Below are 56,781 nucleotides of genomic sequence, written 5' to 3' on the forward strand. Positions count from 1 at the left end.
GTCCGCAGGGCGCGCTGGAAGACAGCGACCGGCGCTGGCAGATCCAGACCAATGACGAGCTAAAAACCGCGGCGGAATACCAGCCGCTGATTATTCATTACCACAACGGCGCGGCGGTGAAACTCCAGGACGTGGCGACGGTGACTGACTCGGTGCAGGACGTGCGCAACGCCGGAATGACCAACGCCAAACCGGCGATTTTGCTGATGATCCGCAAAGCCCCGGAAGCCAATATCATCGAAACCGTGGATCGCATTCGCGCCCGAGTGCCGGAGCTGCGCGAGATCATCCCGGCGTCTATCGATCTGCAAATAGCCCAGGATCGCTCGCCAACCATTCGCGCCTCCCTAGAAGAAGTGGAGCAGACGCTGGTGATCTCTGTGGCGTTGGTGATCCTGGTGGTGTTTCTGTTTCTACGCTCCGGGCGCGCGACCTTTATCCCGGCCATTGCGGTGCCAGTGTCGTTAATCGGCACCTTTACCGCGATGTACCTGTGCGGCTTTAGCCTGAATAACCTGTCGCTGATGGCGCTGACCATTGCCACCGGCTTTGTGGTGGATGACGCCATCGTGGTGCTGGAGAATATTTCCCGCCATCTGGAAGCCGGGGTGAAACCGCTTCAGGCGGCGCTACAGGGCGTACGGGAAGTGGGCTTCACGGTGCTGTCTATGAGCCTGTCGCTGGTGGCGGTATTTCTGCCGCTGCTGCTGATGGGAGGGCTGCCAGGGCGTCTGTTCCGGGAATTCGCCGTCACGCTCTCGGTGGCGATAGGCATCTCGCTGGTGGTCTCCCTGACCTTAACGCCAATGATGTGCGGTTGGCTGCTGAAAGCCAGTCAACCCCAGTCCCAGCCGCGCAAGCGCGGCGTTGGCCGCCTACTCACCGCGCTACAGGAGGGCTATGCCCAATCCCTGCAATGGGTGCTGCGCCATACCAAACTGGTGGGCGTGGTGCTGCTTGCCACTATCGCGCTCAATATCTGGTTGTATATCGCCATCCCGAAAACCTTTTTCCCGGAGCAGGACACCGGTCGGCTGATGGGCGGCATCCAGGCGGATCAGAGCATCTCTTTCCAGGCGATGCGCGGCAAGCTGGAAGACTTTATGAAGATTATTCGCGACGATCCGGCAGTGGATAATGTCACCGGTTTTACCGGCGGCTCGCGGGTGAACAGCGGGATGATGTTTATCTCGCTGAAACCGCTGGGCGAGCGCCATGAAACCTCACAGCAGGTCATTGACCGGCTGCGTAAAAAGCTCGCGAAAGAGCCGGGAGCCAGCCTGTTTTTAATGGCGGTGCAGGATATCCGGGTCGGCGGACGGCAATCTAACGCCAGTTATCAGTACACCTTACTCTCCGACGATTTAGCCGCGCTGCGCGAATGGGAGCCGAAGATCCGCCAGGTGCTGGCGAAACTGCCGCAGCTGGCGGACGTTAACTCCGACCAGCAGGACAACGGCGCGGAAATGAGCCTGATTTACGACCGTGAAACCATGGCGCGGCTGGGGATCAGCGTGCAGGACGCCAACGGCCTGCTGAATAACGCCTTCGGCCAGCGGCAGATTTCCACCATTTACCAGCCGCTGAACCAGTACAAAGTGGTAATGCAGGTCGATCCGCGTTACACCCAGGATATCAGCGCCCTGAACCAGATGTTTGTCATCAACAGCGACGGCAAGCCGATCCCGCTGTCCAGCTTCGCCCACTGGCAACCGGCGAACGCGCCGCTGTCAGTGAACCATCAGGGCCTGTCGGCGGCCTCAACCATCGCGTTTAACCTGCCCACCGGGGTGTCGTTATCCGAGGCCAGCGACGCCATCGATCGCACCATGACCTCGCTTGGCGTGCCTTCCACGGTGCGCGGCAGCTACGCCGGCACCGCCCAGGTATTTCAGGACACCATGAACTCGCAAGTGTTGCTGATCCTCGCGGCCATCGCCACGGTGTATATCGTGCTGGGCATTCTGTACGAGAGCTACGTGCATCCGCTGACCATCCTCTCCACCCTGCCCTCGGCGGGCGTCGGCGCGCTGCTGGCGCTGGAGCTTTTCGGCGCGCCGTTCAGCCTGATTGCGCTGATCGGCATTATGCTGTTGATCGGGATCGTGAAAAAGAACGCCATCATGATGGTAGATTTCGCTATCGAAGCGCAGCGTAAAGGCGATTTGTCGCCAGAGCAGGCGATTTTCCAGGCCTGTCTGTTACGCTTTCGACCGATCATGATGACCACGCTGGCGGCGCTGTTTGGCGCGCTACCGCTGGTGATCTCCAGCGGCGACGGTGCGGAACTGCGCCAGCCGCTGGGCATCACCATTGTCGGCGGTCTGGTGATGAGCCAGTTATTGACGCTCTACACCACGCCGGTGGTTTATCTGTTTTTCGACCGACTGCGACTGCGCTTTACGCGTCAACGTCGTGGAGGTGAAGCCATAACGACGAGTGAATAACCGATGACGGAATTGCCCCAAAATGTGCGCTGGCAGTTGTGGATTGTGGCGTTTGGCTTCTTTATGCAAACGCTGGATACCACCATTGTGAACACTGCCCTCCCCGCAATGGCACGGAGCCTTGGCGAAGATCCGCTGCACATGCATATGGTGATTGTCTCCTATGTGCTCACCGTAGCGGTGATGCTGCCCGCCAGCGGCTGGCTCGCCGACCGCGTGGGGGTGCGTAATATTTTCTTTAGCGCCATCGTACTGTTTACGCTTGGCTCGCTGTTTTGCGCCCAGGCCAGCACCCTGGACGGGCTGATTATGGCGCGTGTGGTACAAGGGATCGGCGGCGCGATGATGGTGCCGGTAGGCAGGCTGACGGTGATGAAAATCGTGCCGCGCGAGCAGTATATGGCGGCCATGACCTTTGTCACCCTGCCGGGGCAAATCGGCCCGCTGCTCGGCCCGGCGCTGGGCGGGATCCTGGTGGAATACGCCTCCTGGCACTGGATCTTTTTGATTAACCTGCCGGTGGGGATCGTCGGCGCGATTGCCACGCTGTGGCTGATGCCAAACTACACCATGCAAACCCGGCGCTTCGATTTCTCCGGCTTCCTGATGCTGGCCTTCGGGATGGCGGCGTTGACCCTGGCGCTGGACGGGCAAAAAACGCTCGGCATCTCTGTGGCCTGGATCGGGCTGATGGCGGCAGGCGGTTTACTGGCGCTGGCGCTGTATCTCAAACACGCCCGAGGCAACGAGCGGGCGCTGTTCAGGCTGGAACTGTTCCAGACGCCGAGTTTTTCCATCGGGCTGCTGGGCAGCCTGGTCGGGCGTATCGGCAGCGGGATGCTGCCGTTTATGACGCCGGTATTCCTGCAAATTGGCCTGGGATTTTCGCCGTTTCACGCCGGGTTAATGATGATCCCGATGGTGCTGGGAAGCATGGGCATCAAGCGCATCGTGGTGCAGATCGTTAACCGCTTTGGCTACCGGCAGGTGTTGGTGTTTTCCACGCTTGCGCTGGCGCTGGTGACGCTGCTGTTTATGGGTACCGCGCTGCTGGGCTGGATTTGGGTATTGCCCGTGGTGCTGCTGTTGCAGGGTGTGGTCAACGCGGTGCGCTTCTCCACCATGAATACCCTGACGCTGAAAGACCTGCCTGACGCGCTCGCCAGCGGCGGCAACGGCCTGCTGTCGATGGTGATGCAGCTTTCCATGAGCCTCGGCGTGACCGTCGCCGGCTTGCTGCTCGGTGCGTTCGGCCATCAGCATCTGACGCCGGAGTCGGCGCACAGCGTGTTTCTTTATACCTATATCAGCATGGCGGTGATTATCGCGCTGCCCGCGCTGGTGTTTACCCGCGTTCCGGAAGACACCCGTAAAAACGAGGTGATCGCGCGCGGCAAAAGGAGTCAGAAATGAAGTTGTGGCGGCCCGGCATCACGGGAAAGCTGTTTCTGGCGATATTCGCCACCTGCATTTTATTGCTAATCACTATGCACTGGGCGGTGCGGTTTAGCTTCGAGCGCGGCTTTATTGATTACATTAAACACGGCAACGCCCAGCGTCTTGAACTGCTGAGCGACGCCCTGGGCGAGCAGTACGCCCTGCATGGCAACTGGCACTTCTTACGCCACAACGACCGCTTTGTGTTTCAAATCCTGCGCTCGCTCGAACGGGATTCCGACGAGGAGCGTGGCCGCCCAAACGGCATGCCGCCCCACGGCTGGCGCACCCAGTTCTGGGTGGTGGATGAAAACCAGACCGTACTGGTCGGCCCGCGCTCGCCGGTGCCGCCGGATGGCATGCGCCGGGCGATCACGGTGAATAATGCCAGCGTTGGCTGGGTGATCGCCTCGCCGGTGGAGCGCCTCACCCGCTCCACCGATATCAATTTTGATAAGCAGCAGCGGCGCACCAGTTGGCTGATTGTCGCGCTGTCAACGCTGCTGGCGGCGGCGGCGACGCTGCTGCTGGCGCGCGGCCTGCTGGCGCCGGTCAAACGGCTGGTGGAAGGTACCCACCAATTGGCGGCCGGGAATTTCTCTACACGCGTGGCCACTAACAGCCAGGATGAACTGGGCAAACTGGCCCAGGACTTTAACCAGCTCGCCAGTACGCTGGAGAAAAACCAACAGATGCGTCGTGACTTTATGGCGGACATTTCCCATGAACTGCGGACCCCGCTGGCGGTACTGCGCGGGGAGCTGGAGGCGATTCAGGACGGTGTGCGCCAGTTTACCCCGGAGTCGGTGGCATCGCTTCAGGCGGAAGTGGGCACTCTCACCAAGCTGGTGGACGATTTGCACCAGCTTTCGCTCTCCGACGAAGGCGCGCTGGCGTACCAGAAAGCACCGGTGGATATCGTCAACCTGCTGGAAGTGGCGGCAGGCGCGTTCCGCGAACGTTTTGCGGCGCGTGGGCTGACGATCGCGCTGTCGTTACCCGATCATGCAGTGGTGTTTGGCGACGGCGATCGCCTGATGCAACTGTTTAATAATCTGCTGGAAAATAGCCTGCGCTATACCGACGCGGGCGGCGGATTGCAGATCCACGGGCGCATCGAGGCTCACACCCTGACGCTGGCGTTTTCCGACAGCGCCCCCGGCGTGACCGATGATCAGCTCGGCAAGCTGTTTGAGCGCTTCTATCGCGCCGAAGGATCGCGCAACCGCGCCAGCGGCGGCTCCGGGCTGGGCCTGGCGATCTGCGCCAATATCGTCGCCGCCCATAACGGCACGCTGCGCGCCGACCACTCACCATCAGGGGGGATTCGCGTTACTGTATCGCTACCCCTCGACGACGAATTACCGAGAGACGCATGACAGAGCTACCGATAGATGAAAACACGCCACGCATTCTGATCGTGGAAGACGAGCCCAAGCTGGGGCAACTGTTAATCGACTATCTGCGGGCGGCAGGCTATGCGCCGACGCTGATCGATCATGGCGACAAGGTGCTGAATTATGTGCGCCAGACGCCGCCGTCGCTGATCCTGCTGGATTTGATGCTGCCCGGCGTCGACGGGCTGACGCTGTGCCGGGAAATCCGCCGCTTTTCCGAAGTGCCGATTGTCATGGTCACCGCCAAAATCGAAGAGATTGACCGGCTGCTGGGGCTGGAAATCGGCGCGGATGATTACATCTGCAAACCCTACAGCCCACGGGAAGTGGTGGCGCGGGTGAAAACTATTCTGCGCCGCTGCAAGCCGCAAAAAGAGCTGGCGAAACAGGATGCCGAAAGCCCGCTGGTGGTGGATGAAGGGCGCTTCCAGGCAAGCTGGCGCAAAAAAGTCTTAGACCTGACGCCCGCTGAATTCCGGCTGCTTAAAACCCTGTCTCACGAGCCGGGCAAAGTGTTTTCCCGCGAACAGTTGCTGAACCAGCTGTATGACGATTACCGGGTGGTGACTGACCGCACCATCGATAGCCATATCAAAAACCTGCGCCGCAAGTTGGAAGCCCTTGACGAAGAGCAGTCATTTATCCGCGCGGTGTATGGCGTGGGATATCGCTGGGAAGCGGATGCCTGTCGTTTAATGTAATTATTATCTGATGACCGCCCACGAACAGTGGGCTTTTACGTTAAATATAGGTATCGACATTAGTTTACGTATCAAATTACACATAATATTTTCGCTATAACATTTGAACTGATTGTACAATATGAGTCTATTCACACTTATCATAATAGATGACAGGAATAATAAACTAAATTTGGCAAGGAGGTTGAAATGCAACAACTGCGGAAAGGTGGATTACGTTTATTGACGACTGGAGAAATTCAGCTTGCATCAACAGTGTTCAGGTACTGTATTCAATATCACAAAGTCTGGATACATTTCGAGAGCTATTTACCTTTTAATTTACAAAATCTTGACACTGCGATGACCCCTAATGGAGAAATATGGTTTCAGGACAAAGTTTATAGAGATGACTACTCTATAAGTGGTCCGGATCTACAGCATATATTCATACACGAAATGATGCATGTTTATCAGCAACAAAGAGGGATGTTTGTGCGGACTCGTGGTTTATTTTCGTGGGCTGCAGATTATTTTTATGACTTAACGAAAAAGAATCTATCTCATTACTCTATGGAACAGCAAGCATGTATAATCGCTGACTATTGGTTACTATTACAATATGGATTTAATAAATATAGTTATTTGATAAAATATAAAGATTACAATCCCGCTGAGAACGTCAAAGATTTGATAAAAAAATATCAGCAAGTTATACAAGGCATCACTGTATGAAAGTAGCGATGATTATATTATGTCTTATTCTGGTCGGATGTGGTTCCGGCGATAGATTAGCATTCAGCGAACAAGGAGCGGCTTCGATTAATGAAAATTTATTATGTATTAACGCTAAAAATGGAGATGTTTTAAGCTTTTATTCTCTCAGTTCGTCCATAGATAATTACTCGAATACCATAATGCATTCTGGCGACCAGGAAAAAAGCAGGATTTATCCCAACTTATGTTTTGACATTCAATTGAAGCGCGGATTCAACTATAGCTTGCTTTATGTATTAAATGAGAAGAAATATCGTTTAGAATTCAACATCGATCTCAACGGTACCGTTACCAATATTACCAGATGAAATGTTTTATAAAGCGATAACTCCATTGAAGAATCAAAAATACAGTGTCTCAAGAGCACGTTTCTGTTCAGAGCTAAGTTCAATATTCATATCGTCAGCTGATCCCCTTTTCGACAAAATCAAGTAGTTTCAATGATCACAGGGATAAAACATATCAAGCTGTAATGTATTATTGACATGATCCACTGAAACATCAGCGTACAAATAAATCTAAAAAAACACATAGCAATATTAGACATTACGCATACTGGTTTTACACTCGTCTTTAGCTATTCACATGCCTTGCTCGCACAACTTGTATTAGCTGTGGTCCTAAAAGAGTGCAGGGATGCTCGTTAAGTTGGCTATATTGTTTGGTAATGGATCTATTTAGTGAAGGAGATAACATGGCGATTCCAGTGTATTTATGGTTGAACGATGAAGGTAATAATGCCGTAAAAGGCTGCGTCGATGTAAAGAATCGTGAAGGCTCTATTGAAATAGTAGAACTTATGCATAATGTGGAGTTACCTACCGATAATCAAACGGGTAAAATCACCAGCAAACGCATACATAATGATTACTTTCTCATTAAAGAAGTTGATAGCTCATCACCTTATTTATATAGAGGCGTATCTACGGGTCAAAAATTCAAACAAGCAGTTTTAAAATTCTATCGCATCAACTATAACGGTCAGGAAGAAGAGTACTTCCGGGTAACTATGGAAAATGTCAGGGTGAACGAGATTGAACCCTTTATGCTGGATATTAAAGATCCCGCGTATGAAAAGCATAACCACCTTGAAGCATTTTATTTATCCTATGAGCGGATAACATGGCACTACCTTGATGGGAACATAATCCACTCTGATTCATGGAATAATAAGGAGGCCGCATAATGCCGTGGGTATATAAGGTGAGTGCACATACATTCTACCTGGATGGTATCTATAAATTTAACGCCGAATATTCAGGCAGGCCAGGATTTATGAATGATTCCGCTAATGAATGTGTCAGCGGTAAAGGTCCAATACCGCGCGGTACCTATACTATTGGAGCAGCTTTCTATCATCATAAAACAAAAGCCTACACTATGAGACTTACACCCTTTATCGAAAATCAGATGTGTGGCCGCGATGGTTTCATGATCCATGGTAATAGTTCAGCTCACCCCTTAGATGCTTCTGATGGATGTATAATCCTGAACTTATCCGAGCGCATGATAATTAATGACAGCACAGACAAGATACTGGTAGTAGAGGATTAACATGAAAAAAATATTACTGTTCCTGGTAACAACGGTACCAATGTTTTCATATGCTAACAATTATGGCTGTGCCACTGCCGGTGCCTCAATGGAAATATCGCTTTTTGAGGCATTATCAGAGCAGTTAAAAATAGACACATCAACTATTGTACGCGACAAAACACAAGTAAAAATCTTAGATATTACGCCAATATCTAAAATATATGCGGAATATCTGGCAAGAATCGATTTCAATAAATATCCTGGGAAAGATAAAACAGAGGATACCTATAACAGAATTTTCTTTTCCAGTTACTATGAAAATGAAGTAAAGTCTATCACCGCTCAATACACCTACTTTAACAAAGATAAAAAGAAAGCTGTTTTTATTGCAACCAGCCTTATGAATAAAGATGAGTGCTCAATAAGATTTAACGGTTATATTACCTTATCCAGAGAATTTTAGTGTATGTTTATCAGCTAAAGCCCTTTCCGTTAATGTTAGGGCTTTTGTTATATGTTAAGCGGGAATGTTAAGTATCCTGCAACAGCACCGCACTTTACCTCTGCTCCCCTCGACGCTACAATTCCCGCCTTCAATGTGGGGGATAATCCTCTCCCCAAGCCGCCCCACCCGGTGAGGCGGTTCTGACCTGACATCAGAACGAGAACACCAATGTTTAAACCAGAACTCCTTTCCCCGGCGGGAACGCTGAAAAACATGCGTTACGCTTTCGCCTATGGCGCAGACGCAGTGTATGCCGGCCAGCCGCGTTACAGCCTGCGGGTGCGCAATAACGAATTCAACCACGAGAATTTGCAGCTCGGCATCAATGAAGCCCATGCGCTGGGTAAAAAATTCTATGTGGTGGTAAATATCGCGCCGCATAACGCCAAGCTGAAAACCTTTATTCGCGATCTCAAGCCGGTGATCGATATGGGGCCGGATGCGCTGATTATGTCCGATCCTGGTTTGATCATGATGGTGCGCGAAGCGTTCCCGGAAATGGATATCCATCTGTCGGTGCAGGCCAACGCGGTGAACTGGGCGACGGTGAAGTTCTGGAAGCAGATGGGCCTGACGCGGGTGATTTTATCCCGCGAACTGTCGCTGGAAGAGATCGCGGAAATCCGCGAACAGGTGCCCAATATGGAGATCGAAATCTTCGTGCACGGCGCGCTGTGCATGGCCTATTCTGGCCGCTGCCTGCTGTCTGGCTATATCAACAAGCGCGACCCGAACCAGGGCACCTGCACCAACGCCTGCCGCTGGGAATATAACGTTAAAGAAGGCAAAGAGGACGATGTGGGCAATATCGTGCACATCCACGAGCCGATCCCGGTGCAGACCATCGAGCCGACGCTGGGCATCGGCGCGCCGACCGATAAAGTGTTTATGGTGGAAGAGGCCCAACGTCCCGGTGAATATATGACCGCGTTCGAAGACGAGCACGGCACCTATATCATGAACTCCAAAGATCTGCGCGCCATCCAGCACGTGGAACGCCTGACCAAAATGGGCGTGCACTCGCTGAAGATCGAAGGCCGTACTAAATCCTTCTACTACTGCGCCCGCACCGCCCAGGTTTATCGCCGGGCGATTGATGACGCCGCCGCCGGCAAACCGTTTGATCCTACCCTGCTGGAGACGCTGGAAGGCCTGGCGCATCGCGGCTATACCGAAGGGTTCCTGCGTCGTCACACCCATGACGATTACCAGAACTATGAGTATGGATTCTCGGTATCCGATCGTCAGCAGTTTGTCGGGGAATTTACCGGCGAGCGCCGCGGCGAACTGGCGGAAGTGAAGGTGAAAAATAAATTCTCTCTCGGCGACAGCCTGGAGCTGATGACCCCGCAGGGTAACGTCAATTTCACCCTCGAGCATCTGGAAAACGCTAAAGGAGAGAAAATGGAAGTGGCGCCGGGAGATGGTTATACCGTCTGGATGCCGGTTCCTCAGGATTTAGCGCTGGAGTTTGCCCTGTTGATGCGAAATTTCTCTGGTCAGAGCACCCGCAATCCTCACGGTAAGTGATTCATTTCGGTTATTTTTTCTCATAGGATGAATCTTAGAAAGAGATCACATACCGCCACCCGCTATCCGGGTATGATTCGATTCGCTGAAAAACATAACCCATAAATGCTAGTTGTACCAGGAACCACCTCCTTAGCCTGCGTAATCTCCCTTACGCAGGCTTATTTTTTTCTTCCTCTTTCAGTGCGTTCTGACACGCAATTTTCCTTTCCAGGATAAACTTCTTGAAGATTGACTCATTTCAGGACACTCCATGGACAGCATCCCCGCTTCACTGATCGTTCTTAATGGCAAAGGCGCAGGCAATGACCTGCTGCGCAGCGCAGTCAACCTGTTGCGCGAAGAAGGCGTCACCCTGCATGTCCGCGTAACGTGGGAAAAAGGCGATGCCGAGCGTTTCGTCAATGAAGCGGTCACGCTGGGCGTGGAAACGGTGATTGCAGGCGGCGGGGACGGCACCATTAACGAAGTGGCGACTGCACTGTCACGTATTGATACGGCGATACGCCCGGCGCTCGGCATCGTACCGCTGGGCACTGCCAATGACTTCGCCACCAGCACCGGCATTCCAGCTGAGCTGGATAAAGCGCTGAAGCTCGCCATTGCCGGGAAAGCGACGCCAATCGATCTGGTGGAGGTCAACCAACAGGCCGCGTTTATCAATATGGCGACCGGCGGCTTCGGCACCCGCATCACCACCGAAACGCCGGAAAAACTCAAGGCCGCGCTGGGCAGCGTTTCTTATCTGCTGCATGGTCTGCTGCGTATGGATACCCTGCAACCGGACCGCTGCGAAATTCGCGGCGAGAATTTTCACTGGCAGGGAGATGCGCTGGTGATTGGCTTCGGCAACGGGCGTCAGGCAGGTGGCGGCCAGCAGTTGTGCCCGGACGCGCTGATCAATGACGGGCAGTTGCGGGTGCGGATTTTTACCGGTGATGAGCTATTACCCGCGCTGTTTACGACCCTGACTCGCCCGGATGACAGCCCGAATATTGTTGATGGTATCTCTTCATGGTTTGAAATCACCTCGCCCCATGAAATGACCTTTAACCTTGACGGCGAACCGCTCAGCGGCCAGCAGTTCCGGCTGGCAGTCAAACCCGGCGCGCTGCTGTGCCGCCTGCCGCCGGATTGCCCGCTGTTGCGCTAAAAACTTATCAGCCGGGTATACCCGGCTGTTTTATCAGGCGATGGTGACTTTGCTATCCAGATAAACATCCTGAACGGCATTGATCAGTTTCACGCCATCCGCCATGGATTTCTTAAAGGCTTTACGCCCTAAGATCAGCCCCATCCCGCCTGCGCGTTTATTAATTACCGCCGTGCGCACCGCATCGGTTAAATCAGCTTCACCGCCCGACGCGCCGCCGGAGTTAATCAGCCCGGCTCGCCCCATATAGCAGTTCGCCAGCTGGTAACGCACCAGGTCGATAGGATTATCGCTGGTTAATTTGCTGTAGACGCGCTCGTCGGTATAACCGTAATTCACCGCTTTATAGCCGCCGTTATTTTCCGCCATCTTCTGCTTGACGATATCCGCGCCGATAGTCGCCGCCAGATGGTTAGCCTGGCCAGTTAAATCGGCGCTGACGTGGTAATCGACGCCATCTTTCTTAAAGCCGGAATTACGCAGATAGGCCCACAGCACCGTCACCATCCCCAGTTCATGGGCGCGCTCAAACGCCGCAGAAATCTCTTCTATCTGGCGGCGCGACTCTTCGGAGCCGAAATAAATGGTCGCCCCGACGGCGACCGCGCCGAGATTAAACGCCTGCTCGACGCTGGCGTACAGGGTCTGGTCGTAGGTATTCGGGTAGCTGAGGGTTTCGTTATGGTTCAGTTTCACCAGAAACGGAATGCGATGGGCATAGCGGCGCGATACCGATGCCAGTACGCCATAGGTTGAGGCAACACAGTTACAGCCCGCCTCAATCGCCAGTTCAACGATGTTCTTCGGATCGAAATAGAGCGGGTTGGCGGCGAAAGATGCCCCCGCCGAATGCTCCACGCCCTGATCCACGGGCAGAATGGAAAGATACCCCGTTCCCGCCAGCCGCCCGGTATTGTAGAGGGTCTGCATGTTGCGTAGCACCGCAGGCGGACGGTTATTATCAATCATTACCCGATCCACATAGTCCGCACCGGGCAGGTAAAGATTGTCTGCCGGAATGGTCATACAACGATGCTGTAACAGGCTATCGGCATCTTTGCCAAGCAACTGCGCAATATCAGTCATAATTCGCTCCCGTAAGGTCCTCAAAGTAGAGAAAAGCTCCATGCCCGCAGAGGCGCGGGCAGCACTAAGTCTGATACGCAAACGATATATTTTCCAGCCGCCGGCGCATTTTTAGCCTGTCTCCTTTCAGCGCACAAACGCACTGCAAGCGTGAAAAACTGTTAGCGCGCTCAAAAAAACCGCTCAAAGGTATTTTAAAGGTATTATTGAATGGTATGGTTAAGGTGTACTCTACCTCGCAGGAAGGCAAATAATGAAAACCAATGCAAAACTCTCATTCATGATGTTTGTTGAATGGTTTATCTGGGGCGCCTGGTTTGTGCCGCTCTGGCTGTTTCTCAGTAAAAGCGGTTTTACCGCCGGCGAAATCGGTTGGTCATACGCCTGTACCGCTATCGCCGCCATCCTCTCGCCGATTCTGGTGGGCTCATTAACTGACCGTTTTTTCGCCGCGCAAAAGGTGCTGGCGTTGCTGATGTTCGTCGGGGCGGCGCTGATGTACTTTGCGGCGCAGCAGACGGAATTCGTCTATTTCTTCCCGCTGCTGCTGGCCTACTCCCTGACCTATATGCCCACTATTGCGTTAACCAACAGCATCGCGTTTTCCAACGTGGCGGATGTTGAGCGCGACTTCCCGCGCATTCGCGTGATGGGCACTATCGGCTGGATCGCCTCCGGCCTGGTGTGCGGGTTCCTGCCGCAGATGCTAGGCTACGCCGATATCTCCCCGACCAACGTTCCGTTATTGATTACCGCCGCAAGCTCGGCGCTGCTGGGCGTCTATGCGTTGTTCCTGCCGGATACGCCGCCAAAAAGCACCGGCAAGCTGAGCCTTAAGGTCATGCTCGGCCTGGACGCCATCGTGCTGCTGCGCGACAAAAATTTCCTGGTGTTCTTTTTCTGCTCATTCCTGTTCGCCATGCCGCTGGCCTTCTACTACATCTTCGCCAACGGCTATCTGACGGAAGTGGGTATGCAGAACGCCACCGGCTGGATGACGCTCGGCCAGTTCTCGGAAATCTTCTTTATGCTGGCGCTGCCGTTTTTCACCAAACGCTTCGGCATCAAAAAAGTACTGTTGTTGGGCCTGGTGACCGCGGCGATCCGCTACGCCTTCTTTGTCTACGGCGGCGCGGACCATTACTTCACCTACGGGCTGCTGTTCCTCGGCATTCTGCTGCATGGCGTGAGCTACGACTTCTACTATGTGACCGCCTATATCTACGTGGATAAAAAAGCCCCGGTGCATATGCGCACCGCCGCACAAGGGCTGATTACCCTGTGCTGCCAGGGTTTCGGCAGCCTGCTGGGCTACCGCTTAGGCGGCGTGATGATGGAAAAAATGTTCGCCTATAATCCGCCGGTCAACGGCCTGACTTTTAACTGGGCGGGCATGTGGGGATTCGGTGCGGCGATGATCGCGGTCATCACGATCCTGTTTATGCTGTTTTTCCGTGAATCCGACCGGGAGATCCGCCCCATCGCCGTGGACGGCGACACTACCGCACTGCAAACAGAGGAAGCAAAATGAAACAGACGCGTATTCTCGGCGCCTTATATGGCCAGGCTTTAGGGGATGCCATGGGCATGCCCTCCGAATTATGGCCACGCAGCCGCGTAAAAACGCACTTTGGCTGGATCGATCATTTCCTGCCCGGCCCGGCGGAAAACAATGCCGCCTGCTATTTCAAACGCGCGGAATTTACCGACGATACCGCGATGACCCTCGCCGTGGCCGATGCGCTGCTGGAGCGCGACGGCGAGATCGACCCTGATGTGATCGGCCAGCATATTCTGCGTTGGGCGGAGTCGTTCGACGCCTTCAATAAAAACGTGCTCGGGCCGACGTCAAAAATCGCGCTTAACGCCATTCGTCAGGGTACGCCGGTCAGTGAACTGGAGAATAACGGTGTCACCAACGGCGCGGCGATGCGCGCCTCGGTGCTGGGCTGCCTGCTGCCGGCCGAGTCACTGGGACACTTTGTCGCCCAGGTGCGACTGGCCTCCAGCCCAACCCATAAATCGGATTTGGCGATTGCCGGGGCGGCGGTTATCGCCTGGGCGGTATCGCGCGCCATTGATGGCGCAAGCTGGCAAACCATCGTCGATGCCCTGCCTTGCGTGGCCCGTTATGCCCAGGAGCAGCAGATCACCACCTTTAGCGCCTCCCTTGCCGCGCGTATCGAACTGGCGTTGCAGATTGTGCGCGAAGGCAGTGGCAGCGAGTCGATTTCCGAACGGCTGTATCAGGTGATTGGCGCGGGAACCAGCACGCTGGAGTCGGTGGCCTGCGCCGTCGCGATGGTGGAACTGGCGCAAACCGATACGCAGCGCTGCGCAATCCTGTGCGCCAATCTGGGCGGCGATACCGATACCATCGGCGCGATGGCGACGGCGATTTGCGGCGCGCTGCACGGTATCGAGGGTATCGATAGCGCGCTGAAACGCGAACTGGATGAGGTCAACCAACTGGATTTCCGTCGCTACAGCGAGGCATTGCTCCGCTACCGCGAGCGTCGGGAGGCACCATGAACAACCGCGAACTTCACGACGCGCTTGCAACGTTAACCGCCGTCCGTCCGGTCACGGTGCTCGGCGCGGCGGTCATTGATGTGATCGCCGACGCCTATGCCCTGCCGTGGCGCGGTTGCGATATCGAACTTCAGCAGCAGAGTGTCAATATTGGGGGTTGTGCGTTGAATATCGCCGTGGCGCTGTCGCGGCTCGGCATTAGGGCGCAAAACGCGCTGCCGATCGGCCAGGGCGTCTGGGCGGATATTATTCGCCACAACCTGGCGGCGAAAGGCATTACCAGTGTAATCAATACCGATCAGGGGGATAACGGTTGGTGCCTGGCGCTGGTAGAGCCTGACGGGGAACGGACGTTTATGTCGTTCAGCGGGGTGGAAAATCAGTGGCGTGACGCGTGGCTGGCGCAGTTGACGATCCCGGCGGGTAGCCTGGTGTCGCTGTCCGGCTATCAACTGGCCGCGCCGTGCGGCGAACGGCTGGTCGGCTGGCTGGAAAGCCTTGAGCAGGTGACGCCATTTATCGATTTCGGCCCGCGCATCGCCGATATTCCGCCGGAATTACTACAGCGAATAATGGCCTGTCGACCTGTGGTGTCGCTGAATCGCCAGGAAGCGGAGATCGCCGCCCTGCAGCTTAACGTCGCCGCCGATCCGCAAAGCCTCGGCCCCGCCTGGCTGGAGAAATACGCTGCGCCGCTAATCATCCGTCATGATAAACAGGGCGCGTGGTGTTTTGACGGCGTTACCGCCTGCCATGTTGCGGCGTTTAAGGCTGAAGTGGTGGATACCATCGGCGCGGGCGACAGCCACGCAGGCGGCACCCTGGCCGGGCTGGCGGCGGGCTGGACGCTTGCTGACGCCGTCAGGCTCGGCAATGCGGTCGCGGCGTATGTGGTAAGCCATCGCGGCGGCGATTGCGCGCCGCAACGCGACGAACTGGCGCGGCGCTTACTCCTCGCAGACGAAAACGTATAGGTCGCTGCGGCAGTAGCTGATGCTGTATTCAATCGGCCGGTTCTGTTGATCGAGCGCCACCTGCTTGATCACTAATACCGGCACTTTGCTGTCGAGCTGGATATGCGCCTGGAATTCCGCATCCGGCATCCGGGCGCTCACCCGGCTTTTGGTGCGCTGCGGATGGATATGGCGGCTGCGGAAATAGTCATACAGCGACACGCCGATGGCATCCACATCGTCAATTAACGCCGCCGGAACCCACGACTCCTCAATCGACACCGCATCTTCATCCACATAGCGGATCCGCTTAAGCAAAAACACTTCGCTTTTCACGGGCAAATCCAGCGCCGACGCCACGTCGTCCGGGCAGGGAACCATGCGCTTGCTGACCCACAGCGTATCGGGCTTTTTACCGCGCAGCATCACCTGCTGGGAAAACCCGCGCGCGGCCTTTAACGAATATTCGAAAATATTATTGATTTGAGTGCCGTAGCCGCGCGAGCGCGTCACGACCCCTTCATCTTCCAGCGCCTGCATCGCTTTACGCACCGTGATGCGCGACACCCCCGTTAGCTGGCTGAGGTCGCGCTCGCCGGGCAGGATATTACCGTGTTCCAGTTGGCCGTTGCGTACGGCGTCCTTCACTGTTTGAGCAAATTTCAAATACAGCGGCGTATTGTCCGACAGTGCAAAACGGGCATTGAGCTGTTCAATGAGGCGCGTGTGAGCGGGTTCCATGCAAATCTCGTCCTGATACAAAATATCGCCAGTATAGTACCACGGGCGCTGCACTGGCGACTCCCACTACCACCAGGCATGGAAATGGTGCACCGGACCAATGCCCTGCCCTACCTCTAACGAATCCGCCGCCGCCAGCGCCGCCGAGAGCCAGGCTTTGGCTTCCACTACCGTATCCGCCCAGTTTTGATGCCGGGGCCGCAACGCCGCCAGCGCCGCCGAGAGCGTACAACCGGTGCCGTGGGTATTTTTGGTGACGATGCGCGGCGCGGTAAAGCGCGTTGCGCCGTCGCGGGTAAACAGCCAGTCCGGGCTTTCCGGATCGTCGAGATGACCCCCTTTCATCAGCACCGCTTCACAGCCGAGCGCCAGCAGCGCCTCGCCCTGGTGATGCATCTCCTGCTCATTGCGGGCGTGCGGCGCATCCAGCAGCGCGGCGGCTTCAGGTAAGTTGGGGGTAATCAGCGCCACGTGCGGCAATAACCGCTCGCGCAGGGTCGCCACCGCCGAGGGCGATAGCAGCGGATCGCCGCTCTTCGCCAGCATCACCGTATCCAGCACCACGTTGGCGACCCGGTAGTGCGCCAGCCGTTCAGCGACCGCGTCGACAATGTCCGTTTCCGCCAGCATGCCGATTTTCACGGTGTCGATGCGTAAATCGCTGAACACCGAATCAAGCTGCGCCGCCACAAAGTGCGGTTCGATACGATAAACCGACTGCACGCCGCAGGTGTTTTGCGCCACCAGCGCGGTGATCACCGTCGCGCCATAGGCCCCCAGCGCGGAGAAGGTTTTTAAATCCGCCTGGATACCCGCGCCGCCGCTGGGATCGGTACCGGCAATGGTCAGGGCGTTAATGCGTTTCATCGTGCCCCCTCCGTATGCAGCGAGTACAGCGCGTCGAGAAAGAGGGACGGAAAGCTGCCTGGCCCCTGGCACTGCGCGGCCGCCCGCTTGCCCGCCTGCGCGAAAATCCCGCAGGCTGCCGCGACGTTTTCCAGCCGGGAACCCGGTAAGGCGCAAGCCGCTGCGACCACTGCCGATAAGGCGCAGCCGGTGCCCACGACCCGCGTCATCAGCGGGTCGCCGCCGGTAATTGCAAAAGTCTGCTCGCCATCGGTTACATAATCCACCTCGCCCGTCACCGCCACGATTGCGCCGGTTTGCCGGGCCAGTTCGCGGGCTGCGCTTAACGCCTCCTGCGCGCCCTGGGTGGTATCCACGCCGCGCCCACCAGCGCCGTTGCCCGCCAGGGCAAGAATTTCAGAGGCGTTGCCGCGGATCGCCGCTGGATTCTGCGTTATCACTTCCCGGGCGAAGCGGCTGCGAAACGCCAGCGGGCCCACGGCGACCGGATCGAGCGTCCAGGGTTTGCCCGCGCGGTTGGCGCCGTCAATTGCCGCGCGCATCGCCAGCGCCTGCTCGCGGGTCAGGGTGCCGATATTAATCAGCAGCGCGTCGGCAATGGCGCTAAACGCCAGCGCCTCTTCGTGATCGACCACCATAGCGGGCGACGCGCCTACCGCCAGCAGCACGTTAGCGGTAAATGATTGCACGACTTGATTGGTCAGACAGTGAACGAGTGGCGAGCAGGTAGCCAGCTGGCTGGCGATGTGCGCGATTTGCGCGGGGGAAAGCAGGTCAGGTTGCATGTTTCGCTCCTGCCAGGCTGTGAAGAAGGGATACCCGGCAGGTATCTGACTTCCCTACGCTGGCATTATCCAGATCAGGTGGTACGGGTATTTCTCAGCCTTCACAAAGAAGGGCACCCCGAGTCATAGAATTGAAATCTATCTACATTACAGTAAATTACATATCAATTCCTTATAATATTATAAACCCCGCCCTCCTAAAATGGGAATCTCTTTTTATACTTTATCAATAGGTTATGGTCATTCATTATTAATGATTTTCATCAGGGAAAAATGTTCAATCTTGCATTTAAGCCTTTTTCTTAAAACGATAAATTTTGCCTCTTTTATATAAATACTTATTCTCCAGGTTAGTTTCTTACCGGTAGGATTAGTAAGCATTAATCATGGAAAGTAAGGTACTTATTATGGACACAGTTGAAGAACTCAATGGCACATATTTCTATGCAGGCAGGTATAATTTAACTGCTACTGAACTTTTGTTTATGATTTTTTGTGAAAAGACAATAGCGCAATTTGATTTAGGCTTTGCTGATTATGGCGCTATAGTCGCCATTATTTCTGGTAGAAATACTATTCCTACCAGAACTAAACCCGCCGGTGCAACGAAGGGAACATCATATGCATCAAAAGCAGCGAGGTCAGTTTTCAGGAAAGCCCAGTTTCCTTTTGGCATCCAATTACCGACATGGACAAAGGGGTATACTCCGTGGACTGCCAAAAGGAGAATGGTATCTCATATTGGAACTTTTGTTGGACGCTCAATCCCCCTCCTTGGCGTGCTAATTCTTGCATTTGATGTCTCTGAGATAACGTATCGTACTATCAGGGATTACAATGCTATAGCAAGAGGCAAAGATAGAATATGGTAAACGCTCTTGAAAACAAAATTTATGCACTTGTCCGTCGTTACGATGGCGTGTACCTGTTCAAAAGTAGACAACCTGTGCTGACGCCAGATACAGATCTGGATTTGGACTTAAACTTTGAGGAAGAAGAAGCAGAAGCGTTAATGGATGAGTTTTTTGCCGTTTTCGACATTGATAAGAATTGTTTCGATATTAAAAATTATTACCCAGAAATTCCCTTTTCATGGAATCCAATAAAAAAAAGTGCGCCTGTGCCCGTACCGAAATTAACGATTGGTATGTTAATAGAATCTGCAAAAGCGGGAAGATGGTTATATAGTTAATAAATATTTCATACGTTAATAGAGTTTGCAGCAACCTTGCTGAACGACAACGGCAATTTTAAACTTTCTCCCGATGTTTAATCCATCCTATGAACCTTGCAAAAAAGCCAGGGTGATATGATTTCCCTGGCTTTGCTTTTATTAAAGACGGCTAATGTATTATCAGGACAGCGCTTCAACCGGCTCCGGCTGCGCGCGGGCGCGCCACAGCACAATCCAGCGCTGGATCGAGGCGATCATAATCACCAGCCCCAGCACCACCATAATGATGGAAATCGTGCCGTTGAAGAGGTTGAAGCCCTTGGCCGCCGGGTTGAAGTAGACGTTTTTCACCATCCAGTACGCCGCGTAGTTTACGGTGACGTACAGGTAAGAGAGCGGCACCAGGCAGGTCAGCGCATACCAGCGTTTTTTCGACATCCGCATGATGATGGTCGCGCCAATCATCAGGCCAATCGACGCCATCAGCTGGTTAGATACGCCAAACAGCGCCCAGACCGAGTTGATATCGCCAGAGTTCAGCAGGTAACCCCACAGCAGACAGGCCACGATGCTGCAACCGATGGCGCCCGGCATCCAGTTAGTGCGTTTCAGCGGGGCCCACAGATCGCCGAAGAAATCCTGCAACAAATAGCGCGCCACGCGGGTGCCGGAGTCAACGGCGGTGAGGATAAATACCGCTTCGAACATCACCACAAACTGGAAGAAATAAGATGCCAGATGGCTGAACCACGGAATGCGGGTAAAAATGTCCGCCATACCCACCGCCAGGGTCACTGCCCCGCCGGTACGTCCGTACAGATCCAGACCAATCTCTTCGCTCAGTTTCGGCAGGTTAACCACATCCATACCCAGACCGGCAAATACCTGCGGCGCGGAGTTGATGGCGAAGTAGTCCGCCGGATGCAGCGCGGTGGCGGCGATCAGAGCCATGACGCCCACCACGCATTCCGCACACATTGCGCCAAAGGCCACCGGCAGAATATCGTTCCATTTGTCGATCTGCTTCGGCGTGGTGCCGGAACCGATAAACGCATGGAAACCAGAAATTGCGCCGCAGGCAATGGTGATAGAGATAAACGGCCAGACCGGACCGGCCAGCACCGGGCCATTACCGTGGATGAATTGCGTCACCGCCGGGAACTGGATTTCCGGGTTGATAAACACCACGCCAATCACCAGCGCGCCGAACACGCCGATTTTCATAAAGCTCGAGAGGTAACCGCGCGGGGTCAGCAGCATCCAGACCGGCAGCGCGGTCGCGAAGAATGCGTAGAACGGCAGCACCAGGCTTACGGTGGAGGCTTTCAGGCTCAGCCACTCGCCAAACGCGGAGGCCTGGATGTAAGGACCGGCGATAACGCAGCCGAAAATCACCAGAATGCCGACCCAGGTCGCGCCGCGCATGCTGCCGGTGAAACGCTCCCACAGACCCACGCCAATCGCCACCGGGATGGTCATAAACACCGCGAAGGTGCCCCACGGGTTACGCTCAAGGGCGTGAACCACCACCATGGAGAGACCCGCCATGGTGATGGTGATAATGAACAGCATCGCCAGGCCGGTACACCAGCCCGCTACCGGGCCAAGCTCGGATTTCGCCACTTCAGACAGGGATTTGCCCTGATGCTTCATGGAGGCGAACAGCACCACGGTATCGTGTACCGCGCCGCCAACCACACAGCCTACCAGCAGCCACAGAAAACCGGGGAAATAGCCGTACTGGGCAGCCAGTACCGGCCCTACCAGCGGGCCTGCGGCGGCGATAGCGGCAAAGTGGCTGCCGAAGTTCACCCATTTTTTGGTCGGGACGTAGTCTTTGCCGTCCTCATAAACATGCGAAGGGGTAACCTCGCTGTCATCCGCATTCAGCACTTTACGGACAAAAAATACGCCGTACAGACGGTAGCAAATGGCAAGGATACACAGGGTCGCAATAACAAACGTCAGTGCGTGTGACATAGCCAACTCCAGAGATAAGAGAATTTTCAGCGCTATCCTGGCATGGCGATGTCACACAAGCGGGTGGGATTTGCTCCAGCGGTCGTATTGCAATCTGAGCGGTCAAAAACCGCTATTGAGCGGCGGAGGGATTAAAACGATTTGCCAGCCCTTTAAGGAAATTACGCAGAAACTGGTCGCCGCACTCGCGGTAGTTTTTGTGCTCCGGGGCGCGCATCATGGCGGTGATTTCCGGCATCGAGACGCGGAATTTCTGCTCGGTGAGGATCGCCAGGATATCGTCAGTTTTCAATTCAAAAGCAATGCGCAGTTTTTTAAGGATGATGTTGTTGGTGATTTTGCGGTCGGCTTTGAGCGGCGGCTGGCTTTCGTCTTTGCCGCGGCGCAGATAAATCAAGCCGTTGAGAAACGAAGAGAGGATCAGATCCGGGCAGCGCGCAAAGCCTTCGTCTTCCTCTTTTTTAGTGTACTGCACCACCTGAGCGGCGCTCACTTCCACATCCGCCAGCGCCAGGGTGGAGATGATGTCATTATTGTTCATTTTCAGGGTGTAGCGAAGGCTACGCAAAATATCGTTATTCAGCACTGGCGTGTTCTCTTTAGTACGGCGGAAAAAGGCCAGTGTACCATTTTCCACTGGCCGACTGACGATAAAAACGCGCTATAACCCCAGCGCCTCTTTCAGGCTTTTCAGATAGCGACGGCTGACCGGTACGGTCTGCCCGTCGCGCAACAACAGTTCCGCCTGGCCGTTCTCTTCGAGGCGGATCTCTTTCAGGTGCGCCAGGTTCACCAGATATTGCCGGTGGCAGCGCAGCAGCGGTGTGCGGCTTTCCAGAGTGCGTAGCGTCAGCTCGGTAAACCCCTCCTGGCCCTGGGCGCTGGTAACGAACACCCCGCTCATCCGGCTGCTGACAAACGCCACGTCTTCCATTTGCAACAGCCAGATGCGGCTGTGCCCGGTGCACGGGATGAATTTCAAATGCTGCTGGCTGGCGCTGAGCAGCGACACATCCTGCGGCGCGCGCTCCTGGCGCAGGCGGTCAAGGGTTTTCGCCAGCCGCCCGGCCTCGATGGGTTTCAGCAGATAATCAAACGCATGCTCTTCAAAGGCTTTTACCGCGTACTCGTCGTAGGCGGTAAGAAACACGATGCCGGGCCGATGGCTTGGGTCGAGCATACCGACCATCTCCAGCCCGGAAATACGCGGCATCTGAATATCGAGAAACAGCACGTCCGGGCGCAGCCGGTGTACCGCGCTGATGCCCTCTACCGCATTGGCGCACTCGCCGACAATCTCGATATCGCTGTGTTCCTGGAGCAAAACGCGCAAGTTCTCGCGCGCCAGCGGCTCATCATCAACCAGAAGCACCTTTAACATGAAGGATCCACCATCGGTAGTTGTAGGGTTATACGGGTAAAATGGTCCGGCTCGCAGCTGATGGTCATGGAACAGTCGTCCCCAAACCGGGCGCGCAGCCGTTTTTCCACCAGGCTCATCCCCAAACCGTTCGTCTGCGGTTTTGGTTGATACAGCCCGGCGTTGTCTTCAATTTCCAGCACCAGCCGGTCGCCCTGCTGGCGAGCGCTAAGCTGGATTTTCCCGGTCTCCATCATCTGGGACGTGCCGTGTTTAATGGCGTTCTCGACGATGGGTTGCAGGGTAAATGCCGGTAAACTGACATGCGCCAGTTCAGGGGGCAGCGTCAGGGTAACCTGCAAATGCGCCTGAAAGCGCGCCTTCTCGATTTGCAGATAGGCATTAACGTGCTCTATCTCATCGGCAAGGGTGACGATTTCTGAGGTGCGCTTGAGGTTTTTACGGAAAAAGGTCGACAGGTATTGCACCAGCTGCCCGGCCTGCTCGCTGTCGCGGCGGATCACCGCCATCAGCGTATTCAGGGCGTTAAACAGAAAATGGGGATTGACCTGGGCATGCAGCAGCTTGATTTCCGACTGGGTCAGCAGCGCTTTTTGCCGTTCATACTGGCCCGCCAGAATTTGCGCCGATAATAGCTGCGCAATCCCCTCCCCCAGCGTGCGGTTAATCGAGCTGAACAGGCGATTTTTGGCTTCGTAGAGTTTGATGGTGCCGATCACCCGGTGATTCTCGCCGTACAGTGGGATCACCAGCGTTGACCCCAGCTTGCAGTGCGGATGCAGCGAGCAGCGGTACGGCACTTCATTGCCGTCGGCGTACACCACCTCGCCGGACTCAATCGCCCGCCAGGTGTAAGAAGAAGAAATAGGCCGCCCCGGCAAATGATGATCGTCGCCGATGCCGGTAAAGGCGAGCAGCTTTTCGCGATCGGTGATCGCCACCGCGCCGATATCCAGCTCTTTCCAGATAACGTGCGCCACTTTGGCGCTGTTCTCTTCGTTAAATCCGAGACGCAATATCCCTTCGGTAGACGCCGCCACCTTCAGAGCGGTGGCGGAAAACGCCGAGGTGTATTTTTCAAACATGGCGCGCTTATCCAGCAGGATGCGCATAAACAGCGCCGCGCCCACGGTGTTGGTGACGATCATCGGCGCGGCGATGCTCTCCACCAGCTTCAGGGCATCCTGATAAGGCCGGGCGATCAGCAGAATAATCATCATCTGCACCAGCTCGGCGATGAAGGTCACCGCCCCGGCGGTCAGCGGGCTAAACAGTTTATCGCTGCGGCCCCGGCGGATTAATACGCTGTGCACCAGCCCGCCCAGCAGCCCCTCGACGATGGTGGAAATCATGCAGCTTAACGCGGTCATCCCACCCATGGAGTAGCGGTGCAAGCCGCCGGTTAACCCCACCAGGCCGCCCACCACCGGGCCGCCTAGTAAACCGCCCATCACCGCGCCAATCGCCCGGGTATTGGCGATGGAGTCTTCAATGTGTAAACCGAAATAGGTGCCGAGAATGCAGAAAATGGAGAATGTGACGTAGCACAGCAGCTTATGCGGCAGGCGCACGGTGACTTGCATCAACGGGATAAACAGCCGCGTTTTGCTCATCAGCCACGCGATGACCAAAAACACGCACATTTGCTGGAGCAACAGCAACACCAGGTTAAACTCGTACATACTCCACACCGGGCTTTCGATTGAAAGCGCGTAAGATACCCGGCACACAAAAGACTTTCTATGAAGATACACAAAAAAGTGACGAATACTGAATCAAACCCAAAATCCGACCTGATCATCCGCCCGTGGCAAGAAACCGATCGGCCCTTTTTACGCACCCTGTATCTGCACGCGCGCCGCGCGGCCTGGCCATGGCTGGATGCCAGCCAGTGGCAACTGGAAGATTTTGACGCCGCCACGCTCGGCGAAACAATCTGGGTTGCGGAACAGGGCGGGCATCGCATTGGGTTTGCCTCGCTGCTGGAGAACGATAACTTTCTGCATAACCTGTTTATCGACCCGCAGTACCAGGGCTGTGGCGCGGGCAGCGCGTTGTTGCATAAGGCGCAGGAAAATTTTACCAGCACCGGCGCGCTAAAATGCCTGGTGAAAAACGCGCCTGCGGTGGCGTTTTATCAGCGTCACGGCTGGGAGATAGAGGCAACGGGCGAGGGTCCTGAAGGGGAGTATTATTTGATGCACTGGAAGCAAAAAAAGGCAGACTCACGTCTGCCTTAACCCACTTACACCGCGCGGAACGAAATCTCGCTCGGGATCACTTCGCCCTGCCAGTAGAGCTGCGCCGCAACGCGTCCTGCCAGTTGGCGGTAGATTTGGGTGAATTCGCTGTCCGGGCGGCTTACCACCGTCGGCTGGCCGCGGTCGAGGTCTTCACGCAGCGTGATGTGCAGCGGCAACTGGCCGAGCAGCGAAGTGTTGTACTGCACCGCCAGTTTTTCGGCACCGCCGGTGCCGAAAATCGGCTCGTGGTGGCCGCACTGGCTGCACACGTGCATGCTCATGTTTTCCACAATGCCCAGCACCGGCACGTCCACTTTCTCGAACATCACGATGCCTTTTTTGGCGTCGATCAGCGCGATGTCCTGCGGCGTGGTCACCACCACCGCGCCGGTCACCGGCACGTTCTGCGCCAGCGTCAGCTGAATGTCACCGGTGCCTGGCGGCATGTCCAGCACCAGATAATCCAGTTCCGGCCATAAGGTTTCGGACAGCATCTGCATCAGCGCTTTGCTGGCCATCGGGCCGCGCCACACCATGGCGTTATCGTCGGTGACCAGATAGCCGATAGAATTAGTGGCAAGCCCGTAAGCGACAATCGGCGCCATATGGGTGCCGTCCGGCGAAGTCGGACGCTCATGTTCGGTGCCCAGCATGGTCGGGATCGACGGACCGTAAATGTCGGCATCCAGAATACCCACTTTCGCCCCTTCGGCGGCCAGCGCCAGCGCCAGGTTAACCGCGGTGGAGGATTTACCCACCCCGCCCTTGCCGGAGCTCACGGCGATGATATTTTTCACGCCATTGATGCCCGCCTGGTTTTTTACACGCTTCAGGGTGGCGATCTGGTGAGTCAGTTTCCAGTCGATGGCTTTCGCGCCGGTAATGCGCAGCAGATCCGCGCTGGCGCTCTCTTTCAGCTCCTCGAACGCGCTCTGCCAGGCGAACGGCATTTGCAGTTCGATATGGATGACATCATCCATCCACGCCACGTGGTGCAGCGCTTTCAGGGCAGTGAGGTTATGTTTCAGGGTGGGGTGCTGGAAATTCGCCAGTGTCCCGGCAACGATGGCTCGCAAAGCTTCCGGAGATTTGGCCTGGGATTGAGGACTCATCCCGACTCCTTTGTAATTGTGTTTTGATAAGGGTTCGAAACGTTAAGCATACCAAAAAGGGAATAATTCCCCCAGCCTTCGCTTTTGGGTTACCAAATAATTGCCCATTTGGTAATATCAAACCCCCTTTTTAGCTGGAAGAAGTAATTCTCACTATGACTCAAGTCGCGAAAAAAATACTGGTAACCTGCGCCCTTCCCTATGCGAATGGCTCGATCCACCTCGGCCACATGCTGGAGCATATCCAGGCTGATGTCTGGGTTCGTTACCAGCGAATGCGCGGCCACAACGTCAACTTCATCTGCGCCGACGATGCCCACGGCACGCCGATTATGCTCAAAGCCCAACAGCTTGGCATCACGCCGGAACAGATGATTGGTGAGATGAGCCAGGAGCATCAGACCGATTTTGCTGGCTTTAACATCAGCTACGATAACTATCACTCCACGCACAGCGACGAAAACCGCGAACTGTCGGAGCTGATCTATACCCGTCTGAAAGAGAACGGTTTCATTAAGAACCGCACGATTTCCCAGCTGTACGATCCGGAAAAAGGCATGTTCCTGCCGGACCGTTTTGTCAAAGGCACCTGCCCGAAATGCAAATCGCCGGATCAATACGGTGATAACTGTGAAGTGTGCGGCGCGACCTACAGCCCGACCGAGCTGATCGAGCCGAAGTCGGTGGTCTCCGGCGCGACGCCGGTGATGCGTGAATCCGAACACTTCTTCTTCGACCTGCCGTCGTTCAGCGAAATGCTCCAGGCGTGGACCCGCAGCGGCGCGTTGCAGGAGCAAGTGGCAAACAAAATGCAGGAGTGGTTTGAATCCGGCCTGCAACAGTGGGATATCTCCCGCGATGCGCCGTATTTCGGCTTTGAGATCCCCAACGCGCCGGGCAAATACTTTTATGTCTGGCTGGATGCGCCGATCGGCTACATGGGCTCGTTCAAAAACCTGTGCGACAAGCGCGGCGATCTGAACTTCGACGACTGGTGGAAAAAAGACTCCGACGCCGAGCTGTATCACTTTATCGGTAAAGATATCGTGTACTTCCACAGCCTGTTCTGGCCGGCAATGCTGGAAGGCAGCGGCTACCGCAAACCAACCAATTTGTTTGTCCACGGTTACGTCACGGTGAACGGCGCGAAGATGTCTAAATCGCGCGGCACTTTCATTAAAGCCAGCACCTGGCTGAACCATTTCGACGCTGACAGCCTGCGCTATTACTACACCGCGAAGCTCTCTTCGCGTATCGATGATATCGACCTGAACCTGGAAGATTTCGTCCAGCGCGTGAATGCCGACATCGTTAACAAAGTGGTTAACCTGGCGTCCCGCAACGCGGGCTTTATCGCCAAACGCTTCGACGGCGTGCTGGCGGCAGAGTTGGCCGATCCGGCGCTGTACAAGACCTTTACCGACGCGGCGCAAAGTATCGGCGAAGCGTGGGAAAGCCGTGAGTTCGGCAAAGCGATCCGCGAAATCATGGCGATGGCTGACGTGGCCAACCGCTACGTTGACGAGCAGGCGCCGTGGGTGGTGGCGAAACAGGAAGGCCGCGATGCCGACCTGCAGGCGATCTGCTCTATGGGTATCAACCTGTTCCGCGTGCTGATGACCTGGCTGAAGCCGGTGCTGCCGCAGTTGAGCGAACGCGCCGAAGCGTTCCTGAACACGGAGCTGAGCTGGGACGCTATCCAGCAGCCGCTGCTCGGCCATAAAGTGAACACCTTTAAAGCTCTGTACAACCGTATCGAGATGAAACAGGTTGACGCGCTGGTTGAGGCATCCAAAGAGGAAGTGAAAGCGGCAGCCGCACCGGCGACCGGTGAACTGGCGGAGAACCCGATTCAGGAGACCATCAGCTTTGATGATTTCGCCAAAGTCGATCTGCGCGTGGCGCTGATTGAAAACGCCGAATTCGTCGATGGCTCTGACAAGCTGCTGCGCCTGACGCTGGATCTGGACGGCGAGAAACGCAACGTGTTCTCCGGCATCCGCTCCGCGTATCCGGATCCGCAGGTACTGATTGGCCGCCTGACGGTGATGGTCGCCAACCTGGCGCCGCGCAAAATGCGCTTTGGCGTTTCTGAAGGCATGGTAATGGCGGCGGGCCCTGGCGGGAAAGATATCTTCCTGTTAAGCCCTGATGACGGCGCTAAACCCGGCCAACAGGTCAAATAATCACGATGCCCTCCTCGCGAGGGCATTTTTTTTATCAAAGCACTTTCGTTCAGGCCGATTCGTCTTTCGAATAGATGTGCAAAAATACACAATACATTTTGGCTGGTTAGCCTGCTACCGACTACAGTTAAGTGTGGAATTTTACGCTCATAGTGAGGGTGGTATGGCGCTTTACACCATCGGTGAGGTGGCGGAGTTGTGTGATATTAACCCTGTCACACTCAGGGCATGGCAGCGGCGATACGGGCTGGTTAAGCCGCAACGAACCGATGGCGGGCACCGCTTATTCAACGAATCTGATATCGACCGGATCCGCGAGATCAAGCAGTGGATCGATAACGGCGTTCAGGTCAGTAAGGTTAAATCGCTGCTGCTGACGGACGCGCAGGATCCGGGCTCCCAATGGTATCAAATGCAGGAGACGCTCTTGCGCCTGCTGCGCGCCGGGAACATTAACCGGGTACGTAACTGGGTCAGCGAAACCGGGCGCGACTACCCCGCCCAAACTCTGGTCGACAAACTGTTTATCCCCCTTCGCCATCGCCTGCAAAGCCAGCATGCCGCCCTGGCGACACTCCTGAGCATCCTCGATGGCGTGCTGATCAACTACATCGCCCTGTGCCTGTCGTCGGCGCGCAAAAAAAGCGGCAAAGACGCGCTGGTGATCGGCTGGAATATTACCGACACCACGCGCCTGTGGCTGGCGGGATGGAGCGCCACCCAACGGGGCTGGCGGGTGAGCATTCTGGCGCATCCGGTGGCGCAGTTGCGTCCGGATATTTTCGAGGGCCAGACGCTGCTGGTGTGGTGCGGCGATAACCCGACCTCTCAACAGCGTAGCCAACTGGCGCAGTGGCGCAGCGAAGGCCGGGCCGTCATCGATTTAAACGCGCCGGAAACGCTCTGAAGGCCGCAATAAAAAAATAACAAAGGTGCAACCTGAGCGCAGACGAGTATAATCGTCGGGTTAACCAAGGAGCAGTCCATGAAATTAACCAGAATAGCCATTGTCACCGGCATGTTACTGATGGCGATTGGCGGGATCGGCGGCGTGATGCTGGCGGGCTACACCGTTATCCTGCATGCCGGGTCATAATCTGCTGTAAACGCTCAAAGGCGCGGTCGACGATAATCGCCGCCAGCGCCACCAGAATCGCCCCCTGAATCACATACGCGGTGTTAAAACCGCTCAGGCCGATGATCACCGGCGTGCCAAGGGTATTGGCGCCCACCGTCGAGGCGATAGCCGCCGTCCCAATATTGATAATCACCGAGGTTCGCACTCCCGCGAGGATCACCGGCGCCGCCAGCGGCATCTCAACTTTCCATAAGGTCTGCCAGCCGCTCATCCCAACGCCGCGCGCCACCTCTTTGACGCTGCCCGGCACCGCGCCGATTCCCGCCAGCGTGCCCTGCAACACCGGCAGCCAGCCGTACAAAATCAGCGCGATAATCGCGGGCTGCTGGCCGAAGCCAATGACCGGCACCGCCACCGCCAGTACCGCCACCGGCGGAAAGGTCTGGCCCACCGCCGCGATGGTTTCCACCAGCGCGCGGAATTCCAGCCCGAACGGGCGCGTCACCACAATGCCTAACCCGATGCCGAGCAGGATGGCGACCAGGCTGGAAACGCCCACCAGGTAAAAATGCGCCACCGTCAGCGCCCAGAAACTCTCCTGCTGATACAGCGGGCGCGGCAATTGGGGAAATAGCCAGCTAAACAACCCTGCGCTATAAGGCAGGCCCACCAGCAGCGCGGCATAAAGCAGGATCAGCCACAGCAGGGGATCACGAAGCAGACGCACGATCGCCCTCCAGCAGAGTGTGAAAGCGGATCACGCCGCACGGGTCACCCTGTGCGTCCACTACCGGCAGTTCGTCGCAGCGCCGCTCCACGAACAGCGACAGCGCCTCGCGCAGCGAAGTATCCCGACTAACCGGCACGCCTTCGCAATACCCCGGCGTGAGGTAATCTTTCACCTGGCGCATCGACAGCAGCCGCACGCCCAGCTCGCTGCGGCCAAAGAAATCGCACACAAACTCGTTTTCCGGCTGGCTAAGCAGCGCCAGCGGCGCGCCCTGCTGCACCACTTTGCCGCCGTCCATCACCACCAGATGGTCCGCCAGACGCAGCGCCTCATCCACATCATGGGTGACCAGAACAATGGTGCGCCCCTGAAGTTGATGGATGCGCATCATCTCCTGCTGTAGCGCCTCGCGGGTTACCGGATCGAGCGCGCCAAAGGGTTCATCCATCAACAGCACTTCCGGATCGGCCGCCAGCGCCCGCGCCACGCCAACCCGCTGCTGCTGGCCGCCGGAAAGCTGATGCGGATAGCGGTGGCGAAACTGCGCCGGGTCGAGACCAAGCAGCGCCAGCAATTCATCCACCCGCTGATTAATTCGCGCCTTCGGCCACTTCAGCAGTTGCGGAACGGTGGCGATGTTGTGCGCCACGTCCCAGTGCGGGAACAGCCCGATAGACTGAATGGCGTAGCCCATACGCCGCCGTAAATCCTGCGGCGAAAAGTTGCGGATCTCTTCTCCGGCAAAGCGAATACGCCCCCGATCGTGCTCTACCAGCCGGTTGATCATCTTTAGGGTGGTGGATTTACCGGAGCCAGAGGTGCCGATCAATACCGAAAACGCGCCCTTGCGGAAGTTCAGGTTGAGATCTTCTACCGCGGCGCGTCCCTGGTAATATTTGCTCACGCCATCAAATTCGATCATGTCGTTGCGCCTCCAGCGCCGCAATCAGCAGATTAAAGAGCCCATCCACCGCGACCGCCATGGCGATCACCGGTATCACGCCCAGCAATACCAGGTCCAGCGCGCTGCTTAATAGCCCCTGAAACACCAGCGCGCCGAATCCGCCTGCGCCAATCAGCGCAGCGATCACCGCCATACCCACGGTCTGTACCGCCACCACCTTCAGGCTGCGTAACAGCACCGGCAGCGCCAGCGGCACCTCAGCTTTAAAGAAGCGCTGGCGATCGGTCATGCCCATTCCACGCGCGCTTTCCAGCACGTTTTCCGGTACCTGGCCGAGGCCCGCCACCACGCCGCGCACCAGCGGCAACAGCGCGTAAAGCACCAGCGCAATTAACGCCGGAGCCATCCCGATGCCGGAAACGCCCATGCGCCCCAGCCAGGGGAACAGCGCCGCCAGCGCGGCAAGCGGCGCGATCAGCAACCCGAACAGGGCAATCGACGGCACAGTCTGTATGACGTTCAGGATGGAAAACACCGCAGGCTGCGAGCGGGTGTAGCGGTGGCACAGCAAGCCCAGTGGGATACCAATAGCCAGAGCGATGCTCAGCGTCGCCAGCAGCAGTGTCAGATGCTGGCTGAACGCGTCGTTAAACACGTCCTGGCGGTTGGCGTACTCTTTGAGTAGCGAGATGTCATTGAAGTAACCGGTCAGCAGCAGACACAGCGGCACAATCCACAGCTGCGCCAACAGCAGCCAGCGCCACAGCGGCTTTTGCGTCACACGGCTGATGGTATCGCTTATCAGCAACAGCGCCAGCGCCGCCATCAGCCAGGCTCCGCTGCCCGGCGAGGTGCGCGCCAGGCTACTGCCCTGCTGGGCCAAATGCGTCGCGCCATAGCCCACCAGTAACAGTAGCGAGATAAATAACCCTTGCGCGCTGACCAGCCCGGCAATAAGCGCGCCGCGTCCGGGGAGGAATGACAGGATAAACAGCAGTAACGCGGCGGCGATCAACCCATACAGCGCCAGCGGGGAAAGCGCCGGGACGCTCATCGGCGAGCCTGAAACCAGACGGTTAGGCGCGTAGTTAATAAACGGCAGCAGGAGCGCTGCCGCCAGCAACAGCGCCAGCAGCAGCATCACCCGGTTATGACAGCGTATTGTCAAAAGACATCCCTTTTCCAGGCGTGATTACTTCACAAAACCTTTTTGCTTCAGATAATTAGCAGCGACTTTTTTCGCATCCAGGCCTTCGACGGCAATCGAGGCATTCAGCTGCTGAAGGGTTTTCTCATCCAGTGAAGCGAACACCGGGTCGAGCCACTCAGCCATCTGCGGATAGGCCTTCAGCACCGCGTCACGCACCACGGGCGCTGGCGCATACACCGGCTGTACGCCTTTCGGATCGGTCAGGGTTTGCAGACCCAGCGCGGCAACCGGGCCATCGGTGCCGTAGGCCATGGCGGCATTCACGCCGGAGGTTTGCTGCGCAGCGGCTTTGATCGTAACGGCGGTATCGCCTCCCGCCAGCGACAACAACTGCGGCTGGTTAAGCTTGAAATCGTAGGCTTTTTCAAAAGCAGGCAATGCGTCCGGGCGCTCAATAAATTCCGCCGAGGCCGCCAGCTTGAACTCGCCTTTTTCTTTCAGATAGCGGCTGAGATCCGCCAGCGAGGTTAGCTTGTTCTTTTCAGCCACATCCTTACGCACGGCAATAGTCCAGGTGTTGTTTGCCGAAGCAGGCGCCAGCCAGGTGAGTTTGTTTTGCCCGGCATCGAGCTTTTTGACTTTCTCATAGCCCGCTTTGGCGTTTTTCCACGCGGGATCGTTTTCATCTTTAAAGAAAAACGCGCCGTTACCGGTGTACTCCGGATAGATATCCAGTTCGCCGGAGGTAATCGCGGCACGCACCACCGGTGTGGTGCCGAGCTGCACTTTATTCACGGTTTTGACGCCGTGGCTTTCCAGCACCTGAATAATGATATTGCCCAGCAACGCGCCTTCGGTGTCGATTTTCGAACCGACTTTTACCGGCTCCGCCGCTTGCGCCCCTGTCGCCAACAAAAGTAAGCCTGCCGCACTCCAGATTTTCGTTTTCATTGATTTTCCTCATCACACCCAGACGCGGGTTCAAGGAAAAAGCGTAGTTGAGAATCAGGGGCTGCGCATTATGGATGGAGGATTAACCAGAACGTGATGCAAGTAAAAAGGCCGGTTGCCCGGCCTTTTATGCGATGAATAATTACTGCAATTCAAACTCGCCCTGCTTCACTCGGGCGGAGTCGAGACCAATAAACACATTGAATTTGCCCGGCTCGGCGACGTACTTAAGCTTCTGGTTCCAGAACTTCAGCGCATTAACGTCAATCGGGAAGCTGACGGTCTGGGTTTCACCCGGTTTCAGGGTGATTTTGTTAAACCCTTTCAACTCTTTTACCGGGCGGCTCAGGGAGGCGGTCACGTCCTGCAGATACATCTGCACGACCGTAGCGCCTTCGCGTTTGCCGGTGTTGGTCACCTCCACGCTGGCGGTCACGCTGCCGTTCTGCGCCAGAGTCGGTGAAGAGAGCTTCACGTCCGATACGCTAAAGGTGGTGTAGCTCAGCCCATAACCAAACGGATACAGCGGGCCGTTAGCTTCATCAAAGTAATGCGAGGTGTATTTGTTCGGTTTTTCCGGATTGTACGGACGGCCCGTGTTCAGATGGCTGTAGTACACCGGGATTTGCCCCACCGAGCGCGGAAAAGACATCGGCAGTTTGCCCGACGGGTTGTAGTCGCCAAACAGCACATCGGCGATGGCATTGCCCCCCTCGGTGCCCGCATACCAGGTTTCCAGAATCGCGTCGGCCTGCTGATCTTCTTTCACCAGCGCCAGCGGACGACCGTTCATCAGCACCAGTACCAGCGGTTTGCCGGTGGCTTTCAGGGCCGCGATCAGGTCACGCTGGCTTTGCGGCAGGGTCAGGTCGGTGCGGCTGGACGCTTCATGGGCCATGCCCTGGGCCTCACCCACCGCCAGCACCACCACGTCGGCCTGCTTAGCGGTCTGCACCGCTTCGTCAATCATCGCCTGCGGAGTACGCTCATCAACGGCGACGCCCTGCTCGTACTGGTTCAGGAACTGGATAATGCCTTTATCGTTAGTCAGGTTGGCCCCTTTGGCGTAAAGGATTTTGGCGTTGTCACCCACGGCGCTCTTGATGCCACTCATCAGGGTGACGGATTGTTTCACCACGCCCGCCGCCGACCAACTGCCCATCACGTCGCGCTGGCTGTCCGCCAGCGGGCCGATCAGCGCAATCGTGCCGGATTTTTTCAGCGGCAGCGTATCGAGACGGTTTTTCAGCAGCACCATACTTTCGCGGGCCACTTCACGCGCCTCCTGACGATGCAGGCGGCTTTCGGCATTGGTGTCCTGCGGGTCGCTTTCTTTCGCGCCTAAGTGGCTGTACGGGTCGTTAAACAGGCCCATATCGTATTTGACGTTCAGCACGTGGCGGGTCGCGTCGTCCAGCTCTTCCATGGTGACCTCGCCGCTTTTCACCAGCTCCGGCAGGTACTTACTGTAGTATTCGTCGCTCATGCTCATGTTGATGCCGGACTTCAGCGCCACGCGCACCGCGTCTTTCGGGTCCGCCGCGGTACCGTGTTTAATCAGCTCTTTGATCGCGCCATGGTCGGAAATAGTGATGCCCTTAAAGCCCCACTCATCGCGCAGCAGATCTTTCAGCAGCCAGCTGTCTGAGGACGCCGGAGTACCGTTCAGCGAGTTGAGCGCCACCATCACCCCACCGCTGCCCGCGTCAAGCGCCGCTTTGTACGGCGGCATGTAGTCGTTAAACAGGCGCTGCGGGCTCATATCCACGGTGTTGTACTCTTTGCCGCCTTCCACTGCGCCGTAGGCGGCAAAGTGTTTGACGCTGGTCATCACCGAGTAGCGATCCGCCGGGCTTTTGCCCTGCATCGCTTCTACCATGGTTTTACCCATGATGGAGGTTAAATACGTATCTTCCCCGAAGCCTTCCGATACCCGGCCCCAGCGCGGATCGCGCGAGACATCCACCATCGGCGCCCAGGTCATATTCAGCCCGTCGTCCGCGGCTTCATACGCGGAAATCCGGCCCACGGTTTTTACCGCCTCAAGATTAAACGAGGACGCCAGCCCGAGGCTTATCGGGAAAACGGTGCGCTGGCCGTGCAGCACGTCATAGGCGAAGAATAACGGGATTTTCAGGCGGCTCAGTTCCATCACCTGATCCTGCATGGCGCGAATATCCTGGCGGGTGACGGTGTTAAAAATGGCACCCACCTGGCTTTTCTGGATCATGTCGCGGATCGCTTCTTTGGGATTATCAGGCCCCACGCTGATTAACCGCAGCTGACCGATCTTTTCATCCACGGTCATTTGTTTGAGCAGATCGGTGACAAACGCATCCCGCGCCTCAGGGGTTAACGGGTGTTCGCCAAAGGTCGATGAAGCATAAGCAGGTTGCAGCGCGAGGCTGACTGCCATCCCTACAGAACAAAGCCATTTCATGCCATTTACTCTCTCAGTCATGCGGCTAATAAGCATAGCCGCCCATGCAGATTTGGTGTGCAGTGTGCCACAGGGATAAATCGGTAAGAAGAGGCGCAATGTGTTTGCGCTCTGATTTTTCGGCACTTTCCGAGTTTTCTCGCAAAGGCGCAGCTATGATTAACACCGTCACTATTTGTCATACCACAAGGAGTGGAGCATGTCCCTCACCTCGCATAACGATAATTCAGGCTTTATTGCTGAACTCACCCGGCTGGTTGGCGCTAGCCACCTGCTGACCGATCCCGCGAAAACCGCCCGCTATCGCAAGGGCTTTCGCTCAGGCCAGGGCGACGCGCTGGCCGTGGTGTTCCCCGGTTCGCTGCTGGAACTGTGGCGCGTGCTGCAAGCCTGTGTGAACGCCGATAAAATTATTTTAATGCAGGCCGCCAATACCGGCCTGACAGAAGGCTCTACGCCAAACGGCAACGATTATGACCGCCAGATCGTGATTATCAGCACCCTGCGGCTGGATAAACTTCAGCTGATTGATAACGGCGAGCAGGTGCTGGCGTTCCCTGGCACCACGCTCTATACCCTGGAGAAAGCGCTCAAACCGCTGGGCCGCGAACCGCATTCGGTGATCGGCTCGTCGTGCATCGGCGCATCGGTGGTGGGCGGCATTTGTAATAATTCAGGCGGCGCGCTGATTCAACGCGGCCCGGCCTATACCGAGATGGCGCTGTACGCGCGCATCAACGAGGACGGTAAGCTGACGCTGGTGAACCATCTGGGCATCGATTTGGGGCAAACGCCAGAGCAGATCCTCGGCAAGCTGGATGATGAGCGTCTGAAACCGGAGGACGTGCGCCACGATGGCCGAAACGCCTCAGACAGTGATTACATCAGCCGGGTGCGCGATATCAACGCCGATTCCCCGGCGCGCTATAACGCCGATCCAGACCGGCTGTTTGAAGCCTCTGGCTGCGCGGGCAAACTGGCGGTGTTCGCGGTGCGTCTCGACACCTTCCCGGCGCAAAAAAATCAGCAGGTGTTTTATATCGGCACTAACGACGCGGCGGTGCTGACGGAAATTCGCCGCCATATGCTGGCCAATTTTGAAAACCTGCCGGTAGCGGGCGAATACATGCATCGCGATATTTACGATATCGCCGAGCGCTACGGTAAAGACACGTTTTTAATGATCGACAAACTCGGCACCGACAAAATGCCGTTTTTCTTTACCCTTAAAGGCCGCACCGACGCGCTGCTGGAAAAAGCCAGCGTATTTAAACCGCACTTTACCGACCGGGCGATGCAGAAGCTGGGCAACATCTTCCCCAACCATTTGCCGCCGCGCATGAAACAGTGGCGCGATAAGTATGAGCATCATCTGCTGTTGAAAATGGCGGGCGATGGCATTGAAGAGGCGCGTAGCTGGCTGACCCACTTCTTCAACGAGGCGGAAGGCGCGTTTTTCGCCTGTACCCCGGAAGAAGGCAGCAAGGCCTTTTTGCACCGCTTTGCGGCGGCGGGGGCGGCAATCCGCTATCAGGCGGTACATTCCGACGAGGTGGAAGATATCCTGGCGTTAGATATCGCGCTGCGCCGCAACGACACCGAGTGGTTCGAAACCCTGCCTGCTGAAATCGACAGCAAGCTGGTGCACAAGCTCTATTACGGCCATTTCTTCTGCTATGTGTTCCATCAGGATTACATCGTTAAAAAAGGCGTGGATGCCCACGCGCTGAAGGAGGAGATGCTGGAATTGCTGCGGGCGCGCGGGGCGCAGTACCCGGCGGAGCACAACGTGGGGCATTTATATGAAGCGCCAACGCAATTAAAACGCTTTTATAAGCAAAATGACCCGACAAACAGCATGAACCCCGGCATTGGCAAGACAACTAAGCTGAAAAATTGGGCGGAACCGGTTAGCGAAAGCGTTCACGACCAGGCTAAGTTGTAAAATTCTGGTTAAAAAAAAGCGAATATCTTTTAGGCTAAGAAAATTCCGATTAGAGTAGCAATAAGGCCAGCATCGCGTTGGCCTGAACCAGCCCTGAGGAATGGAAAATGTCAGCAGTCGAAGTGGTTCCTGTCCCTGCTATAGCTGTCCGTGACGTCCAGCCTGATGATACCGCGCTTATCGCCGCCATTTATGCCTGGCATGTTCAGCATGGCCGCGCCTCGTTTGAAGAAATTCCGCCGGATGCCGAAGAGATGGCGCAACGCATCGCCCATCTCAGCGAAAAAGGCTATCCGTGGCTGGTGGCGGAATGGCACGGCATTGTAGTGGGATACTGTTACGCCGCGCCCTACCGCTCCCGTCCCGCTTACCGCTACACCGTTGAAGAGTCGATCTACGTTGATGCCAGTATGACCGGGCGTGGTATTGGCCGGGCACTGCTGGCGGCGCTGATTGCCCGCTGCGAACAAGGACCGTGGCGCCAGATGATCGCCATTATCGGCGATGGAGAAAACAACCCCGGTTCCCAGCGCCTGCACCGGCAGCAAGGATTTGAGGTGGTGGGTCAATTGCGTAGCGTGGGCTATAAGCTGGGTAACTGGCGGGACACGTTGATTATGCAGCGCCCGCTCAACCAGGGCGATTGGGCGCTGCCGAATTAATTAATCGTTTTGTGCATCGTTGGCAGTACTGTTCGCGGCCATTTGTGCCGCTTTTTGCCGTTTATAGCTCAGCGCGGAGGCCGGAACCGGCGTCGCTTTACCGGTTTCCATCCAGGTACGCAGGCGGCTGGCGTCGGCAAAATGAGTGTATTTGCCAAAGGCATCCATCACTACCAACGCCACCGGACGGTTATTGATCACGGTGCGCATCACCAGGCAGTGGCCCGCCGCGTTGGTAAAGCCGGTTTTGGTCAGCTGAATGTTCCAGTTATCGCGGTAGACCAGATGGTTGGTATTGCGAAACGGCAGCGTATAGGCCGGTTTGGCGAACGTCGCCATATCTTCGCGGGTGGTGCTGAGCTGGCCAATCAGCGGATACTGTTTGGTGGCGATCAGCAGTTTGGTCAGATCTTCGGCGGTGGAGACGTTTTTAATCGACAGCCCGGTCGGTTCAACAAAACGGGTATGGGTCATGCCAAGGGATTTCGCTTTGGCGTTCATCGCGCGGATAAACGCGTTGTAACCACCGGGATAATGGTGCGCCAGGCTGGCCGCCGCGCGGTTTTCCGAAGACATCAGCGCCAGCAGCAGCATATTTTTACGGCTAATTTCACTGTTCAGCCGCACCCGTGAATAAACACCTTTCATTTCCGGCGTCTGGCTGATGTCGACTTTAAGGATCTCATCCAGCGGTAAATGCGCATCCAGCACCACCATCGCGGTCATCACTTTGGTGATAGACGCAATAGGACGCACCAGATTGGGGTGGCTGGAATAAAGTACCTTATTGGTTTGCAGGTCGACGATCATGGCGCTACCGGAGGCAATTTCCGGTTGGGCGGCAGTCTGGGCAACCGCTGTTTTCGCCGCGACGGTCACGGGCGCAAAGGGTACTGCCAGCATGAGCGCAAGGCTCAGGAGTGAATGACGGATTGTAGTCGGCATGGTTTTACTTCAGAAAATTATTCACGCACGTTGTGACGCACACCGCTTCCATACACTCAATGAATATTTGGAAGCTGGCGCCGGGATGATACTCCGGCGTCCAGCTTTATCGCTACAGGAGAATCGTGATTTAAGAGTACATTGCACTAGATTTAACCGGCAATGCACCTTCATCAGAATAGACGATATCCGTAACCCCACAAGATAACGGTCAACGCCAGCAGCACTTCCAGCACTAATACACCAATGGCGAGCGTCGAGCTGGAGAAGCTGAGCCCCTCTTCGCGATTGATGTTGAGAAACGCCGGAACGCCGACGTACAGCAGATAGCCGGTATAAAACAGCGCCAGTGTGCCCACCAGCGCGCACAGCCAGACGATGGGATACAACGCGACGATACCACTCAAAAAGAGCGGGGTCGCCACGTAGCCGGCAAACACCATACAGTTGGTTAATGAAGGGCGTTGCGGATAGTTGCGCGCCATCCACCAGATCACGCGGCCCATAACCGCCACGCCCGCCAGCATCAGGCCATAAAACAGGATCGCCAGCGCGAAGCCAGTAAACAGCGACAGTTTCACCACGTTGCCGTCGTCAAAATCCCAGCCGATTTGGGTGGTGCCGATAAACGCGCAAATCACCGGAATGGCCGCCATGATCAGCACGTGGTGGGTGTAATGATGCGAAACGGTTTCGTTTTCGCCCTTAATAACCTGCATTTCACGATAAGGATGGGAAAAAAGCCCCCAGACATGGTTCATAACGCCCCCTGTTTGGTAATACGCTCACGCCAGCGGCGACGCTGGCTCCCGGAAGGATGCTGTAAGTATAACGCAGGTCGGATGATTAATTATTGAACAGCACGATTTAGCGAACCCCGTGAAAATCCGCTCCGGACGAGGCGAACGCGGCGGCGCGGTGTATTCTTAATGCAATGAATAACATGGAGTGAACAGACTCGCGATGGATGTTTCAGCACTCATTTCGCAATATGGCTATGCCGCGCTGCTGGTAGGCAGCATGGCGGAGGGTGAAACCATCACCCTGCTGGGCGGCGTGTCAGCGCATCAGGGTTTGCTGTCGTTTCCGCTGGTGGTACTGGTGGTCGCGCTGGGCGGGATGATTGGCGACCAGTTGCTTTACTTACTGGGGCGGCGCTATGGCAACGGGATTTTGCAACGCTTTAGCAAGCATCAGGATAAAATCGCCTCGGCGCAGAAGTTAATCGCCCGCCATCCGCTGCTGTTTGTGCCCGGCTGCCGGTTTATGTACGGGTTTCGCATTATCGGGCCGCTGCTGATCGGCGCCAGCCACATCCCACCGAAGGTGTTTCTGCCGCTGAATATTCTCGGCGCGCTGGTCTGGGCGGCGCTGTTTACCACGCTGGGCTACGTAGGGGGCGAAGTGATTGCGCCGTGGCTGCACTCCCTCGACCAGCACCTGAAACACTGGATTTGGCTGGCGCTGGCCGTGGGATGCGTGGCGTTGCTGCGCTACGGCTTTAAACGCCGTCAGCGCAAGAAACCTCACTCCTGAGGCTTAAACTGCGGGTTGGCAAGCATAAAGCCGCCGTCGACGATAAACGACTGGCCGGTTGCATAGGCCGCCTGCTCAGAACACAGCCACGCGACGAGGCTTGCGATCTCTTCGGTTCTGCCCGGGCGCGCCAGCGGCACCGTGGGCAGCGATCCGGGTTTTACATCCCCTTCGTCCATATCGTTCATCGGCGTGGCGATAGCGCCCGGCGCGACGGCGTTCACCAGGATCCCGTGGCTCACCAGCTCCAGCGCCATCGATTTCGTCAGGCCGCCGAGTGCGTGTTTAGCCGCGGTGTAGGCGCTGGCTTCCGGCAAGGGCGTATGCTCGTGAACCGAGGTGATATTGACGATGCGCCCGCCCTCGCCCTGCTTCACCATTGCGCGCGCGGCGATTTGCGAGCATAAAAATGCCCCGTCCACATCCACCGTGAAGACGTTGCGCCAGTCCTCAAACGGCATATCCAGAAACGCCGCTTTTGACATTGCCCCGGCGTTATTCACCAGCACGTCGATGCGCCCGAAGCGGTCGATCAGCGCTTGTATCGCGTTCGCGCCGTCAGGCAGATTACCCAGGTCCAGCTGGATGATTTCCGCTTTGCGGCCAAACCCGCGCACCAGTTCGGCGGTCTCTTTGGCCCCTCTGTCGTCGCTATGCCAGGTAATACCGATGTCGAAACCTTGCTGCGCCAGTAATTCCGCGCATTTCTTGCCGATGCCGGAATCGGAAGCCGTCACGATTGCCACTCGTTGGGTCATAGATCGTCCTCTCTGGATACGAACAAAGGGTAAGTATAGAAAAGGAACGAGCGAGCAGCGTAAGCAAGGGTAAAGGCCGGTTTGCATTGGCGAAGCGGGGATCCGCCTCGCCACTTTCTCAATCTTTCCTATACTCAGTTACGAATGTACTGATGAATAAACAGAGGGAAAGCGATGAAAATTATTCTATGGGCCGTTTTGATTATCTTTTTGATTGGGCTGTTGGTGGTTACGGGTGTGTTTAAAGCGATTTTCTAAATCGCCGCGTTATCGCGCGTGGTACGCCCTGTGGGCGTACCCGTCAATCGCCCTGGCAATCGATGGCGAGTCCGTTAAGGTACGGATGGTAGTAAAGAGTTCAGTGGCCTGTGGATAGGCCTTGCGTAAGTACCCCAACCACTGCTTAATGCGCGCTACGTGATACATCCCGGTATCGCCCTGCTTCTCCAGTTGCGTATACCTTTGCAGCAATTCCACCACCTCGTGCCAGGGCATCGGCGCTTCATTGTATTTCACCACCCGGCTTAAATTCGGCACATTGAGCGCCCCGCGCCCGACCATTACCGCGTCACAACCGGTCGCCTGGAGACAGGCCTGGCCGCTCTGCCAGTCCCAGATTTCACCGTTAGCGATCACCGGGATCGCCAGGCGCTTGCGGATTTCGCCAATCGCCGCCCAGTTGATACGCTCGGCTTTATAGCCATCCTCTTTGGTGCGGCCATGCACCACCAGCTCGGTGGCGCCAGCCTGCTGCACCGCATCGGCGATTTCAAACTGGCGGGCGTCGCTGTCCCAGCCGAGGCGCACTTTCACCGTCACCGGCAACTCAGCCGGGACCGCTTCGCGCATCGCCTTTGCGCCGCGATAAATCAGATCAGGATCTTTAAGCAACGTCGCCCCGCCGCCGCTGCCGTTAACCAGCTTCGATGGGCAACCGCAGTTAAGGTCAACGCCCCAGGAGCCGAGCTCCACCGCGCGCGCGGCGTTTTCCGCCAGCCACTCGGGGTGCTGCCCCAGAAGCTGGATGCGCACCCGCGTGCCCGACGGAGTACGGCTCTGATGGTGCAATTCCGGGCAGAGCTTATAGAAGGATTTAGCAGGCAGCAGGCTATCCACCACGCGCAGAAATTCCGTGACGCACAGATCGTAATCGTTCACGTCCGTTAACAGTTCACGCACCAGAGAGTCCAGTACGCCTTCCATTGGCGCCAGTAACACACGCATAGCCGACCTCAGTAAAAAAGAGGCGCTATGGTAGCGCCTGGCGGGCTTTCTGGAAACGCATTTTACGTGATGCCATTGAGCCTGCCCGCCGCGCCGGGTATGCTGGCAAAAAACATAAAATGTCGCACCTGCGCCTCCCTCTTTTATCCCCTAAATAATTCAGGTTGCAGAAAGGCGGCGACGCAGCGAATCCCCAGGAGCTTACATCAGTAAGTGACTGGGGTGAGCGAGTAAAGCCAACGCATCTGCAACCTGAAGAATGACGGGGAGATACCTGACAAGGCCTTGCCACTGTGCACGGCAGGCATACTTTTGATGCCATAAAATCATGATGTGATCTGTAGCACACAATTTTCATTAATTGTATGATGAATGCATTCCAACAAGGCTATTGATATGAGCACTATGCTGACCACCCTCTGGCACTTTGTCCGCGCGTTTATCCTGATTTATGCCTGTCTGTATGCGGGTATCGCCCTGGCGGCGCTCCTGCCCATCACCATTCCCGGCAGCATTATCGGTATGCTGATTATGTTTATCCTGCTGTCGCTGCAAATCCTGCCGGCGAAGTGGGTCAAACCCGGTTGTAACGTGCTGATTCGCTATATGGCGCTGCTGTTTGTGCCGGTAGGGATTGGGGTAATGCAATATGTCGACGTGCTGAAAGCGCAGTTCGGCCCGGTGGTGGTGTCATGTTTTATCAGCACCCTGGTGGTGTTTCTGGTGGTTAGCTGGAGTTCTCATCTGGTTCACGGCCAGCGCAAAGTGATTGGGCAGCAGGAGCCTAAACAATGATTGAGCATATCTGGTGGTCGCTGCCGTTAACTTTGGTGGTCTTTTTCGCGGCCCGTAAACTGGCGGCGAAGTTAAAAACCCCGCTGTTAAACCCGCTGCTGGTGTCGATGGTGGTGATAATTCCGCTGCTGGTGTTTACCCATACGCCTTACGAGCACTATTTCCAGGGCAGCAAAATCCTGAATGACCTGCTGCAACCTGCCGTGGTGGCGCTGGCGTTTCCGCTGTATGAACAACTCCATCAGATCCGCGCCCGCTGGAAATCGATTATTACCATTTGCTTTATCGGCAGCATGGTGGCGATGTTAACCGGCACGTCTGTGGCGCTGTTGCTGGGCGCGTCGCCAGAAATCGCCGCATCGATATTACCGAAATCCGTGACCACGCCGATTGCCATGGCGGTGGGCGGCAGCCTTGGGGGTATTCCGGCGATCAGCGCGGTATGCGTGATTTTTGTCGGCATCCTGGGCGCGGTATTTGGTCACAGCCTGCTGAATATGATGCGTATCCATACCAAATCAGCACGCGGCCTGGCGATGGGCACCGCGTCTCACGCCCTCGGCACTGCCCGCTGCGCGGAGCTGGACTATCAGGAAGGGGCGTTCAGTTCGCTGGCGCTGGTAATTTGCGGGATTATCACCTCGCTGATCGCGCCCTTTTTATTCCCGTTGATTCTGGCTTTCTGGGCGTAAAATTTGCGAGATGTCGCGCAAATTTGTATGAAAGAGTATCCGTTGCATAAATAACGAGATATACGTCACATATCAAGCCTCACTGGCTCCGTAAACTACCGATCCAGTTATCAATATCAAGAGGCTTTGCCATGCATTCACGATTTCATACTGCCTTTGCCGGGCTTTCACAGCCTCTGCAAACCGCGCTTGCTCCCCTGCTGGAAGACGACCATTTTCCGGCGATGCTGACTGCCGGGCAATCGCAACAGATCCAACGCCAGTGCGGGCTTACCGAAGACGAGCTGGCGTTCGCATTGCTGCCGCTCGCGGCGGCGTATGCGCAAACCCCTATCTCCCATTTTAACGTCGGCGCTATCGCGCGCGGCATCAGCGGCAATTTATGGTTCGGCGCCAACATGGAATACCCTGGCATCGCGCTGCAACAAACTATTCACGCCGAACAAAGCGCCATTACCCATGCGTGGATGAGCGGTGAAACGGGCCTGCGGGCGATTACCGTGAACTACACGCCGTGCGGGCACTGCCGCCAGTTTATGAACGAACTCAACAGCGGCCTCGATTTGCATATCCATTTACCCGGCCGCGCCGCCGCCAGGCTGAAGGACTATCTGCCTGATGCCTTTGGCCCACGCGATCTGGATATTAAAACCACCATTTTCGATGCCGAAGACCACGGTTTCGCACTGCAAGGCGATGCGCTGAGCCAGCAGGCGATTAAAGCGGCCAACCGCAGCCACGCCCCTTACACCCAGTCACCGTGCGGCCTGGCGATGGAACTGCGCGATGGCACGATCCTGACCGGCAGCTACGCCGAAAACGCCGCGTTCAACCCGTCTCTGCCGCCGTTGCAGGCCGCGTTGAATCTGGTGATCCTCAAGGGTTATGGCTTTGCGGATATCCAGCGTGCCATCCTTGCTGAATTGCCAAATGGCAATATCAGCCAGTGGGCGCCGACGGTTGCTACCCTGAATGGCCTGGGTTGCCAGAACGTCGATCGGGTGTTGCTGGCCTGACACGTTGAACTGCACCGTGCGGAATGCTTAATTTTACTCCACCCGCACGGTGAGCGGTTGCGCTCGCCTGGCGGGTAAAGTAGCCTTGATGGCAATTTTCCTGTTCTGAGCCACCTGAATGTTGAAGCGCCTGTTGTACAGCCTGGTTTTGTTTATCGGCTTACTGCTGCTAGCGGCGTTGCTTCTCGATCGCTGGATAAGCTGGAAAACCTCCCCCTACGTCTATGACGAATTGCAGGACCTGCCCTACCGCCAGGTGGGCGTAGTGCTGGGCACCGCCAAGTATTACCGCACTGGCGTGATCAACCAGTATTACCGTTACCGCATTCAGGGCGCGATTAACGCTTACAACAGCGGCAAAGTAAATTATCTGCTGCTGAGCGGCGATAATGCGCTGCAAAGCTATAACGAGCCGATGACCATGCGTAAGGATTTGATCGCCGCTGGCGTCGATCCGGCGGACATCGTGCTGGATTATGCCGGGTTCCGCACGCTGGATTCCATCGTTCGCACCCGCAAGGTGTTTGATACCAACGACTTTATTATTATCACCCAGCGTTTCCACTGTGAGCGCGCGCTGTTTATCGCCCTGCATATGGGGATTCAGGCGCAGTGTTACGCGGTGCCTTCGCCGAAAGATATGCTGACGGTACGGGTCCGTGAGTTCGGTGCGCGGCTGGGCGCGCTTGCCGATCTGTATATTTTCAAACGCGAACCGCGCTTTTTAGGGCCGCTGGTGCCGATCCCGGCACTGCATGATGTACCGGACGATGCCCAGGGCTACCCGGCGGTAACGGCAGAGCAGCTGCTCGAACTGCAAAAAGCGAAATAACCGCATTTTGTTGGCCGCATTCTCTTCCTCCACTCTGAATTCTTCATTTCCGGCGTTCGCGGAAACTGTCCTCGTTTATACAGCGTCTACACTGACTTATGCGCAACGCGTGTCTCTCACGCCGTCAAAAGGGAATAACTATGCTTATGGGAAAAACATCGAAAATCCTTTTCGTGCTGATTCTGGCACTGGTCACGCTGGCACTGTGGAGCATCTTACGGCCCTGGTTCTCTTCACTACTGTGGGCCGCCATCCTCGCCGTTATTTTTTATAAAACCAAGATCTGGCTGAGCCGCGCCACGGGTGGCCGCAACGGTCTGGCGGCACTGCTGACGCTGCTGGTGATCTGCTTAATCGTTTTCACGCCGCTGGCGATTATCGCCTCTTCGCTGGCGCGGGAATTTAATACCGTCTACCAGAACCTGCAAACCGATAACGCCAATATCGCGCGGCTGTTTTACGAATATCTCGGCTATTTGCCGGACTGGGCGCGCGGCCTGCTGGCGGAATATCAGCTCGATAACCTCACCGACATCCGCAGCAAACTGTCCGAAGTCGCCATGAAAGGCAGCCAGTATGCCGCCGGCAGCGTATTGCTGATCAGTAAAAACACTTTCAGCCTGGCGGTAGGTTTCGGCGTGATGCTGTATCTGCTGTTCTTCTTCCTGAAAGACGGCGCACGGCTGGTAGAGCTGGCGTTTAAAGCGATCCCGCTGGAAAACAACATGAAATATCGCCTGTTCGCCCGCTTCGCCGCCGTGGCGCGCGCCACGGTGAAAGGCACCGTGGTGGTGGCCGTGGTTCAGGGCGCGCTGGGCGGCATCGCGTTTTACTTCGCGGGCATTGAAGCGAGCTTACTGTGGGGCGCGCTGATGGCGTTTCTGTCGCTGATCCCGGCGGTGGGTACGGCACTGGTATGGATCCCGGCGGCGATTTACCTGTTTGCCACCGGGATGATTATCAAAGGCTTATTGCTTACGCTGTGGTTTGTGGTGGTGGTAGGCCTGTCGGACAATATTTTGCGCCCGCTGCTGGTGGGTAAAGATATCCGCATGCCGGACTGGCTGATCCTGATCACCACCCTGGGCGGGCTGAGCATTTACGGCATCAACGGCTTTGTGATTGGCCCGATGGTCGCGGCGCTGTTTGTCACCTGCTGGAACTATTTCTATCAGGCCGACCAGGAGAAACGGCGTCTGAACGGGGACGAGTCGAAGGTCCCTGCGCAGCAGGAAGTGACACAGCCGAAGCGCTAATAAAAAAAGCCCCCGATAACGGGGGCTGGACGAAACAAGTCAATATTACTTCTTACGGGCGTATTTCAGGGAATCCAGGGCAACCGCGAAGATGATGATTGCGCCTTTGATAATGTACTGCCAGTACGGGTTCACGCCGATGTAGGTCAGGCCGTAGTTGATAACCGTAAAGATGATCACACCGGTTACCACGCCAATTACCGTACCCACGCCGCCGCTGAAGGACACGCCGCCCACTACGCACGCGGCAATCGCATCCAGTTCGTACATAAAGCCGAGGTTGTTAGTGGCGGAACCGATACGGCCCGCTTCCAGCATCCCGCCGAAGGCGTAGAACACGCCTGACAGCGCATAAATCATCAGCAGGTTCAGGGCCACGTTAACGCCGGAGACTTTCGCCGCTTCCGGGTTGCCGCCGATTGCGAAGATGTTTTTACCGAAGCGGGTTTTGTTCCACAGGATCCAGACGAAGGCCACCGCAATCAGCGCATAGAAGGTGATGTACGAGAGTCGGAAGCTGCCCAGCGCGATAAAGCCTTGGGTGAACGTCGAGAAGCCGCTGTCGAAACCGGAAATCGGCGATGCGCCCACGAAGTCGTAGTACAGGGAGTTGATGCCGTACACGATGATCATGGTGCCCAGGGTGGTGATAAACGGCGTCACGTTCAGATAAGCGATAACGATGCCGTTAATCAGGCCGATGATCGCGCCGATAGCGCACACAATCAGGATCACCACGAAAATCGGCATGGTGGCCATTTCCGGGAAGACTTTGTTGGCGTTTTCCATCGACTGCAACAGGGTGGCCGCCACAACCGCCGCCAGGCCCACCTGGCGACCGGCAGACAGGTCAGTACCCTGGGTGACGATAAGCCCCGCCACGCCCAGCGCGATGATAATACGCACCGAAGATTGGGTCAGGATGTTACTTAAGTTCAACAGGCTTAAGAATGTCGGGTCCTGGAAAATAATAATCGCCAGCAAAACTAAAAGGACGACGTAAATACCGCCTTCTTTCAGATAAGTGAGAAAACTTTTCTTATTTAACGCACTCATGAGGAGCCCCTGATATTAAAGGTGCAAAGACGCAAGACGCAAAATTTCATTCTGCGACGTCGTTTTGGTGTCAACAATTCCGGAAACGAGACCATTGCTCATCACCAGGATACGGTCGGTTATTCCTAACAGCTCTGGCATTTCGGAGGAGATAATAATGATCCCTTTGCCTTTTTTCGCCAGTTCAGCAATCAGCTGATAAATTTCAAACTTCGCGCCGACGTCAATACCGCGGGTGGGTTCATCAAGCATCAGTATTTCCGGCTGGGTTAACAGCCAGCGCCCGATAATCACCTTTTGCTGGTTACCACCGGAAAGCGAACCTATCTGGGTGCGATGGCCCGGCGTTTTTACGCGCATGGCATCAATAACCCACTGGGTATCACTTTTCATGCGGGAATTATCCAGCAGCCCGACTTTGTTTTTGTATTTGCGAATGTTGGAAATAAGCGAGTTAAAGCCGATATCCAGATAGGCATAAATACCCGTAGAGCGTCGCTCCTCGGTAACCAGGGCGAAACCATGGTTTATTGCCTCATTAGCGTTATGGTTATTAATTTGCTTACCGTGCAGCTTAATGGTCCCGGCGGATTTTTCGCGGATGCCGAATAAGGTTTCCACGATATCGGTACGCTTGGCGCCCACCAGCCCGGCAATACCTAAAATTTCGCCTTTGTGCAGATCGAAGCTGACATCGCGAATCGACGGCTGACGCAGAGACGTCAGGTTTTTCACTTCGAGGATCACTTCGCCCGGCACGTTTTCTTTATCCGGGAAGCGCTGGTTCAGGGAACGACCCACCATCATGGCGATGATCTTGTCCATATCCAGCCCTTCCAGCGGCTGGGTGGCGATCCACTGCCCATCACGAAGAATGGTAATTTCATCGCACAACTGAAAAATCTCTTCCATTTTATGGGAGATGTACACGATGCCGCAGCCGCGCTCTTTCAGTTTACGAATAATTTTGAACAGGTGATTCACCTCTTTTTCCGTCAAGGAAGAAGTGGGCTCATCCATAATCACGATTTTAGCGTCATAGGAAAACGCTTTGGCGATTTCGATCATCTGCATCTGCGATACAGAAAGCGTCCCTACGCGAGCGCGCGGATCGATATCAATATCCAGCTCATCGAAAATCGCTTTGGTATCGCGGTACATTTTATCCTGATCGACAAACACGCCTTTGGTCGGGTAGCGCCCCAACCACATGTTGTCCATCACGGAACGTTGTAATACCAGGTTTAATTCCTGGTGAACCATTGAGATGCCATTTTCCAGCGCTTCTTTGGTTGACTGGAAATCGATCTCTCTCCCCTGAAAAAGAATGCTGCCGGAATCTTTTTTATAGATCCCAAAAAGGCATTTTAATAATGTCGATTTACCCGCCCCGTTTTCACCCATTAATGCATGGATAGAATGTGGGCGTACTTTCAAATTAACATTATCCAGTGCCTTAACGCCCGGGAATGACTTGTCGATACCGCTCATTTCTAACAAGTATTCGCCTGAGGATTGCGTGTTCGTGCTGACCATAGTTATACCTGGTGGCGTTTATACCCGTCATACTTCACGTTGCAGATGCGTTGGCTGCGTTCGTTCACCCCAGTCACTTACTGATGTAAGCTCCCGGGGATTCACTCTCTTGCCGCCTTCCTGCAACGCGAATTATTTAGGGTCTAGTTGTCGGCGTGTAACGAGTTTAAAAAAGGGCGCAGCTTGCGCCCTTTAAATACGGCTTATTATTTGTTGGTGAACTCAGCCAGGTTTTCTTTATCAACCCCGACGTAAGGAACACGAACCACTTTGTTTTCAATTTTCCAGTTGGTACCGTCGGCGGCGCCTTTACCTGCTGCCAGGTTTTTCGCCAGATCAAAGGTGGCTTTCGCCTGGTTGTTGGCGTCGTTCAGCACAGTACCGGCCATGGCACCGGATTTAACCAGCGCCAGGGCTTCCGGCAGGGCGTCAACGCCGAACACCGGAATAGAAGATTTGTTGTGGGCTTTCAGCGCTTCAACCGCGCCCATTGCCATGGCGTCGTTGTTGGCGATAACCACTTCAATTTTGTTGGCGTTAGGACCAGACAGCCAGGCGTCCATCTTGTCTTTAGCCATTGCGGTGTCCCACATCGCGGTATCAAGCTGCAGCTGCTGGGTTTTCAGGCCCTTGTCGTTCAGCTCTTTGATCACGTAAGTGGTACGCGCTTCAGCATCCGGGTGGCCCGGCTCGCCTTTCAGCAGTACGAACTGGATCTGGCCGTCTTTGTTCAGATCCCACGCCGGGTTTGCCGCCCAGTGTTTAGCAATCAGGTCGCCCTGGATGATACCGGACTCTTTAGAGTCAGTACCGACGTAGAAAGCCTTGTCATAGCTGTCCAGCGCTTTACGGGACGGTTCTTTGTTGAAGAACACGATTGGAATGTTTTGGCCGCGCGCTTTTTCAATCACAGTACCCGCTGCAGCCGGGTCAACCAGGTTGATAGCCAGAGACTTCACGCCTTTCGCCAGCAGCACGTCGATTTGGTCGTTCTGTTTGGACTGGTCGTTCTGCGAGTCGTTCATCAGCAGTTGAACATCCGGAGAGGCGGAAGCTTCCTTCTCAATCGCCTTACGTACTACAGACATGAAGTTATCGTCATATTTATAGATGGTCACGCCGATACGATCGGCTGCCTGAGCAGCAGCGCCAAACAGCATGCACGACATCACAGCGGACAGGGTCAACACCTTCTTATTCATGGTATCTCCGGTATTTGCAGGGTAGTTCTTGTGAATAATGGACGGCAGGACAGCGTGGAGTTCACGTTACTGACTGCCTAAGTTCACTTATGAAAAATTTCTTCCGTGACAGGTAACGCTCCAGTACTGCGTGTTATTTGCGCTTTCGGGCTTGTCGTCTATGGTTATCGTTACATAGTGTTTCAGCCCCTAAACCGCTGACATCATAGTCAGCGGCTTGTTAAGATACTGTGAATTTACTCACAGATTGAAAGCGGTTACATCACTCTCATTTATAAACTAGTGATCGGAGCCACAATTTGCCGCCCGGTTACCGAATGACGGCGCACTAAAGTCGGCATAAAACAGTGATTTGCTGTGTTATCAAGCTGCCCCTGCGCCCCCTGTAACGCCAGCTCAGTGGCCAGCCGTGCCATGGAAACAATCGGGTAACGCACGGTAGTTAACTGCGGGTCGGTGTAACGGGCCATGGGGATATCGTCAAAACCGATCAGTGACAAATGCTGCGGCACCGCAATGCCGTTATCTTTCAAGGCCGTCAACGCCCCCGCCGCCATCCCGTCGTTATAAGCGAATACCGCCGTTAGCTGGAGATTGCGGCCCAGCAGCTCGACCATTGCCGCCTCGCCGCCCTGCATATCCGGCGAACCGGTGCCAACCCAGCTTTCCGGGGCGACAATCCCCTGCTCCGCCAGCGCGCGCTGCCAGCCCTCACGGCGGTGATCGTTATCTTCAATGGCGTGGCTTGAGGCCAGATACCCGATACGCTGATGACCGTTACTTTGCAGCATCCGCGTCGCCATCATCGCGCCGGTGATGTTGTCCAGCCCGACGCAGCGGTGCTCATAACCCGCGACAATGCGGTTAATCAGCACCATGCCGGGGATTTGATCCATAAACTGCGCCAGCTCGTGGTCAGAAAGCTCTTTCGCATGCACAATCAATGCGTTACAACGATGGCGAATCAGCACCTCAATAGCGTGGCGCTCTTTTTCCGCCTCATGGTAACTGTTGCCGATCAGCACATATTTTTGATGCTGCTGGGCCACGGTATCCACCGCTTTCACCAGCGCACCGAAGAAGGGGTCGGAGACGTCCATGACCACCACGCCGATAGTATCGCTGACCTGAGTCGCCAGCGCCTGGGCATTGGCGTTGGGGCGATATCCCAGTTGGTTAACGGCCTGCAGGACTGTCTCTCGCGTCTCTGGGCTTACCAGCGCGCTGTTGTTCAGGACCCGGGAAACGGTGGCGACGGAGACGCCCGCCTGACGTGCGACATCACGAATGGTGATCATAACCCTCATCCTGTTTATTTTGGCAGCAACTCACGAATACCCCCTGTGTTAAGCTCAGGATATTGTGTCAGCGCGTAAATGGATGCTGCGTGAAGCGCATCACACCGCTGAAAACGGTTACATACAAAATGTTAATGATTGTGATCTGGATCGTTATCTGTCTGTGCGGGAAAGGCTAACCCCTGATGCCCGTGCGGTTAATTGCCGCCACAGCCATTCCACCGGTCCCTGGCGGAAATAACGCAGCCACCAGATGGAGAACAGCAGGTTCACGGCCCATACCGCCGGGACGAAGGCCAGCAGTTGCAGTCGGTCAAATTTCATAAACAGACCGAAGCGGTTGAACAGCGTAGTGCAGATGAGGGTTTGCAGCAGATAGTTGCTGAGCGCCATCCGGCCAACGCAGACCACTGCGCCAGTGATGCGCCAGCGGGAAAGCTGCGGCCAGAAGCCGTAGATCAGGGCGGTATAGCCCAGCGCCTGAAACGGCGCACTCAGTTCGCGCGGGGCCTGTAACAGAAAACCGCACCAGCGGTAGGCCCAGTTGAGTTGCCATTGCAGGAGAATGGACGGCAGGTTAATCGCCACGCCAGTCAGGATCAGGATAACGCCAGTACGCCGGTAATGCCCCAGGCTAAACTGCCCTTTCAGCCAGCCGCTGCGCATCAGCGCCGCGCCGATCAGCATCAAGCCCGCCAGTTGCCAACCGTACTGCGCGCCTAAGGCCAGCAGCGTAGAAGAGAGCAAATCCGCCCGGTAGCGAATCGCAGTCATTCCCCCTTCAGTGCGCCAGAACTGCTCCAGCTGAAGGGCCGACTCGTCAGGTATCCAGGCGCGGTTAAGCTGGTCACCGGATATCAGGCCCAGCACGATCAATACCCCCAGCCCTACCAGGAACAGCATCAGGCCGGTATTGAATAATGACTTGACGCTGGGGGCGTCGCGGATTAGCCGCCAGCTAATCAGCCCCACCAGCCCGTAAGCCAGCAGAATGTCGCCATCCCACAACAGCAGGCCGTGGCAGAAGCCGAGTAAAACCAACAGCGTCAGGCGTGACTGGATCCAGCGTTTGCCGCGCGCCAGCAGCATTTGCAGACCTGCGCCAAATAGCAACGCAAATAAGGTCAGGAACTTCACCTGGGCAAACAGGTCGAGCAGCGCCCAGGTCCAGGCGTCGCGGGAGGTGATATCGCCGTACCAGGCGGGATTCAGATAGGCGGCTTTCGGCAGGCCGAAAGCCATAATATTCAATAGCAGGATGCCCAGGATGGCAACGCCACGAACCGCGTCAAGCGTGACATTTCGTTCCATGCATCCGGCCTTCTGTTAGCTGTGGTGACGCACCGCGCGCAAAAACTCCTGACGCGTATTCTGGCTGGATTTAAATAATCCGCCGAGCGAGGTGGTGGTGGTGGCGCTGGTGGCGTCGCGAATGCCGCGCGCTTTCACGCAGTAATGCACCGCATCAATAGACACCGCTACGTTGTTGGTGCCAAGCAGGGTTTGCAGGGCCACCAGGATCTGCTGGGTTAAACGCTCCTGCACCTGCGGGCGCTGAGCGAAGAACTGCACGATACGGTTAATTTTCGACAGGCCAATCACCGACTCTTTGGGAATATAGGCCACGGTGGCTTTGCCGTCGATGGTCACAAAGTGGTGTTCGCAGGTGCTGGTCAGGGTGATGTCGCGCACCGTGACCATTTCATCGACCTTCATCTTATTTTCAATGACGGTGATTTTCGGGAAATTAGCGTAATCCAGCCCGGAGAAAATCTCATCGACATACATTTTGGCGATGCGGTGCGGCGTTTCCATCAAACTGTCATCGCTCAGATCCAGATTGAGCAGTTGCATGATTTCGCTCATATGTTCGGAAATGAGGCGCTTGCGGGTTTCGTTATCCAGTTCGCGCAACGGCGGACGCAACGGCGTCTCCAGACCGCGGGCGACCAGCGCCTCATGAACCAGAGCGGCTTCTTTACTGAGTGATGACATTTATTTTTCTCCTGCAGGTGTGGCGTACCTTTGCCCTCCAGGGGCAAATTGCGCATTCATTGTGCGTGAGCCGGTGCACATAATCCAGTATTCAGCCGGATAATTATTGAAATTGGTCTGGCCTTTCACGCTCACGCTTCCAGACCAGCCCGGCGGCGATAAACAGCGCCACACCGGCAATCCACAGCGCCGGCTCCAGCCTGCCGGTAAAAAGGGTGGAGAGCGCCGAGGTGATCGGCCCGCCCAGTTGCCCGATGGCATAACCCGTGGTTAATAGCCCAGCCATATAGCGCATATGCTGGGGCGCAAGTTCCCGTCCATACAGCAGCGACAGTTGTACCGCGCATAAAAAACCGCCGCCGACCAGCAACGCGCCAACCACCAGCCCCGCCATTGCAGGCAATAACGCCGCGCCCAGTACCCCGACGCCCTGTAAAAACAGCACCACCGCCAGCCGCTGATTGCTGGTTCCCACGTGGCGCAGGGCGATGCTCAACGCAATGCCGCACACTGCGGCGAGGCCGAACACCGGCCAGACGAACTGCGCCATAAAGCTGCCGGGAAAGCGCGCCGCCGCCATTTGCGAGAGAAAGGTGGCGGGCAGGATGTAACCGAAACCGGCAAGGCTGTAGCTCCAGACCAGGCGCTTCAGGCCAGGTGTGAGCGCCAGCGGTTGCGGCTGGCTCTCCGGGCGGTGCAGTTGCCCTTTGCGCGGTAAATTAGGCGCGATAAGGCCAATCAGGATCAGCGCCAGCACGCCGTACACCAGCCATCCCTGCCAGGCGTGCAGATCAGCCGCCTGAATGGCGACGGCCAGCAACCCGCTGATGGCGATACCTGCGCCCGGCCCGGCGAAGACCGCCGCGCTTAACCCCGGTTTGCCAAAATTCGCCAACTGTTCGTTCGTCCATGCGGCGATCAGGACCATCGCCCAGCCGCTCATACAGCCAATCACAAAACGAATTATCGCATGGCTCCAGGCCTCCGGTGCCAGCGCAGAGAGGAGTGTCAGCCCGACCGCGCCCCAGACACCGAGATGCAACCGGCACTCCACGTGGCGGTGCGCGCGCATCGCGTCCCATGCTCCTGCCAGATAGCCAAGATAATTAATCGCCGCCACCAGCGCCGCGCTGGTCAGGGTGAGCTGCCCTTCGGCTATCATTAACGGTACCTGCGGCGTAAAGGCAAAACGGCCAATACCCATCGCCACAACCAAAACCAGAAACCCCGTTATCGCAATTCGCAGCGCCACGACCACTCCATTTGTTACAATCCGGTTATATTGATGATGCAGGATAGTACAATAAAGCTGAACTGAATTTTTTTCACCGCAAAATGAACAACCTGCGTATTCTGATAACTGAATAACCTGCGTACTCTTTCTCTACCTCAAGGAGCCATTATGGAGATGATTGAAGAACACCGCTGTTTTGAAGGCTGGCAACAGCGCTGGCGTCACCATTCAGAGGTGCTCAACTGCACCATGACCCTGAGCGTGTTTTTGCCGCCGCCGGTTTCCAGCAATCCGCCGCCGGTGCTGTACTGGCTCTCGGGCCTGACCTGCAATGATGAAAACTTCACCACCAAAGCCAACGCCCAGCGCATCGCGGCGGAACTGGGGATTGTGCTGGTGATGCCAGACACCAGCCCGCGCGGCGACGAGGTGGCAGATGCCGACGGCTACGATTTGGGCAAAGGCGCGGGCTTTTACCTGAACGCCACCCAGGGGCCGTGGGCGGCACATTACCGGATGTACGATTATCTGCGCGATGAACTCCCGGCACTGATTCAGTCGCATTTCAACGTCAGTGACCGTTGCGCTATCAGCGGGCACTCTATGGGCGGCCACGGGGCACTAATTATGGCGCTGAAAAATCCAGGTCGCTTTACCTCGGTTTCCGCGTTTGCGCCCATTGTGAACCCGGTGCGCGTACCCTGGGGCCAGAAAGCGTTCAGCGCTTATCTGGGTGAGGATCAAAGCCAGTGGGCTGCGTGGGACAGTTGCGCGCTGATGGCGCAGGCCAGCGCCGAACAGCAGATCCCGACCTTAGTGGATCAGGGCGATAATGATCAGTTCCTCGCGGATCAGCTCCAGCCAGCGCAGCTAGCGGAAGTGGCGCGCCAGACCGGTTGGCCGTTAACCCTGCGTATCCAGCCCGGCTACGATCACAGCTATTTCTTTATCGCCTCATTTATTGAGGATCATCTGCGTTTTCACGCTGACCATCTTTTTGCCGAGGCGTGACCAGCGTAATAATAAATAAACCCGCCAGGCGGG

At 55.9% G+C, this 56,781-nt stretch carries 55 protein-coding genes and 1 riboswitch (1 of these 56 only partly in view); of the genes, 30 read left to right on the forward strand and 25 right to left on the reverse strand.

Annotated elements, in window-relative coordinates:
• From mdtC to yegS, 11 genes are all read left to right on the forward strand, one after another.
• Positions 1-2,447 carry the 3' portion of a multidrug efflux RND transporter permease subunit MdtC gene (gene mdtC / locus FHW74_RS03575; RefSeq protein ID WP_183169179.1) on the forward strand. It extends 643 nt beyond the left edge of the window, so only the last 2,447 of its 3,090 coding nucleotides appear in the window; the start codon falls outside the window, past its left edge; it ends in the stop codon at positions 2,445-2,447.
• A 3-nt stretch (positions 2,448-2,450) separates the two neighbouring features.
• The gene (gene mdtD / locus FHW74_RS03580) at positions 2,451-3,860 is read left to right on the forward strand and encodes a multidrug transporter subunit MdtD (protein ID WP_183169180.1); all 1,410 of its coding nucleotides are present in this window, start codon (positions 2,451-2,453) and stop codon (positions 3,858-3,860) included.
• Positions 3,857-5,263 (forward strand): two-component system sensor histidine kinase BaeS, encoded by a 1,407-nt coding sequence (baeS, locus tag FHW74_RS03585; RefSeq protein ID WP_183169181.1) that lies wholly within the window; start codon positions 3,857-3,859, stop codon positions 5,261-5,263. Before mdtD ends, baeS begins: the two co-directional genes overlap by 4 nt.
• Positions 5,260-5,982: a two-component system response regulator BaeR gene (gene baeR / locus FHW74_RS03590; RefSeq protein WP_183169182.1), complete on the forward strand. Its 723-nt coding sequence runs from the start codon at positions 5,260-5,262 to the stop codon at positions 5,980-5,982. The genes baeS and baeR overlap by 4 nt, the downstream gene beginning before the upstream one ends.
• Before the next feature lie 189 nt (positions 5,983-6,171).
• Positions 6,172-6,696, forward strand: coding sequence for a type IV secretion protein Rhs (locus FHW74_RS03595; protein ID WP_183169183.1), 525 nt, complete (start codon positions 6,172-6,174; stop codon positions 6,694-6,696).
• Positions 6,693-7,046, forward strand: coding sequence for a putative T6SS immunity periplasmic lipoprotein (locus FHW74_RS03600; protein ID WP_183169184.1), 354 nt, complete (start codon positions 6,693-6,695; stop codon positions 7,044-7,046). Before FHW74_RS03595 ends, FHW74_RS03600 begins: the two co-directional genes overlap by 4 nt.
• Positions 7,047-7,432: 386 nt before the next feature.
• Positions 7,433-7,924 carry a type VI secretion system tube protein TssD gene (locus FHW74_RS03605; protein WP_183169185.1) on the forward strand — a complete coding sequence of 164 codons (492 nt, stop codon included), beginning with the start codon at positions 7,433-7,435 and terminating at the stop codon, positions 7,922-7,924.
• Positions 7,924-8,292, forward strand: coding sequence for a tlde1 domain-containing protein (locus FHW74_RS03610; protein WP_183169186.1), 369 nt, complete (start codon positions 7,924-7,926; stop codon positions 8,290-8,292). The genes FHW74_RS03605 and FHW74_RS03610 overlap by 1 nt, the downstream gene beginning before the upstream one ends.
• 1 nt (position 8,293) lies before the next feature.
• The gene (locus FHW74_RS03615) at positions 8,294-8,737 is read left to right on the forward strand and encodes a Shiga toxin A subunit (RefSeq protein WP_183169187.1); all 444 of its coding nucleotides are present in this window, start codon (positions 8,294-8,296) and stop codon (positions 8,735-8,737) included.
• A 210-nt stretch (positions 8,738-8,947) separates the two neighbouring features.
• Positions 8,948-10,309 carry a tRNA 5-hydroxyuridine modification protein YegQ gene (gene yegQ / locus FHW74_RS03620; RefSeq protein ID WP_183169188.1) on the forward strand — a complete coding sequence of 454 codons (1,362 nt, stop codon included), beginning with the start codon at positions 8,948-8,950 and terminating at the stop codon, positions 10,307-10,309.
• Positions 10,310-10,562: 253 nt separating this feature from the next.
• Positions 10,563-11,462, forward strand: coding sequence for a lipid kinase YegS (yegS, locus tag FHW74_RS03625; protein WP_183169189.1), 900 nt, complete (start codon positions 10,563-10,565; stop codon positions 11,460-11,462).
• Positions 11,463-11,495: 33 nt separating this feature from the next.
• Here yegS and fbaB read toward each other — a convergent pair whose 3' ends face one another.
• A complete protein-coding gene (gene fbaB, locus FHW74_RS03630) occupies positions 11,496-12,548 on the reverse strand; it encodes a class I fructose-bisphosphate aldolase (protein WP_125291688.1) in 1,053 nt (350 codons plus the stop codon).
• Between the two features lie 253 nt (positions 12,549-12,801).
• Between fbaB and FHW74_RS03635 the strand changes: the two genes are divergently transcribed.
• The 3 genes from FHW74_RS03635 to FHW74_RS03645 are packed head-to-tail and all read left to right on the forward strand — an operon-like array spanning position 12,802 to position 16,054.
• The gene (locus FHW74_RS03635; protein WP_183169190.1) at positions 12,802-14,079 is read left to right on the forward strand and encodes a nucleoside permease; all 1,278 of its coding nucleotides are present in this window, start codon (positions 12,802-12,804) and stop codon (positions 14,077-14,079) included.
• A complete protein-coding gene (locus FHW74_RS03640; RefSeq protein ID WP_183169191.1) occupies positions 14,076-15,080 on the forward strand; it encodes an ADP-ribosylglycohydrolase family protein in 1,005 nt (334 codons plus the stop codon). Before FHW74_RS03635 ends, FHW74_RS03640 begins: the two co-directional genes overlap by 4 nt.
• Positions 15,077-16,054, forward strand: a complete 978-nt coding sequence (locus FHW74_RS03645) for a PfkB family carbohydrate kinase (protein ID WP_183169192.1) — start codon at positions 15,077-15,079, stop codon at positions 16,052-16,054. The genes FHW74_RS03640 and FHW74_RS03645 overlap by 4 nt, the downstream gene beginning before the upstream one ends.
• Here FHW74_RS03645 and FHW74_RS03650 read toward each other — a convergent pair.
• From FHW74_RS03650 to thiM, 3 genes are all read right to left on the reverse strand, one after another.
• Complete coding sequence (locus FHW74_RS03650; protein ID WP_183169193.1) at positions 16,028-16,774, reverse strand: GntR family transcriptional regulator; 747 nt, start codon at positions 16,772-16,774, stop codon at positions 16,028-16,030. The two genes, FHW74_RS03645 and FHW74_RS03650, sit on opposite strands and share 27 nt — an antisense overlap.
• Positions 16,775-16,840: 66 nt before the next feature.
• Complete coding sequence (gene thiD, locus FHW74_RS03655) at positions 16,841-17,641, reverse strand: bifunctional hydroxymethylpyrimidine kinase/phosphomethylpyrimidine kinase (protein WP_183169194.1); 801 nt, start codon at positions 17,639-17,641, stop codon at positions 16,841-16,843.
• Complete coding sequence (gene thiM, locus FHW74_RS03660; RefSeq protein ID WP_183169195.1) at positions 17,638-18,426, reverse strand: hydroxyethylthiazole kinase; 789 nt, start codon at positions 18,424-18,426, stop codon at positions 17,638-17,640. The genes thiD and thiM overlap by 4 nt, the downstream gene beginning before the upstream one ends.
• A gap of 34 nt (positions 18,427-18,460) precedes the next feature.
• Positions 18,461-18,557, reverse strand: a riboswitch (TPP riboswitch).
• Positions 18,558-18,833: 276 nt separating this feature from the next.
• Between thiM and FHW74_RS03665 the strand changes: the two genes are divergently transcribed.
• Together FHW74_RS03665 and FHW74_RS03670 are read left to right on the forward strand one after the other, a co-directional pair.
• Complete coding sequence (locus FHW74_RS03665; protein WP_183169196.1) at positions 18,834-19,298, forward strand: STM2901 family protein; 465 nt, start codon at positions 18,834-18,836, stop codon at positions 19,296-19,298.
• Complete coding sequence (locus FHW74_RS03670; protein WP_183169197.1) at positions 19,292-19,618, forward strand: DUF1493 family protein; 327 nt, start codon at positions 19,292-19,294, stop codon at positions 19,616-19,618. The genes FHW74_RS03665 and FHW74_RS03670 overlap by 7 nt, the downstream gene beginning before the upstream one ends.
• 162 nt (positions 19,619-19,780) lie before the next feature.
• Here the strand turns inward: FHW74_RS03670 and FHW74_RS03675 are convergent, their stop codons facing one another.
• The 4 genes from FHW74_RS03675 to FHW74_RS03690 all read right to left on the reverse strand — a co-directional run bounded on the left by FHW74_RS03675 (position 19,781) and on the right by FHW74_RS03690 (position 24,643).
• Complete coding sequence (locus FHW74_RS03675; RefSeq protein WP_183169198.1) at positions 19,781-21,580, reverse strand: carbon starvation protein A; 1,800 nt, start codon at positions 21,578-21,580, stop codon at positions 19,781-19,783.
• A gap of 112 nt (positions 21,581-21,692) precedes the next feature.
• Entirely contained in the window at positions 21,693-22,166 is a 474-nt protein-coding gene (locus FHW74_RS03680) for a DUF1456 family protein (protein ID WP_183169439.1), read from the reverse strand.
• 75 nt (positions 22,167-22,241) lie between these two features.
• Positions 22,242-22,961 (reverse strand): two-component system response regulator BtsR, encoded by a 720-nt coding sequence (gene btsR / locus FHW74_RS03685; RefSeq protein WP_183169199.1) that lies wholly within the window; start codon positions 22,959-22,961, stop codon positions 22,242-22,244.
• The gene (locus tag FHW74_RS03690; protein ID WP_183169200.1) at positions 22,955-24,643 is read right to left on the reverse strand and encodes a sensor histidine kinase; all 1,689 of its coding nucleotides are present in this window, start codon (positions 24,641-24,643) and stop codon (positions 22,955-22,957) included. Before FHW74_RS03690 ends, btsR begins: the two co-directional genes overlap by 7 nt.
• A 60-nt stretch (positions 24,644-24,703) precedes the next feature.
• On the opposite strand from FHW74_RS03690, the gene FHW74_RS03695 reads away from it, so the two are divergent.
• A complete protein-coding gene (locus FHW74_RS03695; RefSeq protein WP_183169201.1) occupies positions 24,704-25,201 on the forward strand; it encodes a GNAT family N-acetyltransferase in 498 nt (165 codons plus the stop codon).
• A gap of 5 nt (positions 25,202-25,206) precedes the next feature.
• Here FHW74_RS03695 and apbC read toward each other — a convergent pair whose 3' ends face one another.
• Positions 25,207-26,316: an iron-sulfur cluster carrier protein ApbC gene (gene apbC, locus FHW74_RS03700; RefSeq protein ID WP_183169202.1), complete on the reverse strand. Its 1,110-nt coding sequence runs from the start codon at positions 26,314-26,316 to the stop codon at positions 25,207-25,209.
• Positions 26,317-26,471: 155 nt separating this feature from the next.
• Between apbC and metG the strand changes: the two genes are divergently transcribed.
• The 3 genes from metG (at position 26,472) to FHW74_RS03715 (ending at position 29,598) form a co-directional block, all read left to right on the forward strand.
• Entirely contained in the window at positions 26,472-28,502 is a 2,031-nt protein-coding gene (gene metG, locus FHW74_RS03705) for a methionine--tRNA ligase (protein WP_183169203.1), read from the forward strand.
• A 163-nt stretch (positions 28,503-28,665) separates the two neighbouring features.
• On the forward strand, positions 28,666-29,409 hold the full coding sequence (locus FHW74_RS03710; RefSeq protein ID WP_183169204.1) for a MerR family transcriptional regulator: 744 nt from the start codon (positions 28,666-28,668) through the stop codon (positions 29,407-29,409).
• 78 nt (positions 29,410-29,487) lie between these two features.
• On the forward strand, positions 29,488-29,598 hold the full coding sequence (locus tag FHW74_RS03715; protein ID WP_125291656.1) for a protein YohO: 111 nt from the start codon (positions 29,488-29,490) through the stop codon (positions 29,596-29,598).
• Here FHW74_RS03715 and FHW74_RS03720 read toward each other — a convergent pair.
• The 5 genes from FHW74_RS03720 to bglX form a co-directional block, all read right to left on the reverse strand.
• Complete coding sequence (locus tag FHW74_RS03720) at positions 29,576-30,307, reverse strand: ABC transporter permease (RefSeq protein WP_183169205.1); 732 nt, start codon at positions 30,305-30,307, stop codon at positions 29,576-29,578. The two genes, FHW74_RS03715 and FHW74_RS03720, sit on opposite strands and share 23 nt — an antisense overlap.
• A complete protein-coding gene (locus FHW74_RS03725; protein ID WP_183169206.1) occupies positions 30,291-31,232 on the reverse strand; it encodes an ABC transporter ATP-binding protein in 942 nt (313 codons plus the stop codon). The genes FHW74_RS03720 and FHW74_RS03725 overlap by 17 nt, the downstream gene beginning before the upstream one ends.
• Positions 31,219-32,382: an ABC transporter permease gene (locus tag FHW74_RS03730; RefSeq protein ID WP_304488617.1), complete on the reverse strand. Its 1,164-nt coding sequence runs from the start codon at positions 32,380-32,382 to the stop codon at positions 31,219-31,221. Before FHW74_RS03730 ends, FHW74_RS03725 begins: the two co-directional genes overlap by 14 nt.
• 24 nt (positions 32,383-32,406) lie before the next feature.
• A complete protein-coding gene (locus FHW74_RS03735) occupies positions 32,407-33,315 on the reverse strand; it encodes an ABC transporter substrate-binding protein (RefSeq protein ID WP_183169207.1) in 909 nt (302 codons plus the stop codon).
• 142 nt (positions 33,316-33,457) lie between these two features.
• Positions 33,458-35,755, reverse strand: coding sequence for a beta-glucosidase BglX (gene bglX, locus FHW74_RS03740; RefSeq protein WP_183169208.1), 2,298 nt, complete (start codon positions 35,753-35,755; stop codon positions 33,458-33,460).
• 199 nt (positions 35,756-35,954) lie between these two features.
• Here bglX and dld point away from each other — a divergent pair, with 199 nt between their 5' ends.
• Together dld and FHW74_RS03750 are read left to right on the forward strand one after the other, a co-directional pair.
• A complete protein-coding gene (gene dld, locus FHW74_RS03745; protein ID WP_183169209.1) occupies positions 35,955-37,700 on the forward strand; it encodes a D-lactate dehydrogenase in 1,746 nt (581 codons plus the stop codon).
• A 107-nt stretch (positions 37,701-37,807) separates the two neighbouring features.
• Entirely contained in the window at positions 37,808-38,362 is a 555-nt protein-coding gene (locus FHW74_RS03750; RefSeq protein ID WP_183169210.1) for a GNAT family N-acetyltransferase, read from the forward strand.
• Here the strand turns inward: FHW74_RS03750 and pbpG are convergent, their stop codons facing one another.
• Entirely contained in the window at positions 38,363-39,307 is a 945-nt protein-coding gene (gene pbpG, locus FHW74_RS03755) for a D-alanyl-D-alanine endopeptidase (protein ID WP_183169211.1), read from the reverse strand. It abuts the gene before it with no gap.
• Positions 39,308-39,480: 173 nt separating this feature from the next.
• Positions 39,481-40,068, reverse strand: coding sequence for a Yip1 family protein (locus FHW74_RS03760; RefSeq protein ID WP_125291647.1), 588 nt, complete (start codon positions 40,066-40,068; stop codon positions 39,481-39,483).
• A 202-nt stretch (positions 40,069-40,270) separates the two neighbouring features.
• Here FHW74_RS03760 and FHW74_RS03765 point away from each other — a divergent pair, with 202 nt between their 5' ends.
• Positions 40,271-40,843 (forward strand): DedA family protein, encoded by a 573-nt coding sequence (locus FHW74_RS03765; RefSeq protein WP_183169441.1) that lies wholly within the window; start codon positions 40,271-40,273, stop codon positions 40,841-40,843.
• Here FHW74_RS03765 and FHW74_RS03770 read toward each other — a convergent pair.
• Positions 40,834-41,601 (reverse strand): SDR family oxidoreductase, encoded by a 768-nt coding sequence (locus FHW74_RS03770; RefSeq protein WP_183169212.1) that lies wholly within the window; start codon positions 41,599-41,601, stop codon positions 40,834-40,836. The genes FHW74_RS03765 and FHW74_RS03770 overlap by 10 nt on opposite strands.
• 174 nt (positions 41,602-41,775) lie before the next feature.
• Here FHW74_RS03770 and yohP point away from each other — a divergent pair, with 174 nt between their 5' ends.
• Positions 41,776-41,859, forward strand: a complete 84-nt coding sequence (yohP, locus tag FHW74_RS03775; protein ID WP_085949451.1) for a small membrane protein YohP — start codon at positions 41,776-41,778, stop codon at positions 41,857-41,859.
• 9 nt (positions 41,860-41,868) lie between these two features.
• On the opposite strand, the gene dusC is transcribed toward yohP, so the two are convergent.
• Positions 41,869-42,825, reverse strand: coding sequence for a tRNA dihydrouridine(16) synthase DusC (dusC, locus tag FHW74_RS03780; RefSeq protein ID WP_183169213.1), 957 nt, complete (start codon positions 42,823-42,825; stop codon positions 41,869-41,871).
• Between the two features lie 396 nt (positions 42,826-43,221).
• Here dusC and FHW74_RS03785 point away from each other — a divergent pair, with 396 nt between their 5' ends.
• The 5 genes from FHW74_RS03785 (at position 43,222) to FHW74_RS03805 (ending at position 47,416) form a co-directional block, all read left to right on the forward strand.
• Complete coding sequence (locus FHW74_RS03785) at positions 43,222-43,620, forward strand: CidA/LrgA family protein (protein ID WP_125291642.1); 399 nt, start codon at positions 43,222-43,224, stop codon at positions 43,618-43,620.
• Positions 43,617-44,312, forward strand: coding sequence for a CidB/LrgB family autolysis modulator (locus FHW74_RS03790; protein WP_183169214.1), 696 nt, complete (start codon positions 43,617-43,619; stop codon positions 44,310-44,312). Before FHW74_RS03785 ends, FHW74_RS03790 begins: the two co-directional genes overlap by 4 nt.
• A gap of 131 nt (positions 44,313-44,443) precedes the next feature.
• Positions 44,444-45,328: a cytidine deaminase gene (gene cdd / locus FHW74_RS03795; protein ID WP_183169215.1), complete on the forward strand. Its 885-nt coding sequence runs from the start codon at positions 44,444-44,446 to the stop codon at positions 45,326-45,328.
• A gap of 118 nt (positions 45,329-45,446) precedes the next feature.
• Positions 45,447-46,160, forward strand: coding sequence for an outer membrane permeability protein SanA (gene sanA, locus FHW74_RS03800; RefSeq protein ID WP_183169216.1), 714 nt, complete (start codon positions 45,447-45,449; stop codon positions 46,158-46,160).
• Between the two features lie 140 nt (positions 46,161-46,300).
• A complete protein-coding gene (locus FHW74_RS03805; RefSeq protein ID WP_183169217.1) occupies positions 46,301-47,416 on the forward strand; it encodes an AI-2E family transporter in 1,116 nt (371 codons plus the stop codon).
• A gap of 45 nt (positions 47,417-47,461) precedes the next feature.
• Here FHW74_RS03805 and mglC read toward each other — a convergent pair whose 3' ends face one another.
• The 7 genes from mglC to FHW74_RS03840 form a co-directional block, all read right to left on the reverse strand.
• Positions 47,462-48,472, reverse strand: coding sequence for a galactose/methyl galactoside ABC transporter permease MglC (mglC, locus tag FHW74_RS03810; protein ID WP_161660403.1), 1,011 nt, complete (start codon positions 48,470-48,472; stop codon positions 47,462-47,464).
• A 15-nt stretch (positions 48,473-48,487) separates the two neighbouring features.
• Positions 48,488-50,008: a galactose/methyl galactoside ABC transporter ATP-binding protein MglA gene (mglA, locus tag FHW74_RS03815; RefSeq protein ID WP_183169218.1), complete on the reverse strand. Its 1,521-nt coding sequence runs from the start codon at positions 50,006-50,008 to the stop codon at positions 48,488-48,490.
• Positions 50,009-50,214: 206 nt separating this feature from the next.
• On the reverse strand, positions 50,215-51,210 hold the full coding sequence (gene mglB, locus FHW74_RS03820; RefSeq protein WP_183169219.1) for a galactose/glucose ABC transporter substrate-binding protein MglB: 996 nt from the start codon (positions 51,208-51,210) through the stop codon (positions 50,215-50,217).
• A gap of 272 nt (positions 51,211-51,482) precedes the next feature.
• On the reverse strand, positions 51,483-52,508 hold the full coding sequence (galS, locus tag FHW74_RS03825) for an HTH-type transcriptional regulator GalS (protein ID WP_183169220.1): 1,026 nt from the start codon (positions 52,506-52,508) through the stop codon (positions 51,483-51,485).
• 153 nt (positions 52,509-52,661) lie between these two features.
• Entirely contained in the window at positions 52,662-53,819 is a 1,158-nt protein-coding gene (yeiB, locus tag FHW74_RS03830) for a DUF418 domain-containing protein YeiB (RefSeq protein ID WP_183169221.1), read from the reverse strand.
• Positions 53,820-53,834: 15 nt separating this feature from the next.
• On the reverse strand, positions 53,835-54,503 hold the full coding sequence (gene folE / locus FHW74_RS03835) for a GTP cyclohydrolase I FolE (protein WP_125291632.1): 669 nt from the start codon (positions 54,501-54,503) through the stop codon (positions 53,835-53,837).
• A 103-nt stretch (positions 54,504-54,606) separates the two neighbouring features.
• Entirely contained in the window at positions 54,607-55,755 is a 1,149-nt protein-coding gene (locus FHW74_RS03840; protein WP_183169222.1) for a YbfB/YjiJ family MFS transporter, read from the reverse strand.
• A gap of 150 nt (positions 55,756-55,905) precedes the next feature.
• Between FHW74_RS03840 and fghA the strand changes: the two genes are divergently transcribed.
• A complete protein-coding gene (gene fghA / locus FHW74_RS03845; RefSeq protein WP_183169223.1) occupies positions 55,906-56,748 on the forward strand; it encodes an S-formylglutathione hydrolase in 843 nt (280 codons plus the stop codon).
• The last annotated feature ends 33 nt before the right edge of the window (positions 56,749-56,781 follow it).

This window comes from Atlantibacter sp. RC6, from assembly GCF_014193285.1.
Lineage (GTDB): Bacteria > Pseudomonadota > Gammaproteobacteria > Enterobacterales > Enterobacteriaceae > Atlantibacter.

Coding starts and splice junctions, on each gene's coding strand:
- mdtD (WP_183169180.1), top strand. CDS start 2,451: ATGACGGAATTGCCCCAAAATGTGCGCTGGCAGTTGTGGATTGTGGCG.
- baeS (WP_183169181.1), top strand. CDS start 3,857: ATGAAGTTGTGGCGGCCCGGCATCACGGGAAAGCTGTTTCTGGCGATA.
- baeR (WP_183169182.1), top strand. CDS start 5,260: ATGACAGAGCTACCGATAGATGAAAACACGCCACGCATTCTGATCGTG.
- FHW74_RS03595 (WP_183169183.1), top strand. CDS start 6,172: ATGCAACAACTGCGGAAAGGTGGATTACGTTTATTGACGACTGGAGAA.
- FHW74_RS03600 (WP_183169184.1), top strand. CDS start 6,693: ATGAAAGTAGCGATGATTATATTATGTCTTATTCTGGTCGGATGTGGT.
- FHW74_RS03605 (WP_183169185.1), top strand. CDS start 7,433: ATGGCGATTCCAGTGTATTTATGGTTGAACGATGAAGGTAATAATGCC.
- FHW74_RS03610 (WP_183169186.1), top strand. CDS start 7,924: ATGCCGTGGGTATATAAGGTGAGTGCACATACATTCTACCTGGATGGT.
- FHW74_RS03615 (WP_183169187.1), top strand. CDS start 8,294: ATGAAAAAAATATTACTGTTCCTGGTAACAACGGTACCAATGTTTTCA.
- yegQ (WP_183169188.1), top strand. CDS start 8,948: ATGTTTAAACCAGAACTCCTTTCCCCGGCGGGAACGCTGAAAAACATG.
- yegS (WP_183169189.1), top strand. CDS start 10,563: ATGGACAGCATCCCCGCTTCACTGATCGTTCTTAATGGCAAAGGCGCA.
- fbaB (WP_125291688.1), bottom strand. CDS start 12,548: ATGACTGATATTGCGCAGTTGCTTGGCAAAGATGCCGATAGCCTGTTA.
- FHW74_RS03635 (WP_183169190.1), top strand. CDS start 12,802: ATGAAAACCAATGCAAAACTCTCATTCATGATGTTTGTTGAATGGTTT.
- FHW74_RS03640 (WP_183169191.1), top strand. CDS start 14,076: ATGAAACAGACGCGTATTCTCGGCGCCTTATATGGCCAGGCTTTAGGG.
- FHW74_RS03645 (WP_183169192.1), top strand. CDS start 15,077: ATGAACAACCGCGAACTTCACGACGCGCTTGCAACGTTAACCGCCGTC.
- FHW74_RS03650 (WP_183169193.1), bottom strand. CDS start 16,774: ATGGAACCCGCTCACACGCGCCTCATTGAACAGCTCAATGCCCGTTTT.
- thiD (WP_183169194.1), bottom strand. CDS start 17,641: ATGAAACGCATTAACGCCCTGACCATTGCCGGTACCGATCCCAGCGGC.
- thiM (WP_183169195.1), bottom strand. CDS start 18,426: ATGCAACCTGACCTGCTTTCCCCCGCGCAAATCGCGCACATCGCCAGC.
- FHW74_RS03665 (WP_183169196.1), top strand. CDS start 18,834: ATGGACACAGTTGAAGAACTCAATGGCACATATTTCTATGCAGGCAGG.
- FHW74_RS03670 (WP_183169197.1), top strand. CDS start 19,292: ATGGTAAACGCTCTTGAAAACAAAATTTATGCACTTGTCCGTCGTTAC.
- FHW74_RS03675 (WP_183169198.1), bottom strand. CDS start 21,580: ATGTCACACGCACTGACGTTTGTTATTGCGACCCTGTGTATCCTTGCC.
- btsR (WP_183169199.1), bottom strand. CDS start 22,961: ATGTTAAAGGTGCTTCTGGTTGATGATGAGCCGCTGGCGCGCGAGAAC.
- FHW74_RS03690 (WP_183169200.1), bottom strand. CDS start 24,643: ATGTACGAGTTTAACCTGGTGTTGCTGTTGCTCCAGCAAATGTGCGTG.
- FHW74_RS03695 (WP_183169201.1), top strand. CDS start 24,704: ATGAAGATACACAAAAAAGTGACGAATACTGAATCAAACCCAAAATCC.
- apbC (WP_183169202.1), bottom strand. CDS start 26,316: ATGAGTCCTCAATCCCAGGCCAAATCTCCGGAAGCTTTGCGAGCCATC.
- metG (WP_183169203.1), top strand. CDS start 26,472: ATGACTCAAGTCGCGAAAAAAATACTGGTAACCTGCGCCCTTCCCTAT.
- FHW74_RS03710 (WP_183169204.1), top strand. CDS start 28,666: ATGGCGCTTTACACCATCGGTGAGGTGGCGGAGTTGTGTGATATTAAC.
- FHW74_RS03715 (WP_125291656.1), top strand. CDS start 29,488: ATGAAATTAACCAGAATAGCCATTGTCACCGGCATGTTACTGATGGCG.
- FHW74_RS03725 (WP_183169206.1), bottom strand. CDS start 31,232: ATGATCGAATTTGATGGCGTGAGCAAATATTACCAGGGACGCGCCGCG.
- FHW74_RS03735 (WP_183169207.1), bottom strand. CDS start 33,315: ATGAAAACGAAAATCTGGAGTGCGGCAGGCTTACTTTTGTTGGCGACA.
- bglX (WP_183169208.1), bottom strand. CDS start 35,755: ATGAAATGGCTTTGTTCTGTAGGGATGGCAGTCAGCCTCGCGCTGCAA.
- dld (WP_183169209.1), top strand. CDS start 35,955: ATGTCCCTCACCTCGCATAACGATAATTCAGGCTTTATTGCTGAACTC.
- FHW74_RS03750 (WP_183169210.1), top strand. CDS start 37,808: ATGTCAGCAGTCGAAGTGGTTCCTGTCCCTGCTATAGCTGTCCGTGAC.
- pbpG (WP_183169211.1), bottom strand. CDS start 39,307: ATGCCGACTACAATCCGTCATTCACTCCTGAGCCTTGCGCTCATGCTG.
- FHW74_RS03760 (WP_125291647.1), bottom strand. CDS start 40,068: ATGAACCATGTCTGGGGGCTTTTTTCCCATCCTTATCGTGAAATGCAG.
- FHW74_RS03765 (WP_183169441.1), top strand. CDS start 40,271: ATGGATGTTTCAGCACTCATTTCGCAATATGGCTATGCCGCGCTGCTG.
- FHW74_RS03770 (WP_183169212.1), bottom strand. CDS start 41,601: ATGACCCAACGAGTGGCAATCGTGACGGCTTCCGATTCCGGCATCGGC.
- yohP (WP_085949451.1), top strand. CDS start 41,776: ATGAAAATTATTCTATGGGCCGTTTTGATTATCTTTTTGATTGGGCTG.
- dusC (WP_183169213.1), bottom strand. CDS start 42,825: ATGCGTGTGTTACTGGCGCCAATGGAAGGCGTACTGGACTCTCTGGTG.
- FHW74_RS03785 (WP_125291642.1), top strand. CDS start 43,222: ATGAGCACTATGCTGACCACCCTCTGGCACTTTGTCCGCGCGTTTATC.
- FHW74_RS03790 (WP_183169214.1), top strand. CDS start 43,617: ATGATTGAGCATATCTGGTGGTCGCTGCCGTTAACTTTGGTGGTCTTT.
- cdd (WP_183169215.1), top strand. CDS start 44,444: ATGCATTCACGATTTCATACTGCCTTTGCCGGGCTTTCACAGCCTCTG.
- sanA (WP_183169216.1), top strand. CDS start 45,447: ATGTTGAAGCGCCTGTTGTACAGCCTGGTTTTGTTTATCGGCTTACTG.
- FHW74_RS03805 (WP_183169217.1), top strand. CDS start 46,301: ATGCTTATGGGAAAAACATCGAAAATCCTTTTCGTGCTGATTCTGGCA.
- mglC (WP_161660403.1), bottom strand. CDS start 48,472: ATGAGTGCGTTAAATAAGAAAAGTTTTCTCACTTATCTGAAAGAAGGC.
- mglA (WP_183169218.1), bottom strand. CDS start 50,008: ATGGTCAGCACGAACACGCAATCCTCAGGCGAATACTTGTTAGAAATG.
- mglB (WP_183169219.1), bottom strand. CDS start 51,210: ATGAATAAGAAGGTGTTGACCCTGTCCGCTGTGATGTCGTGCATGCTG.
- galS (WP_183169220.1), bottom strand. CDS start 52,508: ATGATCACCATTCGTGATGTCGCACGTCAGGCGGGCGTCTCCGTCGCC.
- yeiB (WP_183169221.1), bottom strand. CDS start 53,819: ATGGAACGAAATGTCACGCTTGACGCGGTTCGTGGCGTTGCCATCCTG.
- folE (WP_125291632.1), bottom strand. CDS start 54,503: ATGTCATCACTCAGTAAAGAAGCCGCTCTGGTTCATGAGGCGCTGGTC.
- fghA (WP_183169223.1), top strand. CDS start 55,906: ATGGAGATGATTGAAGAACACCGCTGTTTTGAAGGCTGGCAACAGCGC.